This is a genomic window from Seramator thermalis, assembly GCF_004138125.1.
In the GTDB taxonomy this organism is placed as follows: Bacteria; Bacteroidota; Bacteroidia; order Bacteroidales; family Dysgonomonadaceae; genus Seramator; species Seramator thermalis.
This window is the reverse complement of the sequence record NZ_RXHS01000001.1, coordinates 1-57671: the sequence shown is the minus strand read 5'-3', so window position 1 is coordinate 57671 and position 57671 is coordinate 1. Positions and strand designations below refer to the sequence as shown.

General features: G+C 38.4%; 51 protein-coding genes (1 of these 51 running past the window's edge). 35 read left to right on the top strand and 16 right to left on the bottom strand.

Going from position 1 to position 57671, the window contains the following annotated elements; all coding sequences use genetic code 11:
- Together hisD and hisG are read right to left on the bottom strand one after the other, a co-directional pair.
- Window positions 1–417 carry the 5' end (the start) of a histidinol dehydrogenase gene (hisD, locus tag EJN84_RS00250; RefSeq protein WP_129593542.1) on the bottom strand. It extends 876 nt beyond the left edge of the window, so only the first 417 of its 1293 coding nucleotides appear in the window; its start codon is at window positions 415–417; its stop codon lies off the left edge, out of view.
- A gap of 21 nt (window positions 418–438) precedes the next feature.
- Window positions 439–1299 carry an ATP phosphoribosyltransferase gene (gene hisG / locus EJN84_RS00245; protein ID WP_129593541.1) on the bottom strand — a complete coding sequence of 287 codons (861 nt, stop codon included), beginning with the start codon at window positions 1297–1299 and terminating at the stop codon, window positions 439–441.
- Between the two features lie 326 nt (window positions 1300–1625).
- On the opposite strand from hisG, the gene EJN84_RS00240 reads away from it, so the two are divergent.
- The 3 genes from EJN84_RS00240 (at window position 1626) to EJN84_RS00230 (ending at window position 5439) form a co-directional block, all read left to right on the top strand.
- Complete coding sequence (locus EJN84_RS00240; protein ID WP_129593540.1) at window positions 1626–2465, top strand: O-fucosyltransferase family protein; 840 nt, start codon at window positions 1626–1628, stop codon at window positions 2463–2465.
- Between the two features lie 92 nt (window positions 2466–2557).
- Entirely contained in the window at window positions 2558–4594 is a 2037-nt protein-coding gene (locus EJN84_RS00235) for a putative porin (RefSeq protein WP_165003988.1), read from the top strand.
- Between the two features lie 17 nt (window positions 4595–4611).
- A complete protein-coding gene (locus EJN84_RS00230; protein WP_129593538.1) occupies window positions 4612–5439 on the top strand; it encodes a transporter substrate-binding domain-containing protein in 828 nt (275 codons plus the stop codon).
- Window positions 5440–5461: 22 nt separating this feature from the next.
- Here EJN84_RS00230 and EJN84_RS00225 read toward each other — a convergent pair whose 3' ends face one another.
- Entirely contained in the window at window positions 5462–7162 is a 1701-nt protein-coding gene (locus EJN84_RS00225) for a M23 family metallopeptidase (RefSeq protein WP_129593537.1), read from the bottom strand.
- Window positions 7163–7182: 20 nt separating this feature from the next.
- Window positions 7183–8379, bottom strand: a complete 1197-nt coding sequence (gene coaBC / locus EJN84_RS00220; protein ID WP_129593536.1) for a bifunctional phosphopantothenoylcysteine decarboxylase/phosphopantothenate--cysteine ligase CoaBC — start codon at window positions 8377–8379, stop codon at window positions 7183–7185.
- A 201-nt stretch (window positions 8380–8580) separates the two neighbouring features.
- Between coaBC and EJN84_RS00215 the strand changes: the two genes are divergently transcribed.
- The 3 genes from EJN84_RS00215 (at window position 8581) to EJN84_RS00205 (ending at window position 12404) form a co-directional block, all read left to right on the top strand.
- Window positions 8581–8931, top strand: coding sequence for a PadR family transcriptional regulator (locus tag EJN84_RS00215; RefSeq protein ID WP_129593535.1), 351 nt, complete (start codon window positions 8581–8583; stop codon window positions 8929–8931).
- A 20-nt stretch (window positions 8932–8951) separates the two neighbouring features.
- Window positions 8952–10919 (top strand): PspC domain-containing protein, encoded by a 1968-nt coding sequence (locus EJN84_RS00210; RefSeq protein WP_129593534.1) that lies wholly within the window; start codon window positions 8952–8954, stop codon window positions 10917–10919.
- Window positions 10920–11057: 138 nt separating this feature from the next.
- Window positions 11058–12404 (top strand): DUF389 domain-containing protein, encoded by a 1347-nt coding sequence (locus EJN84_RS00205; RefSeq protein ID WP_129593533.1) that lies wholly within the window; start codon window positions 11058–11060, stop codon window positions 12402–12404.
- Between the two features lie 27 nt (window positions 12405–12431).
- On the opposite strand, the gene EJN84_RS00200 is transcribed toward EJN84_RS00205, so the two are convergent.
- On the bottom strand, window positions 12432–14591 hold the full coding sequence (locus tag EJN84_RS00200; protein WP_129593532.1) for a DUF5686 family protein: 2160 nt from the start codon (window positions 14589–14591) through the stop codon (window positions 12432–12434).
- 226 nt (window positions 14592–14817) lie between these two features.
- On the opposite strand from EJN84_RS00200, the gene EJN84_RS00195 reads away from it, so the two are divergent.
- The 9 genes from EJN84_RS00195 to panB all read left to right on the top strand — a co-directional run bounded on the left by EJN84_RS00195 (window position 14818) and on the right by panB (window position 22887).
- On the top strand, window positions 14818–15456 hold the full coding sequence (locus tag EJN84_RS00195; RefSeq protein ID WP_394343067.1) for a Crp/Fnr family transcriptional regulator: 639 nt from the start codon (window positions 14818–14820) through the stop codon (window positions 15454–15456).
- A gap of 131 nt (window positions 15457–15587) precedes the next feature.
- Complete coding sequence (locus tag EJN84_RS00190) at window positions 15588–16403, top strand: outer membrane protein assembly factor BamD (protein ID WP_129593530.1); 816 nt, start codon at window positions 15588–15590, stop codon at window positions 16401–16403.
- A gap of 46 nt (window positions 16404–16449) precedes the next feature.
- Window positions 16450–16782, top strand: coding sequence for a DNA-directed RNA polymerase subunit omega (locus EJN84_RS00185; protein ID WP_129593529.1), 333 nt, complete (start codon window positions 16450–16452; stop codon window positions 16780–16782).
- 11 nt (window positions 16783–16793) lie between these two features.
- On the top strand, window positions 16794–17249 hold the full coding sequence (locus EJN84_RS00180) for a DUF4293 domain-containing protein (protein ID WP_129593528.1): 456 nt from the start codon (window positions 16794–16796) through the stop codon (window positions 17247–17249).
- Window positions 17250–17449: 200 nt separating this feature from the next.
- A complete protein-coding gene (locus EJN84_RS00175) occupies window positions 17450–17965 on the top strand; it encodes an SPOR domain-containing protein (RefSeq protein ID WP_129593527.1) in 516 nt (171 codons plus the stop codon).
- 75 nt (window positions 17966–18040) lie between these two features.
- Complete coding sequence (locus EJN84_RS00170; protein ID WP_129593526.1) at window positions 18041–18799, top strand: MBL fold metallo-hydrolase; 759 nt, start codon at window positions 18041–18043, stop codon at window positions 18797–18799.
- A 217-nt stretch (window positions 18800–19016) separates the two neighbouring features.
- Window positions 19017–20249, top strand: a complete 1233-nt coding sequence (locus tag EJN84_RS00165; protein ID WP_129593525.1) for a hypothetical protein — start codon at window positions 19017–19019, stop codon at window positions 20247–20249.
- Between the two features lie 107 nt (window positions 20250–20356).
- Window positions 20357–21934: an OmpP1/FadL family transporter gene (locus EJN84_RS00160; RefSeq protein WP_129593524.1), complete on the top strand. Its 1578-nt coding sequence runs from the start codon at window positions 20357–20359 to the stop codon at window positions 21932–21934.
- Between the two features lie 113 nt (window positions 21935–22047).
- Window positions 22048–22887 (top strand): 3-methyl-2-oxobutanoate hydroxymethyltransferase, encoded by an 840-nt coding sequence (gene panB, locus EJN84_RS00155; RefSeq protein ID WP_129593523.1) that lies wholly within the window; start codon window positions 22048–22050, stop codon window positions 22885–22887.
- Here the strand turns inward: panB and EJN84_RS00150 are convergent.
- The gene (locus tag EJN84_RS00150; protein WP_165004005.1) at window positions 22881–23342 is read right to left on the bottom strand and encodes a type I restriction enzyme HsdR N-terminal domain-containing protein; all 462 of its coding nucleotides are present in this window, start codon (window positions 23340–23342) and stop codon (window positions 22881–22883) included. The two genes, panB and EJN84_RS00150, sit on opposite strands and share 7 nt — an antisense overlap.
- Window positions 23343–23395: 53 nt before the next feature.
- Here EJN84_RS00150 and EJN84_RS00145 point away from each other — a divergent pair, with 53 nt between their 5' ends.
- Together EJN84_RS00145 and holA are read left to right on the top strand one after the other, a co-directional pair.
- Window positions 23396–24172, top strand: coding sequence for an AMP nucleosidase (locus EJN84_RS00145; RefSeq protein WP_129593521.1), 777 nt, complete (start codon window positions 23396–23398; stop codon window positions 24170–24172).
- A gap of 4 nt (window positions 24173–24176) precedes the next feature.
- The gene (gene holA / locus EJN84_RS00140; protein ID WP_129593520.1) at window positions 24177–25187 is read left to right on the top strand and encodes a DNA polymerase III subunit delta; all 1011 of its coding nucleotides are present in this window, start codon (window positions 24177–24179) and stop codon (window positions 25185–25187) included.
- 12 nt (window positions 25188–25199) lie between these two features.
- Here holA and EJN84_RS00135 read toward each other — a convergent pair whose 3' ends face one another.
- On the bottom strand, window positions 25200–25748 hold the full coding sequence (locus EJN84_RS00135; RefSeq protein ID WP_129593519.1) for a glutathione peroxidase: 549 nt from the start codon (window positions 25746–25748) through the stop codon (window positions 25200–25202).
- A gap of 841 nt (window positions 25749–26589) precedes the next feature.
- On the opposite strand from EJN84_RS00135, the gene EJN84_RS00130 reads away from it, so the two are divergent.
- The 5 genes from EJN84_RS00130 (at window position 26590) to ung (ending at window position 30783) form a co-directional block, all read left to right on the top strand.
- The gene (locus EJN84_RS00130; RefSeq protein ID WP_129593518.1) at window positions 26590–27045 is read left to right on the top strand and encodes a helix-turn-helix domain-containing protein; all 456 of its coding nucleotides are present in this window, start codon (window positions 26590–26592) and stop codon (window positions 27043–27045) included.
- 93 nt (window positions 27046–27138) lie between these two features.
- The gene (locus EJN84_RS00125) at window positions 27139–27918 is read left to right on the top strand and encodes a dihydroorotate dehydrogenase electron transfer subunit (RefSeq protein ID WP_129593517.1); all 780 of its coding nucleotides are present in this window, start codon (window positions 27139–27141) and stop codon (window positions 27916–27918) included.
- A complete protein-coding gene (locus tag EJN84_RS00120; protein WP_129593516.1) occupies window positions 27906–28811 on the top strand; it encodes a dihydroorotate dehydrogenase in 906 nt (301 codons plus the stop codon). The genes EJN84_RS00125 and EJN84_RS00120 overlap by 13 nt, the downstream gene beginning before the upstream one ends.
- 172 nt (window positions 28812–28983) lie before the next feature.
- The gene (gene asnA / locus EJN84_RS00115) at window positions 28984–30021 is read left to right on the top strand and encodes an aspartate--ammonia ligase (protein ID WP_129593515.1); all 1038 of its coding nucleotides are present in this window, start codon (window positions 28984–28986) and stop codon (window positions 30019–30021) included.
- Window positions 30022–30120: 99 nt separating this feature from the next.
- Window positions 30121–30783 (top strand): uracil-DNA glycosylase, encoded by a 663-nt coding sequence (gene ung, locus EJN84_RS00110; RefSeq protein WP_129593514.1) that lies wholly within the window; start codon window positions 30121–30123, stop codon window positions 30781–30783.
- A gap of 84 nt (window positions 30784–30867) precedes the next feature.
- Here the strand turns inward: ung and sufB are convergent, their stop codons facing one another.
- From sufB to pheS, 4 genes are all read right to left on the bottom strand, one after another.
- Entirely contained in the window at window positions 30868–32325 is a 1458-nt protein-coding gene (gene sufB, locus EJN84_RS00105) for a Fe-S cluster assembly protein SufB (RefSeq protein ID WP_129593513.1), read from the bottom strand.
- Between the two features lie 102 nt (window positions 32326–32427).
- On the bottom strand, window positions 32428–33282 hold the full coding sequence (locus tag EJN84_RS00100; RefSeq protein WP_165003986.1) for a DUF3298 and DUF4163 domain-containing protein: 855 nt from the start codon (window positions 33280–33282) through the stop codon (window positions 32428–32430).
- A gap of 16 nt (window positions 33283–33298) precedes the next feature.
- Entirely contained in the window at window positions 33299–34375 is a 1077-nt protein-coding gene (locus EJN84_RS00095) for a DUF4831 family protein (protein WP_129593511.1), read from the bottom strand.
- Between the two features lie 21 nt (window positions 34376–34396).
- Window positions 34397–35416 (bottom strand): phenylalanine--tRNA ligase subunit alpha, encoded by a 1020-nt coding sequence (gene pheS, locus EJN84_RS00090; protein WP_129593510.1) that lies wholly within the window; start codon window positions 35414–35416, stop codon window positions 34397–34399.
- A gap of 159 nt (window positions 35417–35575) precedes the next feature.
- Here pheS and tilS point away from each other — a divergent pair, with 159 nt between their 5' ends.
- The 3 genes from tilS to serS all read left to right on the top strand — a co-directional run bounded on the left by tilS (window position 35576) and on the right by serS (window position 38497).
- Entirely contained in the window at window positions 35576–36892 is a 1317-nt protein-coding gene (tilS, locus tag EJN84_RS00085; RefSeq protein WP_129593509.1) for a tRNA lysidine(34) synthetase TilS, read from the top strand.
- Window positions 36893–36975: 83 nt separating this feature from the next.
- Entirely contained in the window at window positions 36976–37113 is a 138-nt protein-coding gene (locus tag EJN84_RS12205; protein ID WP_165003984.1) for a hypothetical protein, read from the top strand.
- A gap of 112 nt (window positions 37114–37225) precedes the next feature.
- Window positions 37226–38497, top strand: coding sequence for a serine--tRNA ligase (gene serS / locus EJN84_RS00080; protein WP_129593508.1), 1272 nt, complete (start codon window positions 37226–37228; stop codon window positions 38495–38497).
- 93 nt (window positions 38498–38590) lie between these two features.
- Here serS and EJN84_RS00075 read toward each other — a convergent pair whose 3' ends face one another.
- Window positions 38591–39214: a DUF4923 family protein gene (locus tag EJN84_RS00075; protein ID WP_129593507.1), complete on the bottom strand. Its 624-nt coding sequence runs from the start codon at window positions 39212–39214 to the stop codon at window positions 38591–38593.
- A 92-nt stretch (window positions 39215–39306) separates the two neighbouring features.
- Window positions 39307–40548 carry a CinA family nicotinamide mononucleotide deamidase-related protein gene (locus EJN84_RS00070; protein ID WP_129593506.1) on the bottom strand — a complete coding sequence of 414 codons (1242 nt, stop codon included), beginning with the start codon at window positions 40546–40548 and terminating at the stop codon, window positions 39307–39309.
- Between the two features lie 223 nt (window positions 40549–40771).
- Here EJN84_RS00070 and EJN84_RS00065 point away from each other — a divergent pair, with 223 nt between their 5' ends.
- Window positions 40772–41029, top strand: a complete 258-nt coding sequence (locus tag EJN84_RS00065; protein ID WP_101486125.1) for a type B 50S ribosomal protein L31 — start codon at window positions 40772–40774, stop codon at window positions 41027–41029.
- Window positions 41030–41089: 60 nt separating this feature from the next.
- Here the strand turns inward: EJN84_RS00065 and EJN84_RS00060 are convergent, their stop codons facing one another.
- Window positions 41090–41695, bottom strand: a complete 606-nt coding sequence (locus tag EJN84_RS00060) for a SagB/ThcOx family dehydrogenase (RefSeq protein WP_129593505.1) — start codon at window positions 41693–41695, stop codon at window positions 41090–41092.
- 209 nt (window positions 41696–41904) lie between these two features.
- Here EJN84_RS00060 and EJN84_RS00055 point away from each other — a divergent pair, with 209 nt between their 5' ends.
- The 9 genes from EJN84_RS00055 to EJN84_RS00015 all read left to right on the top strand — a co-directional run bounded on the left by EJN84_RS00055 (window position 41905) and on the right by EJN84_RS00015 (window position 56964).
- Window positions 41905–43098 (top strand): lipoprotein N-acyltransferase Lnb domain-containing protein, encoded by a 1194-nt coding sequence (locus EJN84_RS00055; RefSeq protein WP_238943876.1) that lies wholly within the window; start codon window positions 41905–41907, stop codon window positions 43096–43098.
- A gap of 53 nt (window positions 43099–43151) precedes the next feature.
- Window positions 43152–44735 (top strand): alkaline phosphatase family protein, encoded by a 1584-nt coding sequence (locus EJN84_RS00050; protein WP_129593503.1) that lies wholly within the window; start codon window positions 43152–43154, stop codon window positions 44733–44735.
- A 73-nt stretch (window positions 44736–44808) separates the two neighbouring features.
- On the top strand, window positions 44809–48108 hold the full coding sequence (gene secA / locus EJN84_RS00045; RefSeq protein WP_129593502.1) for a preprotein translocase subunit SecA: 3300 nt from the start codon (window positions 44809–44811) through the stop codon (window positions 48106–48108).
- 262 nt (window positions 48109–48370) lie between these two features.
- A complete protein-coding gene (gene gyrA / locus EJN84_RS00040) occupies window positions 48371–50941 on the top strand; it encodes a DNA gyrase subunit A (RefSeq protein ID WP_165003982.1) in 2571 nt (856 codons plus the stop codon).
- Window positions 50942–51039: 98 nt separating this feature from the next.
- Window positions 51040–52317 (top strand): tetratricopeptide repeat protein, encoded by a 1278-nt coding sequence (locus EJN84_RS00035; RefSeq protein WP_129593501.1) that lies wholly within the window; start codon window positions 51040–51042, stop codon window positions 52315–52317.
- A gap of 235 nt (window positions 52318–52552) precedes the next feature.
- On the top strand, window positions 52553–53725 hold the full coding sequence (locus EJN84_RS00030) for an AIR synthase related protein (RefSeq protein WP_129593500.1): 1173 nt from the start codon (window positions 52553–52555) through the stop codon (window positions 53723–53725).
- 29 nt (window positions 53726–53754) lie between these two features.
- Window positions 53755–54840 carry a peptide chain release factor 1 gene (gene prfA, locus EJN84_RS00025; protein WP_129593499.1) on the top strand — a complete coding sequence of 362 codons (1086 nt, stop codon included), beginning with the start codon at window positions 53755–53757 and terminating at the stop codon, window positions 54838–54840.
- A 48-nt stretch (window positions 54841–54888) separates the two neighbouring features.
- Window positions 54889–55716 carry an orotidine-5'-phosphate decarboxylase gene (gene pyrF / locus EJN84_RS00020; protein WP_129593498.1) on the top strand — a complete coding sequence of 276 codons (828 nt, stop codon included), beginning with the start codon at window positions 54889–54891 and terminating at the stop codon, window positions 55714–55716.
- Window positions 55717–55740: 24 nt separating this feature from the next.
- On the top strand, window positions 55741–56964 hold the full coding sequence (locus tag EJN84_RS00015; protein WP_129593497.1) for an HD domain-containing protein: 1224 nt from the start codon (window positions 55741–55743) through the stop codon (window positions 56962–56964).
- A gap of 4 nt (window positions 56965–56968) precedes the next feature.
- Here the strand turns inward: EJN84_RS00015 and EJN84_RS00010 are convergent, their stop codons facing one another.
- Both EJN84_RS00010 and EJN84_RS00005 read right to left on the bottom strand, forming a co-directional pair.
- Entirely contained in the window at window positions 56969–57268 is a 300-nt protein-coding gene (locus EJN84_RS00010; RefSeq protein ID WP_238943875.1) for a DUF454 family protein, read from the bottom strand.
- Between the two features lie 134 nt (window positions 57269–57402).
- Window positions 57403–57671 (bottom strand): ATP-binding protein (locus EJN84_RS00005; RefSeq protein ID WP_165003980.1); only part of this gene is annotated, 269 nt, incomplete at its 5' end.

Sequence of the window (57671 nt, the reverse complement as noted above, 5' to 3'; positions counted from 1 at the left end):
CAGCATCAGTACGGTTGAAAAGAGTGGGGCAGACCCTCCCGGAATGTAAATGCCGACCTTTTCGATGGCTTTCGATTCGCGCCAACAAGTAACGCCCGGTACAGTCTCCACAACCACGGACACTTCGCGTTGCGACAAATGAAACTTTTTAATATTTTGTCGCGCCAGGTCAATGGATTGTTTTAGTTGTTGGGAAAGATTGTCGGCCGCTTTGTCGATCATGTTTTGATCGACCGGAAGTGAAGTTTGTTCGGGATAATCGAATTTTCTACTATATTTTAAAACAGCCCGATCTCCTTGCTTCGCAATATCGCGAAACACGTCGTTCACCATTTTTCGCAGCTTATCGGGGCGAATTTCAGGTCGTCTCGCAAGTTTTTCCCACTTCGCCGGAGCAGGATTCGAAATTGTTTTCATTGCGTTTTATTATTTGGTCGGCTATAGAATCATTTTTTCAATATTCATCACAAGAATACCTTGGGCTTTCACATCTTTCAGCGCATCGATCACATCCCAAAATTCATCTTCTTGAACTACCGAGTGAATGCTGCTCCAGCCTTCTTCGGCCAAGGGAAGAATGCTGGGAGATTTCATTCCGGGCAAAATTCGACAAATTTCGGGAATAGATTCGTTGGGAGCATTCATGACGATATATTTGCTTCCGCTTCCTTTTTTGTAAGCTCGAATACGGAAAAGCAATTTTTCGAGCAGTGCTTTTTTCTCGTCATTCAACGATTTGTTTGCTATTAATACAGCTTCGCTTTTTACAATGGCATCAACCTCTTTCAATCCGTTCATAATAAGCGTGCTGCCGGTGCTCACAATATCGAAAATGCCGTCGGCAAGTCCGATGCCGGTTGCAATTTCAACGCTTCCACCAATTTCTTCGATTTTAACGTCGATGCCTTTTTCGGCGAAATATTTGAGCAATATTTTCGGATAACTCGTAGCGATTTTTTTCCCCTGAAAATACGAAATACCCGTATACTCCTCCTCTTTGGGAATAGCCAGCGAAAGTCGGCAATTTCCAAAACCAAGTTGCTCTACTATGTCCACGTCCTTGTCTTTTTCCCATACTTCGTTTTCGCCTAAAATACCGAGATCTGCAACGCCTTGTTCTACATACTGAGGAATGTCGTCGTCGCGCAGAAAAAGGATTTCCATCGGAAAGTTTCGAGCTTCGGCCTTAAGTTTTCTGTCCGTATTCGAAATTTTGATTCCGCATTCTTTAAGCAGCTCGAGTGATTTTTCGCTCAAACGACCGCTTTTTTGGATGGCAATTTTCAATTTTTCTTCCATATCGTGATTGTTTTTGCCCGGTAAATTCGTTGGGATATTAATATTATAAGAAAAAAACCCGCCTAATTTACTCAAGCGGGTTTTTAATGTATCCTTTTACGTATCGGCATATCATAGTCAGCTCGCTTGACCGCAAGTTTGAAAATGATGATGATGAATACGATTAGCTTTCATTTTTGATTTAATTTCGCGGCAAAGATAGTGGTTTTATTTTTTATGGCCAATTTTTTTGGAAAAATGTTTTCATTGTTCCCTAAAATATGGGTATTCAGCTAAAAAGAATATTTTGATTAATTTTGTTGTTTCAAAATACGTATATCTGCAATATGCAGCCAACCATCACACTAATTCCTTATGGCGGCCTTGCCAATCGAATGAAAGCAATTGAATCGGTGCTTCATCTCATCGACAATACTTCGTTGCAGGCCACTGCAATATGGTTTAAAGATAATGGACTTAACTGCCGTTTCGACGACTTGTTTTGTTCCATCAAAACAGATAGATTCAAATTGCGAGAGGCTGCGGCAAGCGATTATTTGCTGTATGACAGACCGCGAAAGAAGAATGCATATCTGCCGGCTGTTTTTCAACAGATGCAATTTGACGGACGTCTGCGTGACGATGAAGTTACACAATTGCTTTACAAACAATTCGATTTTCGGCAATGGGCTTTGTCGCATCGCAAATCCTATATTTCGGCTTGTGTGCTGTTTTATGAAAACCATCGGCGCAAACTTTTCGATGCATTTGTTCCTCTTCCTGCATTGCAGGCACGAATCGATCTTATATGTGAAAGTTTCACCTCGCATACGGTCGGCATACATATTCGTCGCACAGACAATATTGACGCCATCAATGGCAGTCCGACAGAACTTTTCGTGCAAAGGATGCGGGAAGAATTGCAATTATATCCCGAAACCAAATTTTATGTGGCCTCTGATTCTCGGTTGGAAAAAAACCGCATGATTACTGCTTTTGGAGATCGAATTATTGTTTTGTCGGACGTCGATGCCTCGCGAAATTCGGTTCGCGGCATGCAGGATGCGCTCGTTGAATTGTATGTATTGTCGCGTACCAATAAAATATTTGGATCGCATCAGAGTTCCTATTCCGAAACGGCTGCTCAAATTGGGAATATTCCCTACGAGAGAATTTTCAGAAAATAGTTTTCTCGTAAAGTTGTAAAAATACTGAAAAACCACTGAAAATAGCTTAGAGGCAAGTTTAAATGGCATTTTTTTATGTAAGTTTGCACCCGATGAAACAAAAGATTGCAACCATTTGTCTTTTGTGCTTGTCGACTACTCTTTTGTTTTCGCAGGCAAGAATAATTTTACCGGATTCTTCGCAAATCACGCGAGATCCCGATTCGTTGGCATTACTCCCCCGTCATGTTAATCCTCGCCAACCAAACGTTACTGTGGCTAAATTGCAAGACACTATTCAGCCAACTCGATTTACTACATGGAAAATTGTGGAACGCACCGGTGATCGATATTTAATACCAATGGATACGGCGTTGCATAATTATCATCAAACAACACTTCCCGACGGATACTCTGTAGCTATGGGTTATTTGGGAAATCTGGGCTCACCGTTGATATCAAAAATATTTTTTGAGCGAAAAGAAAAAGATCAATTCGTTTTCTACGATTCTTATTATCCTTATAATAAGGATCCTGATAATCAATTGTTCTATAATGTTCGAATCCCATATTCCAATCTTTCATATCAGACTGCCGGTTCTTCGCAAAATCAGGAAGAAAGACTTCAGGGACGAATAACCATGAATTTCGGCAAAAAACTGAATGTGGGACTCGATCTCGATTTTTTGCAGGCAAAGGGATTTTACAATTCTCAATCGGTGAAATTCAACGATTTAGTATTTTATGGAAATTATTTGAGTGACCGGATTGAAACGCACTTTTTCGCTTCTTCCGCCGGAATCACTCAATATGAAAATGGGGGCATTAGCGATGACAATTTTATTACTCAGCCCGATTCGATTGAGCAAAGTTTTACTTCGAAAGATATTCCAACACGTATGTCCAACACATGGAATCGATTGAAAACAAATCAGTTTTATATAAGCGGACGTTACAATCTGGGTTATAGAAAACAAGCAGAGTCCGATGAAACGCCGGGCGAATTTGTGCCTGTGGCCAGTTTAATCCTTACGTCTCGATATCGCGAGCAGTATCGACGTTTTTTGTCGTACGATACACTGTTTGTAGATCAACAAAACAATATTCGTGCCATCGATACACTTTATAAACACAACTATTACCCTCAAGCAGTTGACGATAGCACACATTACTCATCGTTTAAAAATACTTTTGCCATTTCTATGCGCGAAGGATTTAAAGATTGGGTTAAATTCGGTCTCACAGCTTTTGTCGAACATGATTTGCGAAATTATTCGATGGTGGATACGGTCGGTAATGGTCGTTTTACTCATCGAGAAAACGCCGTTGTAATAGGCGGCATATTAAATAAGCAGCAAGATGATAATTTGAGATTCAATGTACAAGCCGATATGGGCGTGCTTGGATATAATTTGGGGGAATTTCGAATATCGGGAAATGTGCAAACCGGATTTTATATTTCAGGCAAACGAACTGAGCTTGAGGCGGAAGCATACATCAAAAATCTTAAACCCAAATTTTTAGAGGAAAATTACCAATCGAAATATTTTTGGTGGAACAAAAATTTTGACGATACGCGTCGTGTGTATGTAGGGGGGCGTTTGTTTATTCCTTTTACGAATACTACATTGAGTCTTGGCGTCGAAAATCTGCAGAATTTTCTTTATTTCGATGCCGAAAAAAATCCTACGCAGGAATCATCGAATATACAAGTGCTGACGGCAAGAATCGATCAAAAACTGCGATTCGGTATTTTTAATTGGGATAATCAGGCGGTTTATCAGACGTCGAGCAACCAAAATGCGATTCCGGTTCCTACGCTAAGCCTCTATTCGAATATGTATCTTAAAACCAAAATTGTGAACGAACTGACCCTGCAATTAGGAGTGGATGCTCATTTTCATACCAAATATTTTGCTCCCGGGTATGAGCCTGCTTTGTTGCAATTTTACAACCAACGCGAGTTGGAAATTGGAAACTATCCGATTTCAACTTTTTATGCCGATATGCACTTGAAGCAAACTCGCTTTTTTGTGATGATGTATAATGTGGCCTCGCTCGTCATGAAGCCCAACTATTTTTCGCTTCCTCATTATCCGGTCAATTCCATGCTGTTTAAGATGGGGTTATCTGTCAATTTGTACAATTAAATAATACCGGATTTTTTATGAAATCGAAGAAACTGTTGTATCTCTACGGTTTTTTGTTGATAGTAGTAATTTGGTTAATGTTTTCGTTAAGGAAACAAATCAATTCAAAATCTGATACCTACGAAGTAAGAGATTATCCCCAGATCAAAAAAAGTGGAGAATTGAATGTTGTAACCGATTACAATGCAATTGGATACTTCGTTTCGGGAGATACTTTGGCGGGTTTTCAGTATGAGTTGTTGCGCAGACTCGAAAAAGATTGGCAGATAAAAGTGAACATTTTCTTGGAAAATAAATTAGAAGAAAACCTTGAAGGACTTCTTTCTCGACGTTATGATATTATCGCCCGAAGCATACCTGTTAATATCGATTTACGGAGCAAAGTTGCTTTTACTCAGCCTATTTTGTTGAATAAACAGGTACTGGTACAACGAAAAGCGGAATATAACAATGGAATAGCACCTATTCGTCAACACCTCGAGTTGGCAAAAAAAACAATTTATGTTCCTGCAAATTCACCAGTAATTCTACGTCTCGACAATCTTTCGCATGAAATAGGAGATACTATTTTTATCATGCAAGATCCCTCATACGAAACAGAGCAACTAATTATGAAAGTGGCAGGTGGTGACATAGATTTCACTGTTTGTGATGAGAAGATTGCCACACAAATGGAGAAAAGATTGCCTGAAATCGACATAGAAACAGATATCGGTTTTACTCAATTCGATTCGTGGGCAGTGCGGAAAGATTCGCCGATGCTGCTTGATAGCCTCAATATATGGTTTTCACATTTTAAAAAGACAAAAGAATTTCAGCTTTTGATCAAAAAATACCTGAAATGATCGAATTATTCTATTCGATAATTTAGTACGAAAATGTGTATCGATATTCGGAAATATTTTTTGCTCCGTCTTTTGCCCTGAAAACCAAAATATGCTCTTTGTTTCTATCCAAGCGGTTTTCGTCGAAATAATAGGTGTAAACAGGTGATTTGATATCGTGGGTAAATAAAGCGTACTTTCCATCAATTTCTCCTCGAAAAGAGGTTATTCCGCTCTTATCATCAGATAGCTGAAGACGTATTTTTCCGGAAGAAACCCATTTTTCGGGTTGGAGTGGGACAGTTTTTGGTGCAACGGTGTCTATATCGATGGCGAATTTTCCCCCTAATTCCTTGACAGATACTTCCACGCCTCCATTTTTATAATCACCTCCAATCCATGAACTTTTTCCCGTTTTTTTTATTTCCACTATGCCTAAATTTTCTCTGCGATCGAGTATGTCAGCATTGAGTTTGATCCACAAGCGCGCCTGATCATCGAGAGGAACGGGCGATGGATGAACGTGATGAATGGTCGAATAATAAGTTGTGGAAGGTGTCGAAGTGTGGACAAAACAAAAATCGGAATAGAGATTTCTTGCAGGAATTCGAAGAGTGAAGTCGTAATCGACGAACGAATTGTCGAGATTCCAAGCCATATAGTTTTTACAGGGAAGTATGGGCTTTATATTTTGGTTTTTCCCTTTCACCACAAATGGGTAAGTGAGCACATTACCGTAATAATCTTCCAGTTCGTAACGCATCATGTAGTCGCGTTCCTGATCGATGTCGATGTATCCGTGGTTAATAACCCTGTTGTACACAGGCAGGTTGTTGCCCGGTTCGATATATGATTTCATGAAAAACGAATTTCTCAATCTCCATTCTTCAAAATCGACAAAGGAATTGATCATTCGTGTTTTTTCGAACGAGAACCGATCTATCTTACTACTATAAATTAACATGTTGTCCACAAAAAGTCTGATCTGCTTCACTCCGTAAATATTGTTTTGTCCATTCATCCTGTCGTAAGCTTTCACTCCAATGCCTATAAGTCCCCACGCTTCAATTTGTTTGGATAGTGGAAGCGCTTTTCCTGTTTTTGTGTGGCTAATGTAGATATGAGAAGGATCAGAAGTGTTATTCACGACGCCTTTTCCCTTTACGGGGTAAAAGGCTATACCACGAATTTCAGGTTTTCGAGTATCTTGTAATATTTTTCCGATAAAAAGAAGAGGATCCAACGGGTCCTGTGTTTTTGTTTCTCTTATTTCGAAGTGCAGGTGAGGTCCTCCCGACCCGCCACTATTGCCACTTAAGGCAATTTGTTCACCCTTTTTTACGGCGAATCGTTCTTTATCGGGGAATAAGGTTACCTGATAACTTTCTTTGAGATATTGCTGCTCAATCACGTATTCGGCAATTTCAGGTGAAAAACTGTTTAAGTGCCCATATACAGTGGTAAATCCGGATGGATGATCGATGTATAGCGATAATCCAAAACCTCCGGGCGAAACGCCAATACGCGATATATATCCATCTTCAGCAGCAAAAACAGGTTTGTTGACGGTTTGTTGTGTTTTGAAATCAAGTCCCGAATGAAAATGATTGTTTCGTAGTTCTCCGAAATTAGCACTAAGAGCAGGGGGAATTTTTAGCGGACTTATAAACGATTGAGATTGGATAGATAAGGTTATAAGTGATAGGAATATTGTAAAACAGTATTTATTTATTTTTAGTTTCATGACTTATTTTAAGCTTCTATTCAGCCGAAAACATGATTTAAAATGTCCTTGGCAAGTTCTTTTTTCAATTTCAATTCAAATGATTTTTTATTTCCATTACGCGAAAAAATAGTTATTTTGTTGGTGTCGAGGCCAAAGCCAGCTCCTTCTTCGTTGAGCGAATTTAAGATGATGAAATCAAAATTTTTCTTTTCCATCTTTGATAGGGCATTTTTGTCTTCGTCATTGGTTTCCAACGCAAAACCCACCAATAGTTGATTCGGTTTTTTTATCTTACCCAATGCTGCGGCGATATCGGGATTGGGCGTGAGCGTTATGGTGAGATTCTCGTGATCGGATCTTTTCATCTTTTGCCCATATGTATGTTCAGGGCGATAATCGGCCACTGCGGCCGACAAAATGGCTGCATCTACTTCGGGAAAAACCTTTAAACAAACTTCATACATTTGTTGCGCTGATTCTACATCTATTCTTCGAATCAATTTGTTCGATATCGATAGGGGCGTCGGTCCGCACACCAAAATCACTTCAGCACCACGCGACGCACATTCTTCGGCAAGGGCAAAGCCCATTTTTCCGGAGGAAAAATTACCGATGAAACGAACAGGATCAATTCGTTCGTAGGTTGGTCCGGCAGTGATTAAAATTTTTTTTGTGTTAAGTGAAAATGATATCTGAAAATATTCTTCGAGTTTTTTCACGATATTTTCAGGCTCTTCCATTCTGCCTTTGCCTTCCAAATGACTGGCGAGTTCTCCGCTCGTTGCATCTATGATATGTACCCCGTCTTTTTTTAAAATATCGAGATTCCGTTGAGTAGATGGGTGTTTGAACATATCCAAATCCATTGAGGGAGCTAAAAATACAGGCGATTTCATCGATAGATAAGTCGTTACCAATAGATTATCGGCTATTCCATGTGCCATTTTCCCGATAGTGGATGCTGTAGCAGGTGCTACAACCATTAGATCAGCCCACATACCCATGTCCACATGACTGTGCCATGATCCGTCGTTACTTGAAAAAAAATCGCTTTCTACAGGGTTTCCGGTTAGGGCCGACATTGTAATGGGCGTGATAAATTGTTTGCCCGCCGGTGTAATCACTATTTTTACTTCTGCTCCTTTTTTTATAAGCAAACGAGCTAACGATGCCGATTTGTATGCAGCTATACTTCCGGAAATCCCCAAGACTATATGTTTTCCTTGCAATGACATACCGATTTTTTTTAATATGCAAATATAATCAAATTGGTCGTATTTTATTGTTTCTCCATAATATTCAGATTTCACTCGAACTATAGAGAAATAACAAAATTAAAAGTTAAACATTATTAATATGAAAAATATTTAGTACTTTGTATTGCATAATACTTTGTTTAATGTAACTTTGCAGCGTAAATATAATGGGCACAAACAATGAATATAGAAAATACTCAAAGTCAGATGCGCAAGGGTGTGCTGGAATACTGCATTTTATCGATAATAAAGCGGGGAGAAGCATACCCCGGCGATATCATCGATGAAATGAAAAACGCCGGACTCCAATTACTCGAGGGCACTTTATATCCGCTTCTGAATCGACTGAAAAATTCCGAAATCCTTACTTATCGGTGGGTGGAAAGCAATTCGGGACCACCACGAAAATATTTCAGCTTAACGGAAAAAGGTCTCGAATTTTACAAACTGCTCGAAACTACTTGGAATGAATTGGCTGCAGGAGTAAATGCCGTAACAAATAAACCCGAACAGAACAAACAACAATCATAAAAATAACATCGCACACCGCAATGAAAAAAGTTATCAATATTAATTTTCAGGGACAGGTAATTGCCATTGAAGAAACTGCCTTCGAAATTCTTTCGCAATACATCGATAATTTGAAAGCCTATTTTTCACGTGAAGAATGTGGTGACGAAATTGTGAATGATATTGAAAATCGTATTGCCGAACTTTTCGGTAATCGTCTAAAACTCGGGTTCAACTGCATCACAGATGAAGATGTAGAATCGATTCTTGCAAGCATCGGAAAACCGGAGGATTTCGACACAGATTATGACGAATTGTCCGACTCGACATCAGGGAAAAAACAATCTTCATTTCAATCGAAAAAAGAGTCGGAATCGTCAAAAGAAGATCAGACTCGTTTGTATCGCAATTCAAACGACAAAATAATAGCCGGGGTTTGCAGTGGATTGGGATATCATTTCAAAATCGATCCGGTTTGGTTTCGTCTGGTGTTTATTCTTCTTTTCAGCGTCTTGTTTTGGATATACATCATTCTTTGGATTGTTCTAAAACCAAAACCTTTAGAATCAAATGCATCCAAACGACTCTATAGAAATCCCACAGATCGCATCATCGGCGGAGTCTGTGGAGGTATTGCTACTTATTTCAAAATCGATTCGTGGATACCTCGCCTTATTTTTGCTGCTCCATTGTTGCTCAATATTATAGGAATGAGTTCATTTTCTTTTTTCCCGTGGAATAAGTTTTTCGACAATGTTCATTTCAATTTCGAATTCAATTTTAGTGTGTTTCTTGTTTACATCGTTTTGTGGATCATTATACCCAAAGCAACAACGGTTAAACAAAAGTTAGAGATGATGGGAGAAGAAGAATATATAAAATCTATTCGTACGGCCGTAAGTGACAATGTGGCAAACGCAAAAAGCAAGTCAGACATAGAGGTTTCGCAATATCAGTCATCGACTCTTTTGTCAGAGGATTTGAATTTTGACGACAAAAAAATAACATTACCTCCACCACCACCGAAAGACTCAGCCACCCTCAAAAAAACGGTAAGCGAGCCTTCTGAACGATCGGGTTGCCTGAATGCCTTTATCGTTCTTTTCAAAATCATATTCTTCGGATTTGTAGGTATATTTGCTCTTTTGGTGATTGCCGCACTTTGTGCTTTGTTGTTTGCAGGAGCGGCTATGATGCCTCTCAAGGCATTGTTTATCGATGCCGGAATGGAAACCAATTTACTTATTTTTTCTGCTATTTTAATCTTTGTCATACCCCTTATAGCTTTGGTATTATGGATTATTCCCAATTTGCTTAAAAATGCAAAATCGCGCACAATTGTAGGTATTGTTGCTGCCATATTTTGGTTTCTCGGGGTTTCTCTCGCAGGTATGCTGGCAACACGCATTGCCAACAAGTTCAAAGTTGATAGTGTGAATGAAAAAATTATCGATATTGCACCATTCGCCGGCAACACATTACACGTCGAAATGGCCCGTTACGGCAATGATTACAATATGTTCGACACTGCCTTCGGAATAACTTCAGACATCAACGGTTTACCTTTTTACAATTTAAACGAAGATTCGCTCTTGTTTGCAAACATTAATTTGCAAGTTACGCAGAGTGAAGATTCACTTTTTCAGGTGCGAATGATTTCTTCGATTTCATCAACAGATTTACGAAAAGCGAAATCGGATCTCAAAGATTTCTCGTTTCCCGTTTGGCAAAAAGACTCAATTCTATATCTACCGGAATTTTTTGCTACTCCTGTCGAGCAAGGGTTCAGAAATCAAAATATGGTGGTTGAGATCGCCGTCCCGGCGGGCAAAACTGCAGTTTTGAGCGATGATTTGGATAATTATCGTGAAAATGTTATCCCTAAAATTGTTCGTCGTCGCTACAAACGTTATTCTGAAATTTATGACCGTCCTCCTGTTGATACTACAGATGTTCCCAATTCGGAAAGAAAAGTCTCACAAGGTGAATTGGAAACAGATAATATTTGAATAAATGTAGCTCCACTTTGTTTTATCGTGTGTCAGAGTGTGGTCGAAATGATTTCCGGCTACACTTTTTTAATCTATTTAATTACAATTTCAATTCTAATTGCTATTTTTGCCGAATACCGGATAATAGATATTCGCATGAAAGATAAACTGGAAATGTTTTTGAATTGGTTCAACCTCCGATCGGAGCTTGAAGACTATGATGCTATTCATGAAAATATTGAAAAAGGCATCGTGTTTAAAGGAACCAATCTATGGATTCTTGTTTTTGCGATTGTGGTTGCGTCGGTGGGACTAAACATGAATTCTACGGCGGTTATCATCGGAGCTATGCTTATCTCGCCATTAATGGGTCCGATCAATGGAATGGGTTATAGCCTTGCCACCTACGATTTTCATTTGCTTAGGTTATCTGCCAAAAATTTTTCTTTTGCTGTTGGAGTGAGTTTAATCACCTCTACTCTGTATTTTGCTATAAGTCCTATCAATGAAGCACATTCCGAACTCCTTGCCCGAACAAGTCCAACGATTTATGATGTTATTATCGCTTTTTTTGGAGGATTGGCAGGAATCATTGCGATGAGCAGTAAGTTAAAGGGAAACGTAATTCCCGGTGTTGCTATTGCTACTGCACTTATGCCACCGATATGCACAGCCGGATACGGACTGGCTACGCTTCAATTCAATTTTTTCTTTGGAGCTCTCTATCTATTTACTATCAATAGTGTTTTTATAGCTTTTGCAGCGCTTATCGTATGTCAATTTCTTAAGTTTCCGATTCGATCCATCGTTGACCCGGACCGAAAAAGAAGAGTTAACCACACTATAACTACCATCATTATCATGACAATTATTCCGAGTATATTCTTTGGCGTCCGACTGGTCCAAAATGAAGAGTTTGTAAAGAAAAGTGAATCTTTTTTGCAAGATGTGGCTGTAGTTGAAGGGAATTATTTATACAATCAAAGTGTCTGGGTCCCTTCCAAGACTGTGGAATTGGTTTATTCGGGTTACGGATTATCCGATTCAATTCGTGATTTCATTAAACGAAGGGCGTTAAATTTCGGCTTAGATTCTTCCAAAATTATTATAAATCAGGCTTTTGGATTTGATATTGTGCAGGAAAATGTGCGAAAATTTCAATCCGAAACCGAAATTTTGAATAACAAGCTTAATGCCGCACTTTTCACTATTCAACAGAAGGATTATAAAATTGACAGCATAATGAATATCCCGATGTTAGGGGAAAAAATCATTAACGAAATAAAGTCGATTTATCCTCAAATACAAAATGTAGCTTATTCTGAGACTTATTTTTATACGAATGAACAAGATTCGATAGTGAGATCAGACAAAATTCCTACAATTATTTTCACCGCTAAGCGAAACTCATTAAATCGTTCCGACAGATCGAAGATCGAAAATTGGGTTAAAAAGAGAATCGGAAATGAAAATTCCAAAATTCTATTTGAATACACCAATTAATTCCTTCCGATAGTCAATCGAGTGAGATTAAAAGGCCAATGCAGCTTTTACCCCTATTTGGTTGAAAGAAAATTTATGAAAAGCACCAAACAGACCAATATTAAAAAACCGATTCCCTATACCATATCCGATTTCGGAATAAGAATGAATTTGTGGCGTATATAGCTGACTCAAATAAATTCGTTCGGTGAGGATGGCTTTAGATACTTCCGGGATGCTTTTAAGAAAAAGGAAAGGGGTTTCGTACATTACATGAAATTGCAGGTAAGAGTCCGAAACATAATACAAATTACGTTGCAACAAATTGAAATTACCACCGATGCCATCGTCCCAATTATCCGGGAAATTATATTTAGAAAAATATATGAAATCGGCAAAATATTCGGTTTTTTGATTGGTAAACAGTCCACCGCCAAAATGATATTGCAATGATTTCATGATCCCGAATTGGATGTTCTGACTTATATCGAATTCATACCGGTTAAATTCTAAGGTACTGTTTAATATGTTTTTAAAACTCTTGGCAAGTTCTATTTTAAATGTCGGATATTTAGATCTGACCGGAATTTTCTGCCTCCCTTCATATCTGTAATATTGCTCGGGAGTCCACGAAACTCTCACAAAAGGCATAAAAATATAACGAGTATCAAACATGGCATCCAGTTCTTCCTTGTCAGAAGAAGCAGATCTAAAAAAATGATCTAATTTGTTTTCACTCTTTCTGATATGATATTCTATTCCTGCTCCCAACATGAGTCCATTTTTGTATTCCACATCGTTGAATAATCGCATGTAATAGTCGGTGAAATATTTTACCGACACGTCTTCAAAAACCAATCCATGATTATTGAGACTGTCTTGCACTTGCTGAATGAAATCCGAACTGAAAGATTTATTTCCGATACCAATCGAATAAGACAGGCTGCCTAAATGGCTGGGATTATAATTCCATTTAAAAGACAAATCGGCCAGCAATTCTTTCCGTTTAAACATATATCCGGCCATAGCTTTGATATCCAGATTTCTTTGGTTTTTTAGATCGATATCGAAATACAACTTTTGTCGATATGAAATGCCGTCATAAGAAGAATACCCGATCAAAAAAGGATTTAACAGGCCGCTGTATCTTATTTGTGTAGATTTGTATTGGTATTTCGAATCTATAACAATTCGCTGTGCAAACTCGGTGGAATTGGAGGTAGAGTCCGACAACGTTTCGGCAGCACTTTGCATTTGTTGGCTTTCAAAGTTTTCAATCACTTCTTTTTCTTTGGATTGGAGAGGAATCATTCGTTGTTTTTCCCAAAACAACGAGTCGTTTTCGATCGGTACCGAATCCATCCTGACCTTAAATCGATCGCTGATATTCAACTGTTTTTGCCTTTCGATTGATTGTTTCAATACAATATCGTTGTAGCTTATTTTCGCAAGGTAGCGGCTTGCAACCTTGTTTCCTAAATAGGAAATTGTTTTGTAGATTACAAAATCGGTAGGTAAAAATCGTGTGATAGATTCGTTACCCATCGTGATGTGAAAAGTATAATCGGTCATGATATCCACGGCTTCCGCCTCAAAATTCACAACACGCCACGAACCTTCTTCGATGATGCACGTTCCTTTTAACAAAGCCTGCGATTTATAAATCGGATCGAACGCAAGGCTATAGAATTTTCGTTTGCCCGCCTCAAATATTTTTCCAAGCGAATATTTATAATATTTCGAAGAATTATGTCGAAGAGGCATTACAAAACTTTCGTCGAAAGTGGTTTCTCCATATATATTTATGTTAATTAGGTTGAACGGTATCATATCAAGATCTTTCTGGCTCGTAAGCGTACCCGTTACATATTTTATGTCCTGTACATAATTGTTCGGCGCCGAAAATTTCAATTTGCTCATGGTTTCTATTAATGCTTCATCTGAATTTTCATCACACAACACGAATTTGGGAATATACCTGGCATATTTATATAGAAAATTTTTTTTAATCGTTTCAACATAAGCACGCAGATATACATCGGCTTCGTAGCTCTCTACTAAACCGTCATACTTTTCAGCCGCACTCATTGTAAGTTGCAACAGCGAATCTAAGGGAATGTGCTCTTGCGGGAATACCCGAGCTGCGACGAAAAATATAAAGATAGATATGATGGCCCTGTGCTTCATCTTCGTTTCGCAAACATACATATTTTTTTATAAAAACGGCTCATTGTCGATGTTATTTAAGAGATTAAGAGGTGATAAACATACTCGGTTATATCCGGTTTTCATTAAAAAATGTCGTTTTTGTTACATTTCGTAGAAATTTTTTTTGTATTTTTGTGTTCAACAACATGATTTTAAAACAGTCGCTTTGAAAGGCAAAAAAGAAATAGTTGATTTATCATCTTCATTATCAGAAATTTGGCGAGTCTTGTCTGAAAGCGAACGTGAGTCGATCAGAAAAGATGCACGCTTCGTCAATTACAGGAAAAACGAGATGATCTATTTCGAGGACGAATATCCAAAGGATTTGATGTGTCTTTTGAAAGGAAAGGTCAAAATTTTCAAAAGTGGGATAGGGGGGCGCAGTCAAATCATTCGAATGATTCGTCCTATCCAGTATTTCGGCTATCGCGCTTATTTTGCAAATGAGCTTTACGTAACAGCTGCTTCAGCATTCGAGTCATCTACTGTTTGCTTGATTTCAATGGAAATCATCGAAGACATTTTGCGTAAAAATGGTGATTTAGCGATGTTCTTTATTCAGCAACTATCTATCGATTTGGGAATTGCCGACCAGAGAGTTGTCAACTTAACGCAGAAACATATTCGCGGCCGATTGGCCGAATCCCTTCTCTTTCTCAAAGAGAGCTATGGCCTCGAAGAAGACGGCGCTACGCTTAATATTTATCTTGCACGCGAAGATTTGGCCAATCTGTCGAATATGACCACGAGTAATGCTATTCGCACGTTGTCGGGTTTTGTCGATGAGCGAGTTATTGCGATGGACGGTCGAAAGATAAAGATTATAGACGAGGATAAACTTCGAAAAATTAGTCGAATGGGATAAACATTTGAGTGTCAGTATTAATTTTCCTTTTTGACGTTCGAAATCCTAAAATAGAATAAAAATGTATTCAACATGAATAAATTGAAAAAAAGTTTCTGTAAATTTGCATCCAAAACCGATCTTGATATAAAATGAAGTTCAAATATTTTTATTTTTTACTGGTTATTCTGACGTTATCTGCTTGTGGCGAATACAATAAAATTCTGAAGAGTACCGATCAAGATCTCAAATACTCTTACGCGAAAAAGTATTTTGAAGAGGGGAAATATGATCGTTCAATCACGTTATTGTCAGAATTGGTTCCGTTTTTCAAAGGCACTGCACGTGCGGAAGAATCACTTTATATGTTGGCTCAAAGTTATTATAACACAAAAGATTATATATCCGCAACCGAAACGTTTACTACTTATTACAATACTTTCCCAAAAGGGCAATATGCAGAATCGGCTTTGTTTTATGCAGCCTATGGAATGTATCTCGATTCACCTGATCCTCGCCTTGATCAAACGAAAACTTACAAAGCTATTTCCGAATTTCAACGATTTATAGAGGTGTATCCTCAGAGTGATCGTGCTGAACAAGCAAAAAACTATCTTTTCGAACTTCAGGAAAAATTAGCCTATAAAGAATTACTTGCAGCTCAATTATATTTGCGATTAGGTAATTACATGGGCAATAATTATGAGGCAGCAGTAATAGTGTCCCGCGAAGGACTCAAAAGCTATCCTTATTCGAAGTATGCCGAAGATTTTCAAATGACTATTCTTCGCTCTCGATACGAATTTGCAGAACGAAGTAAGCGAGAAAGTCAGCCGGAGCGATATCGAATGGTAGTTGATGAATATTTTAACTATAAAAATTCTTTTCCGGAGGGAAGATACATGAAAGAGGCTGAAAAATATTATCAAGAAGCTCAGAAAAAAATTGAGCAGCTTCCGGGTGCATAAAAAATAAGTAAATACTTCACTAATAAACAAATTAATTTTTAAATAAATGGATTACAGAAAATCTACCGCAAGCGCAAATACCGAAACTCGAGACATCATGCAGATGGCCGAACCTGTAGGAAATGTGTATGAAATGGTAATGATTATCAGCAAAAGGGCTAATCAGATTGCCATGGAAATGAAGCAAGAGTTAGATTCTAAACTTCAGGAATTTGCTTCTTATAACGATAATCTCGAAGAAATTTTTGAAAATCACGAACAAATCGAAATTTCTCGTTTCTACGAAAAATTGCCTAAACCCACGCTTTTGGCCATTGAGGAATGGATCAATGGGGAAATTTATTATAGAAACCCCGCTAAGGAAAAAGAATTGTTCTAATCTTTTTTGCAATGCTTCAACGAGTTCAAAGTCTGTATTTGTTCCTTGCTTCGGGATGTATGGTGCTGGCAATCATACTTCCCCTCATAACATTTGCCTTTGGCAATCAACATATCTCTTTTGAGGCAATGGGATTTTACCAAAATGGGGAATTGGTTGCAAGTACATGGGGTTTGTTTGCAATCGGAGCTATCAGCGCTGCCTTGTCGCTTTTGGTAATTTTTTTATACAACAAGCGAATTGTACAGATAAGACTAACTATTGCAAATATTTTTGTAATGATAGGTTTTTATCTTTATTTCGCTTTTCTCATGTTTATGCGAAATCCGGAAGCAAATCTTGTATTTCAAAAAATCGGGCCGGGTATCATAATGCCTCTTATCTCCATTATTTTTAGTTGGCTTGCTATCCGAAAAATTGGCGAAGACGAGGTTTTAATACGTTCGCTTGATCGATTGAGAAAATAATTTTTTCGAATATTTCTACAAACTGTCTGTGAATTTCGATCACGAAAACTGCAACTTTTTTGCCTCATTTCTAAGAAAATTCCATTTAACAATTTAAAGATCTTTCACATGCAGCAAATACGAAATTAACTACTTCTCTTTATCTTTGTAATAAATATAAACAGTGAGCATAAATTGAACTTCATAAATTATCCTGACAAATGAAAAAATTAGTACAGATTACACTCGCATTCGTGTTTATTCTTGTTTTAAGCGTGTCTTGCAAACCAAAACAGAGTGCTTATAAGCAGGTTTACGAATCTGCAAAGGAAAAAGAAATGCAGGAAGCTGCTTCACAACCAACATCGGTCGTCAAAGATGCTGCACCGTTACCCCCGGTAGAAGTTTCTGTGAGAAAGGAAAAGGTTGAACCTGTTTACTCATCCGATGCATCCGGATTGAAAAAATACAGCGTAGTAATTGCTTCCTTAAGCGTTAAACTGAATGCTGAATCACTGAAATCAAGAATGGAAAACGAAGGATACGATGTGATTTTAGCTCAAAATGATATGGGAATGTACAGGGTTATCGTAGCAAGCTATGACGACAAGGAATCAGCCGTAGCCAAGAGGGACGAAATATATCGCAAATATTCGGCCCTGGGCGATACTGAATATTTGAGAAAGACTTATGGCGTTCCGTTCAACGATCTTTGGATTTTAGAGCGAGAGTTTTAACATTAATAAACTTAATAGATAAAAGCTGTCTTGCTCAAAGCGCAAGATGGCTTTTTTTGTACAGAATACAAATATATGATTGTAAAGTTTTTAGGGACCGGCACCTCAACCGGAATTCCCGAAATTGGCTGCAATTGTTCGGTATGTACTTCTTCAGATGAAAAGGATCATAGACTGAGAGCTTCGATACAGATAACGGATTCCGAGACCAATCTATTCATCGATTGTTCTCCTGATTTCCGACAACAAGTTTTGGCACTTCCTTTTCGGAAAATTGACGGATTTCTGATTACTCATGAGCACTACGACCATGTAGGAGGAATAGACGATTTGCGTCCTTATAGCAGGTTTGGAGCGGTTGATCTATATGCCGAGCTCAAAGTTGCAAACGCTCTTAAAGAACGGATGCCATATTGTTTTTTGGAACATAAATATGCCGGTGTACCAAATATTGAACTCCGTTTGATTGAAAATTTGAAGCCCTTCAAAATTAACTCTATCGATGTCGTTCCAATCAGAGTAATGCATTACAAACTTCCGATACTAGGGTATCGAATCCGAAATTTTGCTTACCTGACTGATGTGAAATATGTTCCGGATGAAGAAATGGAAAAACTATCCAATCTTGATGTATTGGTTTTAAGTGCATTACGATTAACATCGCATCCATCGCATCAAAGTTTGGAAGAAGCTATTGCTTTATCTCAAAGAATCAATCCTAAAATTACCTACCTCACTCATATGAGTCATCAAATGGGTTTGCATCAAGAGATGGAAAAAAGACTCCCCGGTAATATTCATTTTGCATGGGACGGATTGGAACTTTCTGTCTAAAACATATTGAAATATTCTCATTTATTTCTTTTAACTATCCCTCATGCAACAAAATCTATTTATCAACATCTATTTAGTAAAATTTCGATATTCGTATTTACTGATAAAATAAAAGAATCGTATATTTGTACGGTGCTCTTTATTAAGAATAAAAGATTAAACTAAATCGCATAAAAACAGTCTAAAACAATAAGGTAAAGAAAAAGGAATTACAGCTATGAAAACGAAACAATGGATTTTATCTCTGATGATGGCTTTGCTTCCTGCGTTGTGTTTTACCCAGGAATGGGATGACATATATGCAGATCCGACTGCCAATGTTGAGAATCAAACTCAAAAAAAACAGCAGGTCAAACAAAAAGATAACCAATCACAAAAGAAAGCCATCGTAGTTGTTGAGGGTGATGCCTCAAATATAGAAGTGTATGCTAACGGCCGAAATATAGATGAATATAATCGCCGAGACAATACACAGGTGGAAGAAGGAGAACCGGTGGTTGATGAATACACCGACTATCAATATACGGATCGAATCGTGAAGTTTCATGATCCGGAGTCTTCCATTAAAATTACGGGAGCAGATAATGTTACGATCTATGTTGGTGACGATTTGTATTCCGACTATTACGAAAACAGAGGATGGAACACAAGCATTACTTTCGGCTGGGGATGGCCTCCATATTACTCATGGTACTATGGTAGTTGGTATCGTCCTTGGCATTACAGTTCTTGGTATTATCCATGGTACGACCCATGGTATAGTTATTGGTATGATCCTTGGTACTACGGAGGATGGTATTCGCCGTGGTATTATTCATGGTATTCACCTGGATATTATGGCGGATGGTATTCGCCATGGTATGGTAGCCCGTGGTATGGAGGCGGATATTACTCCAATATAAGATATAATCGTTCAGGTAGATCTTCAGGATCATACAGATCGAGTGCATCCGGAGTTTCTACCGACTCCCGAATAATCAGCGGTAATAGTCGAAGTTCTCGATCTACTACAGTCGGAACCTCGACCGGACGTTCATCTTACAGAAGTTCACAAATCGCTCCTCGTACACGTATCGTTGACGAGTCGGGTAGAATTTATAATTCGAGGACGGGAGAAACTGTAAGCCGAACCATTTCTCCATCAACTCGTTCCTCTTCCTCAGCGACGATTGATCGGTCCGGAAATACAAACTCAACGCGGCAAAGCAGCAATACTTATCAACGTCCGTCGAACAGTTCGAGCACAAGGCAATCCGCTACAACCGGCCGTTCGTATTCTACTCCTTCCAGGAGCGAATCTACAAGCCGCAGTTCCACATACTCGACTCCTTCGAGAAGTTATGACAATTCTTCTACTCGTTCTTCTTCTGTCGGCTCTTCATCGAGTTCCAGAAGTTCGTCCGGATCTTCGGGCGGCAGTGGAAGAAGTTCTGGCGGCGGTCGAAGATAAATTTTTAAATATTTGACTGTCTTGATATAAATTCCATTATAAATGAATTATAGTGAGACAGTCAATTTTTATAAATCCAGATTAAAATAATCATATACAATACAATAATGAAAAAATCGATAATTGTTTTTTGCTCTGTTTTACTGTGTTCAATCTCCACGGCATTTTCGCAAGGAGAAGTTGAAGCATTGAAATTGTCGGGTAGCGATTTAAGCGGAACAGCTCGAGGTATAGCAATGGGTGGCGCATTTGGCGCATTAGGTGGTGATTTGACTGGAGTTTCCATTAATCCTGCCGGTATTGGGGTCTACAGAAGTTCAGAGGTAGTAGGTACACTGGGCCTCGCCCAAGAAAAATCAGAAGTTGCAAGTGTTACAAGAAACAAAACTCAATTTGCTTTTGACAATATTGGCTTTGTGGGTTATTTTCCTTTGCGAAGCAATGCCATTCCTTTTTTGAATTTCGGATTTACCTACAACAACATTAAAAACTTCGACAAAAATATTACTACTCCTCTTGGAACGCCCAACAGCTCATTGATGGACTATATGTGCTATGTTTCCAACACATTTAATGAAGGCAAAGGAGTTAATCCATCATTATTGGATTTCAACATTACAGATGATCCTTTTTCATCAGGGGCCCCGTGGCTTTCAGTCTTAGGTTTTAATGGCTATTTGATCAATCCTAATCAAACGCAGCAAGGATATGAATATACACCTTTACACAACGAAGCAGTTGATAATTCAATATCGCTTTCTGAAAGAGGATATGTAAATAGTTATGATTTTACTCTTGGTACAATGATTGATAATAAATTGAATATAGGTGTTGCATTAACTGTTGCTGATTTATACTATAGGCTTACTTCACGTTATTCGGAAGAATTTTCAAATGGAGTAAATGCCGGTTTCGATTTACGCAATTATCTAAAAACAGACGGAGCAGGAGTAGGGGCAAAAGTCGGTATTATTTACAGACCAATCAATTCTTTCCGTATCGGAATATCTTATCATTCCCCTGTTTGGTATTATTTGACCGATACTTATTCTGCTGAAATTGAACATAATGTAACAAACTATGTTTCGGATAGCGGGTATAAACCGGGTATTAAACCTTCAGATGTTTATTCGTTTGACTATCGCTTGCAAACTCCCGATAAATGGGTATTTAGTTTGGCCGGTGTGTTAGGCAACAATTTCATTGCAAGTCTCGATTACGAAATCAACAATTACGGATCGATGAAATTGAAAGGTAATAGCAATGATGCAGATCCTGATGCCGTTTATGCAAAGGATAACAAAATCATTTCTGAAGACTATAAATCGTCATCTACCGTAAGAATCGGAATTGAATATAGATTTACTCCCCAATTTTCGGGTCGTTTGGGATATTCGTGGGTACAAAATCCATATGTAACAGAATATTACGATGGAGGAAGAGAAACGGCAATTTCCGGATCAACAACTATTTATCGAATTGAAGGCGATAAGAATTATTTCACCGGTGGATTAGGATATCGATTCAGTCCGAATGTATATCTCGATTTGGCTTTAGTTTACAAAACTCAAAAAGACAAACTCTATCCTTATCCGAGTGTTCCAAAAATTAATTTGGATGCATCGCCATTCTCTCTGAGCAATAAAAATATCAAGGGATTGCTTACTTTTGGATATAAATTTTAAACAATTTGTTATATAAGATTTCTTATATAAAGCCGGAGTGCAATTAAAAGCCCCGGCTTTTTTCATGTATTATGGAAAAAGCCTATCTTTGCAAAAACCCAATTAATAAAAAAATGAATACTTCAGAAGAAAAATCGCTTAACAATTCAGAAGACAAACGAAAAGTTACCACACATCGTTTGCACGAAATGAAACAGCGTGGCGAAAAAATCTCGATGCTCACTGCCTACGATTATTCTATGGCGACTATTATAGATCAGGCCGGTATTGATGTAATTCTTGTAGGAGATTCCGCTTCAAACGTGATGGCAGGGAATGTAACCACTTTGCCTATTACACTCGATCAGATGATTTATCACGGGACATCGGTTATGAAAGCCGTGAAACGGGCATTGGTGGTTGTAGATATGCCGTTCGGAAGTTATCAGGGAAATACCATCGAAGCAATAGCTTCGGCAATTCGAATCATGAAAGAAACACAAGCCGACAGCATTAAGCTTGAAGGTGGAGAAGAAATCATCGATTCTGTTGCCAGAATCGTCGGTGCCGGTATTCCTGTGATGGGACATTTGGGCCTTACGCCTCAGTCCATCAACAAATTTGGCACATATGCCGTGAGAGCACAAGAGGAAGCAGAAGCAAGCAAACTAATTAAAGATGCACATTTATTGGAAGAGGCAGGATGTTTTGCCATAGTTCTCGAAAAAATTCCTGCTCAATTGGCACGTCAAGTTACTAACGAATTGCACATTCCGATCATCGGTATAGGCGCCGGGCCTTATGTAGATGGGCAGGTTTTGGTCATGCACGATATGTTGGGAATCAATAAAGGATTTTCTCCACGATTTCTTCGCCGTTATGCCAATTTATATGACGAAATTACGCGAGCTGTACGAAGTTATGTAAAAGATGTGAAAGATGGAGACTTTCCATCGATAGACGAAAGTTATTGATTTTCTTTTAATGATGTATAATCCGGAATTTCAGAGAGATAGTGATAAGATTGGTGGTCGAAATCGACTTTGCAACAATAATGCGATAGTCCGTTTGAAACAACTAAATAATTTACTCTGAAAATAAGATTATAGCGGGCTATTTGGTCGAAAACCTGTTGCGAGATTTTAATATTTGGGCTTTTGTATTCGAGAAGCATCAATGGCTCAAGCTTGTTATTATAAACAACCGTATCGCAACGTCGATTCATCGAGAAAATTTTGATAGAAGCTTCATTGGCTATCAATGAAGAGGGATAATTCTTCTCCGATATCAAATAATGAACAAAATGCTGTCGAACCCATTCCTCGGGAGTTAATGCGACATATTTTCGACGCAAAATGTCAAAAATAACGGTTCCTTGTTCCGAAGTCATTATTTTTGCATCGAAAGGTGGCAAATTAAGTGGGTAGATATTATCTTTGTTCATCAAAGTTGCATTTGAAGCGCAACAAAATTAAACCATTTATGAAAACGAAACAAGAAATTGTCGAAAATTGGCTTCCTCGTTATACTAAACGACCGTTGGAAAGCTTCACGAAATATATTCTTCTCACTAATTTTCAAAAATACGTTGAAATATTCGCCGATCATTTTAATGTCCCAATTGTAGGGCTTGATGCCAATATGCCAAATGCTTCGGCAGAAGGAATCACGATCATTAATTTTGGAATGGGCAGTGCAAATGCGGCTACAATCATGGATTTATTGAGTGCTATTTCTCCAACAGCGGTATTATTTCTGGGAAAATGTGGTGGGTTGAAACCTCGTAATCAGTTGGGCGATTATATACTGCCTATAGCTGCTATTCGTGGCGAAGGAACATCGAATGATTATTTTCCGCCCGAAGTACCATCTTTGCCCGCTTTTAGTCTCTTAAGGTCGGTATCATCAAATATCAGGGACTTTAATCATGATTATTGGACAGGAACTGTTTATACAACGAATCGACGAGTTTGGGAGCATGACGATGAATTCAAGAATTATTTAAGAAAAATAAGGGTGATGGCTGTCGATATGGAAACAGCAACACTTTTCACTTGTGGTTTTGCTAATCATATTTCTACAGGAGCTTTGCTTCTGGTTTCGGATCAGCCAATGATTTCGGAAGGCGTAAAAACAGATAAAAGCGATAAAATTGTAACCGAAAATTTCGCAGCTCAGCATGTTTTGATCGGAATTAAATCACTTACAACGCTTATCAACAACGGATCTACCGTTAAACATCTTCGTTTCGACTGGTAAAAATATGACACAAACATTCGATTCTATTCGCAACGATATTCTCAAACACAATTTTGTGCCCATTTATTTGTTGATGGGGGAAGAATCGTATTTCATTGATGAATTGACCGATTTGCTCGAAAAAAACGTCCTGACAGAGACGGAAAAAGATTTCAATATGCAAATCTTTTACGGAGTGGATTCGGATGTAAAAGCAATCATTTCTACCGCTCGACGATATCCGATGATGGCTGATCATCAACTCATCATCGTAAAAGAAGCCCAAGAATTGGATCATTTCGAGGTGCTGGATTCCTATGCTAAAAATCCTATGCCGACAACAGTACTTGTTCTAAATTATAAGCACGGAAGTGTAGACAAACGAAAATCAGTTGTGAAAAGTATCGATAAAACGGGAATTATTTTCGAATCAAAAAAACTGTACGAAAATCAGATTCCTGCTTTTATTAAATCGTTTTTTCAACAAAAATCTATCGGGATTGAAGAAAAAGCCGCACAGATGTTAACCGATTTCGTGGGAAACGATTTAAGTAGGCTGGTTCAGGAACTTCAAAAGCTCGAAATTGCACTTCCCGAAAACCAAAAACGTATTACTTCCGAGGTGGTAGAAAAAAATGTAGGAGTAAGCAAGGATTTCAACAATTATGAATTACTGAGAGCTGTTGCCGAAAAAAATATTTTTTTGGCCAATCGCATCGTGAATTATTTCGATAAAAACCCCAAAGACAATCCAATCATGGTAACTATTTCGGTTCTATTCGGTTATTTTTCGAATTTGTTGGAATGTTACTGGCTATCAAATAAATCTGAGCAAAATGTGATGAATGCATTAAATCTTCGATCCTCATTTATGGCTCGCGATTATATGAGTGGATTAAAAAATTATGGGGTAAACAAAGTAATGGATATAATATCGCTCTTAAGAACTTACGATGCCAAATCCAAAGGGATAGACAACGTCTCAGCTACTCATGGCGATTTGTTGAAAGAACTGATTTATAAAATTATGCACTGATGTCTTACAGATTTATTGTTCAATCCAGTTAATAATTTTTTCGTCCAAAGGACTTGTTTTGGATAAATATACAGCTGTTAACTTACCATTTTCGTCGATCAAGTATTTTTGAAAATTCCACATAACATCCTGATCTAATACTCCATTTTCCGTTTTTTGTGTAAGCCATTTGTAAATAGGTGCTTGATCTTCACCTTTCACGCTAATTTTTTGCATCATTGGAAAAGTTACGCCATAATTCGCTGTGCAAAATTCCTTAATTTCAGCGTTTGTGCCTGGCTCCTGATTGGCAAAATTGTTTGCAGGAAACGCCACAATAACAAAATTTTTATCCTTATAAGTATCGTATAATTTTTGAAGTTCTTCGTATTGAGGAGTATAGCCACATTTCGATGCAACATTAACGATCATAACCTTTTTACCTTTCAGCGAAGACATATGAAAAGATTTTCCATTTATATCAGTTACCTTAAAATCGAAAAAAGATTTTTGACTTTTTTGAGCATTCAGCGTCAGCGTCAAAGCGAATAAAAATAGGGAAGCACATACTATTTTTTTCATCGAATATTTTTATTTGTTTTATGTAAAACGAAAATAATGATTTTTAGTTCATTGTTTAGTTTTTTATTTTGTTTATTGGATATTTCTTAAGTCTAAAATTTCGTTTTTCAATCAGCATATCAAATAAATAATTCTCCGGTTCATGATAATGTAACAAGAAAATAATAGCACATTCAACAAATGATAGGTGAGTTAAATTCGCCAATTTTATTTCCGTCTTATTTGGGCCGTACTTGCGTCGTATTTGGTTCGTGTTTGTTTTTTGCATTTTTATGCCCTTCATAAAAGAGAAAGACTTAAAATAATATTCTTTTTTCAGTTTACAATTATATATACTCATAGAATACACATTTGTAAATGCATATTATTATATACAAAAGTAAATATCATGAAGCGTTTTATATGGATCTATCACCAATCTATATTGAGTATACAAAATGAAATTTACTTTAGACTATAAATTATTCCATTGGGTTAACATTTTAATTTATAGCCATATTATATAATTTAATATTCTGAAAATCAAATTATAAAACAAATAATATGAACTTATAAATGATAATTTTCAAATAATGAAAATAAATATTTGCCGAAACAGTTAAATTCACACTATTTTGATATTATAATAATAACAATATCAATGTAATTATTATAATATACAAACAATAGCTTCAATAAATATTTTCTTTAATTACGCTGGATAGTTAACATTAAAACATTTGTTATGAAGCCAAGTACTTTTGTAATCTACAAACATATTCAACTTGATATTCGAAATGTAATTTATTTTAATTACATTTGTAAGCACTTTATGTTACAATTCTAAATACTTTAGAGGATAATGAAAGATAGAATTCGTTTACTGATGGAGAGCGAAAACATGACGCCATCACAATTTGCCGATTATTTAGGAATAAATCGTGCAGTAATTTCGCATATACTGAATGGACGAAATAATCCGAGTTTGGAAGTTGTATCTAAAATATTGTCGGAAATGAATTATGTCAACCCTGAATGGTTGATTAATGGAAACGGAAATATGTATAAAGATGGGAGTGAAAAGAAAAAAATACAAAATGAAAGGACTTTGTTTCCCGAGAATGAAATAAAACCCGATCAATCTCCGGCAAAATCTGAATATTCAACAGAGAAAACGGTTCGTGAAATAAATAATATCGTTGAACCAATTATAAATGAGACAAATAGTTCACTTACGAAACATGAAAGGAAAATTACTCAAATAATTATTTATTTTGACGACAACACATTCGAAACTTTTTTTCCTCATAATAAATAACTTCAAGTTTTTCATTATTCAATTTTCTATTCTTTTTTAATGAAAGCTTCTTTTTAGTACTTTTGTAAAATGAATAATTAAAAATTCCACGGAATGAAAAAAATGATCGACTTTGAGATATTGAGTAATGAAAAGCTCAATGATCAGAATCATCTATTGAAAATTACTCCTTTAAATCATGAAAAACTACCTCAGATTTATCCCGGTCAATTTGTCGAAATTTATGTTCCAAACTCAAAATCAACTTTTTTGAGACGTCCTATCTCTATCAATTTTGTCGACGAATCTCAAAATACACTTTGGTTACTCATCCAGAACGTTGGGAATGGCACAGCAGCCTTATGTGCCTCAAAGATTGGGCAAAAACTGAACATCATTTTTCCTCTTGGCAATTCATTTACGTTGCCGGATAATCAAAATAAACGAACACTTTTGGTGGGAGGAGGAGTAGGCATAGCTCCTATGCTATTTTTGGGTAAAGTTTTGAAAAACAATGGATTTGTTCCCGAATTTTTGTTAGGTGGACGTTCAGCCTCCGATGTGCTGCAAATAGATGAATTTGAAAAATTTGGAAAGACTAACATCACAACCGAAGACGGATCGCTTGGCGAAAAAGGATTTGTAACACATCATTCTGTGCTTGCAAAGCAACACTATGACAAGATTTATGCTTGTGGCCCAAAACCAATGATGGTTGCAATTTCTAACTACGCTTACGTGCAAAATATAGAATGTGAAGTTTCGCTCGAAAATATGATGGCATGCGGATTTGGAGCATGTTTATGTTGCGTCGAAAAAACTATTCGAGGGAATGTTTGTGTATGCACCGAAGGTCCCGTATTCAACATAAAAGAACTGACATGGATCGACTAAAAGTAAAAATAGGAAATCTGGAACTGAAAAATCCGGTTATGACTGCATCCGGAACATTCGGTTACGGCAAAGAATATGCCGATTTCATCGATTTAAATCGGTTGGGAGGCATTGTTGTTAAAGGAACTACATTAGAAGCGCGACAGGGCAACGATTATCCCAGAATGGCCGAAACTCCTTCGGGAATGCTGAATGCAGTAGGATTGCAAAACAAAGGGGCCGATTATTTTATCGATCATCTTTATCCTGAAATTTGCGATTATGATACCAATATTATTGTGAATGTTTCAGGGTCTACCATTGACGATTATGTGAGATGTGCCGAGAAACTTGTTGCTCTCGACAAAATTCCGGCCATCGAATTAAATATTTCATGTCCAAATGTGAAAGAAGGTGGAATGTCCTTCGGCATTTCACCTAAAGCAGCTGCCGAAGTCACCAAAGCAGTTCGATCGGCATATACCAAAACACTTATTGTAAAGCTTTCTCCAAATGTAACCGACATAACCGAAATTGCCCGTGCCGTAGAAGCGGAAGGTGCCGATTCGGTTTCACTTGTGAATACTTTTTTAGGAATGGCTATTGATGCCGAAAAACGGAAACCTGTGCTATCTACCATAACAGGTGGATTGTCGGGCCCTTGCATCAAACCGATTGCGTTACGCATGGTATGGCAAGTATTTCATACTGTTAAGATTCCTGTTATCGGAATGGGAGGAATATCAAATTGGAAAGATGCCATTGAATTTATTCTTGCCGGCTCATCTGCCATTCAGGTAGGGACATATAACTTTGTAGACCCTACTATTACTATGAAAATTCTGGATGGTATCGAATCATATCTCGATCGTCATCATATTCAATCTATTAACGAATTGATTGGAAATCTCTAATATTGAGTTATTATTTTATACTGATTTTACAAGATTCTCTATTTTTTTGAGTTGATTTCAAGTTAATATATATCATTTTGAAATTAATATCGGTTTTTGTTTTGACAAAATGAATAAAATATATACCTTTGTACTTGATAAAATGAAAAAATAACTATTTTAACGCAATCATATGTCGAAATTGCAAGTTCCGGAAAACTATAAAGCCATTTTGAACCTCAAACAAACGGAACTCGGTATCAAAAGCATAAAGGATTTTTTTCAACAAAACCTTTCCTCAGAACTTCGCTTACGAAGAGTAACTGCTCCATTATTTGTTGAATGTGGAACAGGTATTAACGACGATTTAAACGGCGTTGAGCGTCCGGTTAATTTTCCGATAAAGGACATGGACGATAAACGTGCAGAAATCGTACATTCTCTCGCAAAATGGAAGCGATTGACACTTGCCGAATATCAGATAGACGAAGGATACGGCATTTATACCGATATGAATGCCATTCGGGCCGACGAAGAGTTGGACAATTTGCATTCGCTCTATGTTGATCAGTGGGATTGGGAATTGACTATCAACGAAAGTGATCGGAATGTGGCTTTTTTAAAGCAAATTGTTCGCAGGATTTATGCCGCTATGCTCCGAACCGAATATATGGTTTATGAATTGTTTCCCGAGATAAAACCCGAATTACCTCGCGAGATTACTTTTATCCATGCGCAACAATTGTTGGATAAGTATCCCGATAAAAGCGTGAAAGATCGGGAAGATGCGATTACAAAAGAAAATGGTGCAGTCTTCATCATTGGTATCGGTGCTGATTTGTCAAATGGTGAACCTCACGACGGGCGTGCTCCCGATTACGATGACTGGATTACCAAAAATGAAGAAGGTTACCTTGGATTGAATGGAGATTTGCTCGTTTGGAATCCCGTTTTGCAGCGTGGAATGGAACTTTCATCAATGGGAATTAGAGTAAATCCCGAGTCTTTGGAAAAACAACTTGCCCTCAAAAACAAACAGGAACGGAAATCCTTATATTTTCACAAACGACTGTTAAACAATGAGCTACCTCTTTCAATTGGCGGTGGCATCGGGCAATCACGCCTTTGCATGTATTATTTACGAAAAGCTCATATCGGAGAAATTCAAGCAAGTTTGTGGCCTATCGAGATGAGAATAGAAGCTAAAGAAAAAGGCATTAACTTGATATAATTCAGTTTTTTTACGTTCAATAAAATCCTGCTTCGAAAAAGAGTAGAATTTTTTTATAATATTCAATCGAAAAATTCGTAAATTAGCAACAAAAATAGCATGGATGTAAGAATTGAACAATCATGGAAACAGCATTTAATGCCGGAATTCGACAAACCATATTTCGTGAATCTGACAAATTTTGTTCGAGATGAATATCGGACAAAAACGATTTATCCGCCTGCAAAACTTATTTTCAACGCTTTTGATCAATGTCCATTCGACGAAGTAGAAGTGGTGATTGTTGGGCAAGACCCTTATCACGAACCGGGACAAGCACATGGATTATGTTTTTCGGTGAACGATGGCATTGAAATTCCTCCTTCGCTCCAAAACATATATAAAGAAATTCACGACGATTTGGGGAAGCCTATTCCCCGTTCGGGCAATCTCGAACGATGGGCTCGTCAGGGAGTGCTTCTGTTGAACGCTACATTAACGGTGCAGGCACATAGAGCAGGTTCTCATCAAGGAAAAGGTTGGGAAGAATTTACCGATGCTGCTATTCGTCATCTTGCCAACGAACGCGAAAATTTGGTTTTCATCCTTTGGGGTGCTTACGCTCAACGAAAGGGTGAAAGTATTGACACGAATAGGCATCTTGTTCTTAAATCTCCACATCCTTCGCCATTATCGGCACATCGAGGATTCTTTGGAAATAAGCACTTTAGCAAAGCAAATGAATATTTGGTTGCACATGGTAAAAAACCCATTGATTGGTAATCTAAAAAACGAAAAACGAGGGGTTACCCCTCGTTTTTCATGAAATTATATTCGATCTTGAATCTGACGAAACAATCGAAAAAATTATCCGACACTGCCTTCCAAACTAATTTGAAGTAATTTTTGTGCTTCAACGGCAAATTCCATTGGAAGTTTGTTTACCACCTCTTTTACATATCCATTGACGATAAGCCCTACCGCTTCTTCTTCTCCGATTCCGCGTTGATTACAATAGAGAATCTGGTCTTCGCTTATTTTAGAAGTTGTTGCCTCGTGTTCGATGATACCCGTAGGATTTTGAATATCGGAATAAGGAAAAGTATGTGCGCCGCAATGATCGGTCAACAAAAGACTGTCGCATTGCGAATGATTTCGTGCATTGTCGGCATTTTTCGATATTTTCACCAGTCCGCGATAACTATTTTGACTGTTGCCTGCCGAAATTCCCTTCGATACAATTCGACTCCGAGTATTTTTACCCAAGTGAATCATTTTTGTGCCGGTATCGGCCTGTTGAAAATTGTTGGTTACCGCTACCGAATAAAATTCTCCAACAGAATTGTCGCCGGCCAGTACGCATGACGGATATTTCCACGTTATGGCAGAACCGGTTTCGACCTGTGTCCATGAGATCTTCGAGTTATTCCCTTTGCACATGCCACGCTTCGTAACAAAATTATAAACGCCTCCTTTGCCTTCTTTATCGCCCGGATACCAATTCTGAACAGTGGAATATTTGACTTCGGCATTTTCAAGTGCTACGATTTCGACGATGGCTGCATGAAGCTGATTCTCGTCGCGCATGGGAGCCGTACAACCCTCAAGATAACTCACATAGGAATCATCGTCGGCAATAATTAACGTACGTTCAAACTGACCTGTGTTGGCTGCATTGATGCGAAAATAGGTTGACAATTCCATCGGACAGCGGACACCTTTGGGAATATATACGAACGATCCGTCGCTGAAGACGGCAGAATTGAGGGTGGCAAAAAAATTGTCTTTGTAGGGTACAACGCTTCCCAAATATTTTTTTACCAAATCCGGATGATGTTGCACGGCTTCACTAAACGAACAAAAGATAATTCCCTTTTCGGCCAAAGTTTCTTTGTAGGTAGTTTTAACCGAAACACTGTCCATTACGGCATCTACGGCTACACCCGCAAGCATTTCCTGCTCGTGAAGCGGAATGCCTAATCGATCGAATGTTTTTAACAATTCCGGATCAACGTCTTCTCTTTCTCTGTTTTTGGGCGTTTTTTTCTTGCGTGGATCGGCATAATAGATTATGTCCTGAAAGTCGATTTCCGGAATATTTAAATGCGCCCAATCGGGCATTTTCATTGTAAGCCAATGACGATAAGACTTTAACCGAAACTCCAGTAACCAATCGGGTTCGCTTTTCTTTGCAGATATAAGTCGAATAATATCTTCATTCAATCCTTTGGGTATAGTTTCGGTTTCGACATTGGTCGTAAAACCATATTTGTAATCGCTGTTAGTCAGCTCATTCAGTATCTGATCTTGTTCTAAATCTTGCATTTGATTATTAACTTGAATAGATTTTTAAAACGATAAACGTAAACTTAAAACAACGATGGAGGTCGTTTTGTTTATCTTCTTGTCATGACTAAGCGAGAGAGTCTATTTTTTCGTAAAAAACCTTTTTACTATATTATCCTGTTTGAGCAGTCGTTCTAATTCTGCATAAGGAATATCTACATCAATGGCTCCCATCACGTATGGTGCAATTTCGTATTGATTGAATGTATAGTGAATTCCTTTATCGTCCATCCAAAAATTGTTATTGGGTATAATGTCTTCGAGATTGAAAAAACCATGTTGAAGGAGAGAATCCGGAACCGTCACATGGTATTTTTTCATAAGTGATTCCACGAGTATATCCGAAAGAGGTTTCTTGAAATTAGGGATGAAAAGATCTTCCTCAGAAAGAGTAACAATATTATTCAAATCAATATTATAATACAAAATACGGTAAGAACCATGAGCACCGCCGGTATAGTCGCTATATTCTACGGCATAACTCAAAAGAGAATCATTTTGAAACAAAATTCGATTTGTATTTCGCAACTGATACCAATACCAAGACGGCATACTGCCATCGCTCAGTTTCTGCTTGTCCGAATAAAAATCATTGGAAAGCGAACGGTATTCTTGTGTATAGTCGGCGATATATTTATCGATTGCTTCTCTTGGCGTCAACGAATCGTAAGAAACATCATTCAAAAACGTTCCCGTAAATATTTGTTGAAGTCTTTTGGTATCTTCTTCTGACCCAAATTTTACCGGATATGTGAATCGAATATCGACTTGTGAGAAAGGAAGAGTCGTATCACTATTGTCGATTAATGGTATTTGTTTTGAGACAATTATGCTGTCAAAAGTGATTGATTTGTCGAGATTAGATTTTGCATTTTTGCACGAAAAAAGTAAAAACAAGGTACATACGGTTAGTATGGACGCAAAAAATTTAATCATATTCATACGATGGAATTTATTGGATGATTTGTTTGATAGCTCCCAAATCGGGATAAAAGATGATTTTAATGGGTTTTTTGTTGTTATCAAACATTTTTTTTGTTAGCACTTCTTTTGATCCGAACTGAACGATATCAACTTCAATATCTTTCAATGTTCTATTATCATACTCGATTTTCAGATCTGCTTTACCCGGAATGTTATAAACTAATCCTTGCTTCAGTTTGTCTTCCAATTTCGCAAGCTCCTTTTCCGACAATAACCTTTCTATTTTAGGAGTTTTAGATGTAAGAGAGATGTAAATTGGAGAACCGGCGAGATTATCTGCATCGAGCGGTCCGAGTTTTTCCGAAAAACGTGCAATAACTTGACGATTGATATTTCCATTATCCGGAATGATAGTCAAATCTGTGAAAAAAGTTTCGGTTTCCATTGTTCCGGAGAACATCTCGGTCAATGCTTTTTCCTGAGCGTTAATTTGATCCATTACGAGTTTATATGCTGCACCATCAGGAGGCATATTTTCAGCTTCTCCCATTAAAATATCGTTTCGAGTGCGACGCAATTCGAGTATTTGTTTTGATACGAGTTCGGCCTGTTTTGCCGTCGACCCGGCCATGAGCGTTTCCTCGGTCAAAAATCGTCGAGGATCTATGGACGGTTCACTGCGTGTCGGAGATTCGGGTTCTTTTGTTTTTTCCAATTCCGGATTTCCGTTCACCGAACAGATTAGGCCATCCTTGGTAAGATAAACAAAAGGTTCTACCGTATTTGAGCGAAATTCTATTAAAAATGAATTGGATTCATCGGGGATGCCTTTATTTACAATGCTCACATCTTCGAGTGAATAAGTCGTCCGATTTTCGGTAATGGGTTCGATACCCAGATATCGCTGTGCATAGGGATAAAAATCGCCACGCTTGTATGTAACTTTTTTTACTTTGAATGTGATAACGAGAGAGGTTTTCGGGAGTGAATAAGCTACTCCATAATTGTTTGCCTTCACAGCATTCATCCGTATGGTTTCTTGTGCCGACAATGGTGTTGTTGTTGCAATTAAAACTGCTATGAATAAATAACCTGTAACTCTCATGTCAAAACAAATTTAAAAGAATTAATAAGCCGATTGAAACTGTTGAAGAAAACGCACATCATTTTCGAACAACAATCGAATGTCGTTAATGCGATATTTAAGCATTGCAATGCGTTCTATCCCCATTCCGAGTGCATATCCGCTATAGATTTTACTATCGATTCCGCAATTATCCAATACATTAGGATCTACCATTCCGCAACCGAGAATTTCTACCCAACCTGTATTTTTACAAATATTGCAACCTTTTCCCCCACAAATATGGCAAGATATGTCCATTTCGGCACTGGGTTCGGTAAACGGGAAATAAGAAGGACGAAGTCTGATTCGGGTGTCGTGACCAAACATTTCCTTGGCGAAGAACAACAAAGCTTGCTTTAAATCGGCAAACGAAACATTTTTGTCCACATATAATGCTTCCACCTGATGAAACAGACAATGCGCCCGTGCCGAAATGGCTTCGTTGCGATAAACACGGCCGGGACAAATGATGCGAATAGGTGGCTGATTTTGTTCCATCACACGTGTTTGAACGGATGACGTATGTGTGCGTAGCACGATTTGCGGATCGTTTTGAATAAAAAATGTATCCTGCATATCGCGAGCGGGATGATCTTCGGCAAAATTGAGTGATGAAAAAACGTGCCAGTCATCTTCGATTTCGGGACCTTCAGCAATCGAAAATCCCAGACGTTTGAAGATGTCGCAAATTTCTTCTTTTACGATATTCACCGGATGACGAGTTCCGAGAGGGATAGGGAAAGATGTGCGTGTGAGATCAATATCCGAAATCTCGTTATAATTATGAGTAAATTGTTCTTTCAGCGATCGAATTTTGCTCTGCGCTTTCTGTTTCAGTTCGTTGAGTCGCATGCCAACTTCACGTTTTTGATCGCTTGGAACGTTCCGAAAATCGTCCATTAATAACGAAATCTGTCCTTTTTTACTGAGATATTTAATGCGCAGAGCTTCTATTTCATCTGCATTCGAAGCCGATAAATGTTCAATTTCGTCCAGCAGCCGATTTATTTTTTCGATCATTTCCAGTATAATTTCTTCACTACAAAATTTATTTCCTGCAAAAATACACTTTTTTCGGCTATTTACGGCTATTAAAAACGAAAGATTTAGCGTTGACGGGCACGGTTTGAAATATAATTGTGTAATTTTGTCGAAATCATGCGTTAGTCCAAAAAACCGATGCTCGAAAAGGTAAAAAAATATATTGAAGACAAACATCTTTTAAAACCTTCATCAACGGTAGTGGTTGGTGTAAGTGGTGGAATGGATTCCATGGCGCTGCTCGATATTCTCACATTGCTCGATTATCGATGCATTGCGGCGCACTGCAATTTCCACTTGCGTGGTGAAGAATCGGATCGTGATGCCGAATTTGTGAAAAATTGGTGTAAAAATGTCGATATAGAATTTACTTCGGTAGATTTTGATACGCTAGCGTATGCTCGCGACAAAAAAATTTCGATTGAAATGGCTGCTCGTGAATTGCGATACCAATGGTTCGAACTAGTCAGACAAAAATTTGAAGCAGAGGCAATTGCTGTGGCACATCATCGTGACGATGACATAGAAACCGTTTTATTGAACCTTCTGCGAGGAACCGGTATTAAAGGGTTGACCGGGATTTCACCTAAAAAAGGGAATATTGTACGTCCATTACTCTGTGTTTCACGAAATGAGGTCGAGCAATATCTGAATGAGCGAAACATTTCATTCGTTATGGATAGCACTAATTATGACGATACAATCACACGTAATTATTTGAGATTGAATGTTATTCCTATGCTCGAAAAATTAAATCCTTCGGCTAAAAACGCCATTTTTCGAACTTCTCAAAATATTGCCGAAGCTTACAACATTTACGAAAAGGCAATTGAAACACTAAAAAAGGAGGTAATGATCGGAGAAAAAGTCAGCATCGAAAAACTTAAAAACACGCCTTCTCCTCTGTCAGTATTGTTCGAAATTCTTGCACCATTGGGATTTAACGCGTCAGTGGTGGAAGATATTATTGATAATTTGAATTCTTCTTCGGGAAAAGTATTTTTATCCACGCAATATCGGGTAATAAAGGATCGACAGTTTTTGTTGCTGAGCAAAATTGCCGATTGCAATAATTTTGACACTGAAATAATAATTTATGAAGGGATGACTGAGATTTTATATCCTATTCATCTAAAAATAAATGTAGTAAATATAAACTCGATTGAAGTGAACAAATCAGGTAGATTTTTGTTCTCAGATGCAGAAAAGGTACGTTTTCCATTAAAATTGAGAAAATGGAAAGATGGCGATTGGTTTGTGCCTTTCGGCATGAAAGGAAAAAAGAAGTTAAGCGACTATTTTACTGATTGTAAATTCGATTTGCTCGAAAAAGAAAATCAATGGATATTAGAATCCGACGGACAAATTATTTGGATAGTGGGAAAAAGGAATGATGAACGCTTTAAAGTATCCGATCACACAAATAACGTATTAATGATAGAATGGGTTGAGTAAACAAATTTTTTTCTATGCAACTGCAACCTTTTATCAAATAATACATCTAATAATACAGATATAAACATAAAAACGGCATATATATGAAAACGAACGACATCAAAGACATTTTGCTTATCGCCGCATTTTCGACAGTGGCTTATTTGTTAAATCTCACGTATCGTCATCGAAGAATTTATAGAAATGGGCCTCAAGGGCTTCCAACATTCGAAATAAAATAAAATTCTTCGACTAGCGAGATTTCGCAAACTCAGTGCTTCAACTGTTCTTTGTGCTAAGTTTTTGTTACCTTTGCAACGATTTAGCACGATGAACAGTTGAAATTTTTTTTGTATGCTTACACTCAAAGTAATTAACGATTGCCCCGAAGAGGTAATTCGCCGTCTGGCAAAGAAACATTTTGATGCCAAAGATATTGTGTCACAGATAATCGAACTCGATGCACTGCGGCGAAATACACAAAAAACACTCGATAATACATTAGCCGAAATAAATTCTCTTTCGAAATCCATCGGTTCACTCATGAAAGATGGAAAAACGAGAGAAGCTCAATCGGCACGAGAAAAAGTCACCGAACTCAAAGAATCATCTAAAACATTGGATGAAACGCTGAAAACGACAGAGGAGAAAATACAGAATCTGTTAGTCGTTCTTCCCAATCTTCCTCACGAATCGGTTCCCGAAGGCAAAACAGCCGAAGACAATTTAATAGAACGAACAGGAGGCACCATTCCCCAATTGCCGGCAGATGCGCTTCCGCATTGGGACTTAGCAAAAAAATATGATCTCATCGATTTCGAACTGGGCGTAAAAATCACAGGAGCAGGGTTTCCTGTTTACAAAGGACGTGGAGCGAGGCTGCAGCGCTCTCTGATTAATTTCTTTCTGGATAATGCTCGTGAAGCCGGTTTTACGGAAGTTCAACCTCCTTATGTGGTGAATGCCGCTTCAGGATTTGGAACCGGCCAATTGCCCGACAAGGAAGGACAGATGTATCATGTAGATTTGGACGATTTATATCTGATTCCTACGGCTGAAGTTCCCGTAACCAATATTTATCGTGATGTAATTCTCGAAGAAAAAGATCTTCCGATTAAAAATACTGCATATTCTGCCTGTTTTCGTCGTGAAGCCGGTTCTTACGGAAAAGATGTTCGTGGATTGAATCGCCTTCACCAATTTGATAAAGTAGAAATCGTTTGCATCGAAAAGCCGGAAAATTCGTATCAGAGATTGGATGAAATGGTGAATTATGTACAAACGTTGGTCGAAAAATTGGAACTTCCCTGGCGAATTTTAAGATTATGTGGAGGAGATATGAGTTTTACGTCAGCCCTGACATTCGATTTTGAAGTATTTTCAGCAGCACAGCAACGATGGCTTGAGGTGAGTTCGGTATCCAATTTCGAAAGCTATCAGGCCAATCGCTTGAAGTGCCGCTATCGTGATGCCGATCGCAAAACGCAACTTTGCCACACGCTCAATGGAAGTGCTTTGGCATTGCCGCGTATAGTTGCAGCACTGCTCGAAAACAATCAAACTCCGCAAGGGATTCGCATTCCGAAGTCATTGATTCCTTACACAGGATTCGAAATAATCGATTGAAAAATCGTATTGAGATCAAAATATTTATCGCCTCAATGTATAAAACCAAAAGCAGCAATAGATGTGATTTGTAACATCACAGGTCAGATTCTTCTATTTCTCTTTTGGTTTATTTAAATCAAAACCAAGCAACATACCATCGTACATATCGTTCATCGCGGCCAATATTTCGATGGAATTGTCCTTAGTGAAAGTACTAAGAGTTTTCATCAGTTTCAGAAAACCATCCGCATCGAACATTAATTTCATGCGATTTCCGGACTGTATTGGAAAAGCCTTTAACTTTCCAATGCCGTGCAAATAAGTCAATATGACTTCATTTGTTTGATTGTCGTAGGAATATTTCCCCGAAAGTTTTATTAATCCGAGTTTTGCCGAATAGGTACTGTCCTCATTAAATGTAAAATAACAATTTCCGTCTTTAATACCAACTTTGTTGCAATACTCGTTGAATTGTTTTTCGACTTGTGTGGCAACAACGGCTCCACCGGCTTTTTTAAGCAAATTTTCGGTCTCGAATTTGCAAGCAGTACCTTTGTAATTCCAAGTCCCGATAAATTCTTCGGATGATGAGCCGAAAAAGTTACTCACCTTGTCTAATGTTTGGTTGAAGATAGAAGCTGTATTTTTGCCGGAATTGTCATTAGTTTGGGCATTAACTAACCGGCAGAGAGAAAATGATATAACTGTTAATCCGACAATGAAAATTCTTTTCATATATTTTCGAAATTATTTCGATTGCAAAGATAACACATTTGTCAAATTCTTACGGGAGAACGCTCGAAACAAAAGTGAGATTGAGTGAAGAATTAAAGATCTTTCGAAATTAACATTTTATATAATTGGAGCATAGCCAAGTTGGTGGTGCGTGAAATATTTTCGTTGCGGTTTCCACTATTTACGTTGTATGCTTTCGCTAAAAGGTATTCATTATATTTGGTTGCAATCCAAACTGTGCCTACGGGCTTAGATGGGCTTCCGCCTTTAGGCCCCATGATTCCTGAAACGGCAATACTGCAATTCGTATTCATTTTTGTTGCGACATTCCGGGCCATTTGTTCTACGACGGGTTTGCTGACGGCACCAAAATTGCGCAAAGTTTCGATATTGATATCTAAAATACAGTTCTTTATATCGTTATTGTATGAAACGACACTCCCATAGAAATAATCTGAAGCCCCGGAAACCGTCGTAATTTTATGGGAAATGTATCCACCCGTGCAGCTTTCGGCAGTTGAAAGAGAACATCCTAATTTTTTTAGTTTTTTGCCCAATAATGTTTCCAAAGAATCTTCACTCTTTGCGACGAAGTATTTCCCAAGCTTTTTTTTGAGCTTTTTACTTTGCAGTTTCATAAGCTCTTTATGTTCGCTGCCACGAACAAAAAGACGGAGTCTGATCAGTCCGAACGACGGCAAATATGCCAAGGAAAAGTTTTCGGGAAGCTGTTTCTCAAAATCTGCTAAAAGAATTGCTAAAGCCGATTCGCTAATATCTGCCACGATAAACGATTCTTTAATGTATTCGACCAATTGAAACTTTTGGCGTAGCATCGGAATAATTCGTTCTTTCATAGCTGTTTTCATTTCAAAAGGAACGCCAGGCATCGAAACCAAAACTTTTTCATTTTTTTCGAACCAAAGAATTGGAGCTGTTCCAACCCGATTTTGGATTACCTTACAATCTTTGGGAACAAGAGCCTGATTTTTGGTCAATTCATTCAGAACGATATTTCGTTTAGCAAAAACCGCTTTTATATTTTCGAGTACTTCGTTGCTGAATACTAAAGATGTACCAAAATATTGACATAAAACCTGTTTGGTAATATCGTCATTGGTAGGCCCAACACCGCCGGTCAATAGCAAAACGTCGGCTTTTTCAAATCCGCGATCGATAGCTTCCGTTATATCTGCGCCATTGTCGCCAACCGTTGTAATATTTACTACTTCAAATCCGTTGTTTGTCAGTTCGCGCGACATCCATGCCGAATTTGTGTCAACAATCTCTCCAATGAGTAATTCATCTCCAATAGTAATGATCTCAATTTTCATATTCTTCGATTTATTTTGATTATAATCCACAATCGATCAATTTTTTGTCAAAAAAAATAGTAATGGTGGGTTACGAGAGGAAAAAGATACTTAACCATATTTTACTGCAAAATAACAGTGAATTTTCGAAAAACAGGAAAAAATGAAGTTTTATTTTGTTTGTTTAGAATGAAAGCCTTATCTTTGCAATCCGAAAAAGGAACAATAAAATATTATAGATATAATGAAGAAGGAAATACATCCGAAAAATTACCGTCCCGTCGTTTTTAAAGATATTTCGAACGACGAGATTTTCATTTCTCGCTCAACTATTAATGCCAAAGAAACGATCGAAATTGACGGAGTAACTTATCCGTTGGTAAAACTTGAAATTACAAGTTCATCCCATCCATTCTATACCGGTAAACAAAAACTGGTTGATACGGCAGGACGCGTGGATAAATTTATGAGCCGTTATGGCAATCGGAATAAGAAAAAATAATAGGAAATAAAAACCCGAAAATTATAAAAGCGATGATTTTTCAATCATCGCTTTTGCTTATTACTTGGGATAACCAACAGATTGTGTGAGTAATACCTGCATTTTGCCCGTGAGATTGAGAAGTTTCGCCAACTCATCTTTATTGAATGAACCACGTACAACTGAGCCCAAACCTTCGGAGGCGCAATATAGGTAAATGTTTTGAGCCACAAAGCCACAATCTGTGAATGCATATTGCTCTGAAGAAGCTTTACCAAGATCAGACACAAAGATTATATTGGCAGCAGCAGTAGCAACAAAATCCTGCACCCCTGTGTTCTTACGAAAATCGCCCTTCCGTATCAGTTTTAATCGGTTGTTTTGTGCATCATAGAGATAAATACCCGATTTGAGTGCAACATACAGCTCCAATTCCTGCCGATTATTAGCAGTAGGTGCCGTTCGTTTGTCCGGACGATTAAAGCCATTGGCCGCCCATAGCAAATTGGATAAAGTTTGATCGGAAAGGGATTTGTCTTGATAAGAACGGATGGATTTACGTTCACTTAAAGCTTGCATCAAAGGTTTTCCACCTGTTTTGACCGGAGTCGGAAGATTAATATCTTGCGCCAAAAGCATAGCAGAACCAATCAATGCAAAAACACAAATAAAAAACATTTTCTTCATATCTAATCAATTTTAGGTTTATGCAAATATAGCTAAAGGTGCTATTATTTCGATTTAAAAGTAGTTAAGATTGAGTTTGTGAGCTTTATATCCGTTCTCTATCTATAATATTTGCGTAATTTTGTTGACTGAAGTCGTATGATATTAGCAATTTGATGAAACTTAGGTATTTATTTTTTTACATCTTATATTTAACTGCGAATTTCTTGATGGCTCAACCACCATTGAGTGATAGTGCCAAAATCAGCTTAATGACTTGTGCCCCTTGGTCCGGCGCAGTTTATGCTCTTTACGGACATACTGCTGTATGGGTTAAAGACGACTCCACGCATACAGATGTGGTTTTCAATTACGGATTCTTTGATTCTTCGCAACCAAATTTTATCTATCATTTTGTGAGGGGTGAAACAGATTATGTCTTAGGTGTTACTTCATTCGAAGATTTTATTTCGGAATATCGAAGTAAGGGTGTATCTGTTTGGGAACAGCCTCTCAATTTGTCGCAGGGCGAAAAACAAACTCTATGGAAAGCCTTGTATATAAATTCGTTACCGGAAAATAGAAGCTACCGCTACAATTTTTTATACGATAATTGTGCTACAAGACCACGTGATATGGTCGAACAATATGTTGAAGGAAAAATTATCTATCCGAAAACCGCAGATAATCAAACTTATCGCAATTTGCTGCACGAATGTTTACACCCTTACCCTTGGATGGAATTTGGCATCGATTTGATAATTGGAGCTCCTGCTGACCGAAAAATAGATGAACGTGACAAAATGTTTCTTCCCGAATACCTGATGCGCGCGTTTGAAGGTGCAATTGTAGAAAAAAATGACACTTTAAGATATCCACTCGTGCAACAAACGAGAGTTATACTGACCTCAAACAATGCGGCAAAAGTGAGCGAACACAGCATTTTCACTCCTTTGAATATGGCATTCGCATTGTTATTAATCACACTGTTACTTTCTATTATACAAGTAAATAACATTAATAATGGTTTTCCGATAAAAGTTTTTGATACCTTATTGTTTGGAATGGTTGGTTTGGGCGGAACTATCGTCTTTTTTCTGATGTATTTTTCGGAACATCCTGCCACAAACCCTAATTGGAATTTTGTATGGTTAAATATTATATCTCTTTTGATTGCCGTCTTATTTTGGATAAAATCGGCTGAAAAAGTCGTGCATATCTATCATTTTATTAACTTTGCAGCATTAACACTATTTTTATTTTTCTGGTGGCTGATACCACAACAGCTCCCCGTTGCATCTATTCCAATTTCGTTATGTCTGTGGGTGAGATCGGGAGCGAATATATGGCTGACTAGAAAGAAAAAACGGAAACAAAAAAGATATACATCGGCAAAATACTTAAAAGCAGGATGGGGACAATAAAAAATTGTACGATTTTTGCATATCCTAAAATGCACTTAGCACAAAATTAGATCATGATCAAAATATTATCACCTCTTGTAGCTTTTTTTACTGTTGCCTCAATATTTGCTCAAGGTTTGTCATCTGAAACTCCTAAACTCGTTATCGGAATTACTATTGATCAATTGCGAGGCGATTATCTTGAAGCATTTAAAAAAACATTTGGGGAAAAAGGATTTAAAAGATTATTAAACGAAGGATTGGTTTATTCCGATGTAAAATTCGATTATCCGAATATTGATCGAACTTCAGCTATTGCCACTATTTTTACGGGTGCTTATCCATTCTATCATGGAATAGTTGGCGAAAAAAAGTTTTCGATAGAAGAAGGTCGTGAAGTATCAATGTTTGCTGATAAACGTTATAATGGCATTTTTACCTCAGAACATTTGTCTCCCCTGTCTATCAAGGTTTCTACCATTACAGATGAACTCAAAATAGCTACCAACGCAAATGCCGATATAATTTCTTTTGCTCCAAATGCTCCGGAAGCACTTGTTTCAGGCGGACATGCAGCAAATAATGCGTTCTGGATTGACGATTATACAGCGAAGTGGGCATCTACATCTTTCTACACAGCAAAACAACCTATCATCGATCAGTACAACCGAAGCAGCCAATCGCTGAGCACTGTCATTAATAGTTTTATATGGCGTCCGGCAAAAGATGTTTCGCAATATACCGTATTTCCTTATACACAAAACGTGTACAATTTTCAACATCATTTTGGGTCAGATAAGCAGAAAAGCGTAAAACTTTTTAAACAATCACCTTTCGTAAATACCGAAATACGACAAATGGCCGAAAGAGTATTGAATAACAATCAACTCGGGAAACGATCGGTGCCCGATTTTTTGGCCTTAACATTTTATGCCGGTAATTACGAAAATGCCCTCGACAAAAACTATTCGATTGAAATTCAGGATCTTTACGTTCGTCTCGATCAGGAAATAGCTCAACTGTTGGAGACAGTGGATAAAACTGTAGGAATGAATAATACGCTTATTTTTGTTACTTCCACCGGATACTTCAGCGAACAAGAGGTAATTCCTAACAATATCAAACTGTCCGGAGGTGAATTTCGTCCCGATCGCACGATTGCTATTCTCAACATGTATCTGATGGCAATTTACGGTAAAGAACAATGGATTAAAAAATATTACAACGGACAACTTTATTTTGATCGCAAACTCATTGAAGACAAAAAGATCAGTCTTTCTGAATTTCAGCAACGAGCCGCCGAATTTTTAGTGCAGTTTGATGGCATTCAAGATGTGATCACTTCACAGCAAATGTTGCATGGTGCATACAACCAAACGGTAGAATTTTATCGAAACGGATTTTACAAGGGAATTTCGGGCGACTTGTTCATCGAATTTCAGCCCGGCTGGAAGGTGATCGATAATCAGGTATCAAACGACAAACGCATCAACAACAATGCCATTTCGGCTCCGCTCATCTTTTTTGGTCAAAACATTGCTCCACAAAAAATTTACCGAACCGTAGATGTAACCGAGATAGCACCTTCCGTTGCGCATCGTTTGCGCATCAGAGCACCGAATGCAGCCAAGTCTGACGTTTTGAAAGAGTTGTTCTGACTATCAAACGCAAATCATATTTCGAAATCATTGACTAAAAAATAATTTAACAGATTAAAGTATAAAACAATATATGGCATTAAATGACATAATATCTAAAATTTTCGGAAATAAGGCGCAACGAGATTTAAAGGCAATTAATCCCGTTGTGGAAAAAATAAAAGCTGTATATCCGGAAATTACAAAGCTGTCAAATGACAAGCTAAGAGCTCGCACAAAGGCATTGGAGGCGCAAATTCAGTCTTCTGTAAGCGACGAAAGAGCAAAAATTGCCGAATTAAAGAACGGCATAGAAGATATTGAATTAGAAGAACGTGAAAAAGTTTGGAAACAAATAGACAAGATAGAAGACGAAATCACGGAAAAATTGGAAAAAGCTTTGGATGCGGCTCTTCCGGAGGCTTTTGCGATTATGAAAGATACAGCTCGTCGATTTACCGAAAATCGCGAAATTATCGTAACGGCAACCGATTTTGACCGCAATTTGGCTGCAACTCACGATTTTGTGCGTATCGAAGGAGACAAAGCCATCTATCAAAACCATTGGATGGCCGGTGGAAACGAAATCACTTGGGACATGGTGCATTACGATGTTCAGCTTTTCGGTGGAGTTGTATTACATCAGGGCAAAATAGCCGAAATGGCTACAGGTGAAGGAAAAACACTGGTCGCAACACTTCCGGTATTCCTTAATGCACTCACACACAACGGAGTGCATGTAGTTACCGTAAACGACTATCTTTCCAAACGCGATGCGGAATGGATGGGCCCATTATACATGTTTCACGGACTCTCCGTTGACTGTATCGATAAGCATGAACCCAATTCAGAAGCACGACGGAAAGCCTATGAATCGGACATTACGTTTGGAACGAATAATGAATTCGGATTCGATTATCTTCGTGACAATATGGCGGTTTCGCCGGCAGATTTGGTGCAACGCAAACACAATTATGCGATTGTGGATGAAGTCGATTCGGTATTAATCGATGATGCACGTACGCCATTGATTATTTCCGGTCCGGTTCCTAAAGGCGAAGAGCAACTCTTTGATGTATTTCGTCCGCGAGTAGAAATGCTCGTAAAAGCGCAAAGGGAACTTACCACACGGTTGCTCGCCGAAGCCAAACAGAAAATGGAATCGGATGACAAAAAAGAACAAGAGGAAGGAGCACTACTTCTATATCGTTCTTTTAAGGGAATGCCCAGATACAAACCTCTCATCAAGTATCTTAGCGAGCAGGGGGTGAAAGCGGCCATGCTCAAAACAGAAGAGTTTTATATGCAGGACCAGAATAGAAACATGCATATTGTTACTGATCCTTTATATTTTGTTATCGACGAAAAAAATAACACGGTAGAACTCACAGACAAGGGTATTGATGCATTGACCGGCAAATCGGATGATCCTCAATTTTTTGTATTGCCCGATATAGCCTCGCAACTTTCGGAACTTGAGCACGAAAATTTGACAGAAGAAGAAAAGGCTGCAAAGAAAGACGAATTGCTCCAAAACTATGCCATCAAATCCGAGCGCGTTCATACCATCAACCAATTGCTCAAAGCATATACACTCTTCGAAAGGGATGACGAATATGTGGTGATCGACAATAAGGTGAAAATCGTTGACGAACAAACCGGTCGCATCATGGAAGGTCGCCGTTATTCGGACGGATTGCACCAGGCCATCGAAGCCAAAGAGCGAGTGAAAGTTGAGGCAGCTACGCAAACTTACGCCACAATTACTCTGCAGAATTATTTTCGAATGTATCACAAACTTGCCGGTATGACCGGTACTGCCGAAACCGAAGCCGGAGAGTTTTGGGATATTTACAAATTGGATGTGGTGGTAATCCCTACAAATAAACCGGTCATTCGTAATGATATGAACGACCGTATCTACAAAACGAAGCGCGAAAAATATACGGCAGTTATCGAAGAAATAGAACGATTGGTAAATGCCGGCCGTCCGGTTTTGGTAGGAACTACATCGGTTGAAATTTCGGAATTGCTCAGTAGAATGCTTACGCTCCGGAAAATAAAGCACAACGTGCTCAATGCCAAACTTCATCAACGCGAAGCGGAAATCGTTGCCAATGCAGGGCAATCCGGGGTTGTCACCATCGCGACAAATATGGCCGGACGCGGAACCGATATCAAACTTTCGCCCGAAGTTCGAGCAGCAGGTGGGTTAGCTATTATTGGCACCGAGCGCCACGAATCTCGTCGAGTGGACAGACAGTTGCGTGGTCGTGCCGGACGTCAGGGTGATCCCGGATCATCCGTCTTCTTTGTTTCCCTCGAAGACGATTTGATGCGATTATTCGCAACCGAACGTATAGCAGGACTGATGGATCGTATGGGCTTCAAAGAAGGAGATGTGCTCGAACATGACATGTTGAGTAAATCCGTAGAACGTGCCCAAAAAAAAGTAGAAGAAAACAATTTCGGCATTCGAAAACGCCTGCTCGAATACGATGATGTAATGAATTCGCAACGCGAATTGATTTACAAAAGACGTAAACACGCATTGATGGGAGAACGTATTGAGTTGGATGTTCTTAATATGATTCAAGAAACCTCTCGAAATATTGTTGAAGATAATCAGGATGACTATGAAGCCATGAAAATGGAGCTTCTCCGCGTGATGGCGTTGGAGATTCCTTTTACGGAAGAACAAATGAGGGATCTGAAACCCAACGAGCAATCCGAAATGATATTCAACAAAGCTATCGAAAGTTTCAAAAGAAAAGTCGATCGTATGGCCGAAATTGCTAATCCGGTCATCAAACAGGTTTATGAAACACAAGGAGCAATGTATCAAAACATTTTGATTCCGATTACGGACGGCAAAAGAATATATAACATCGCTACCAATCTCAAAGAGGCATACGAGTCGGGCTCAAAAGCGTTGGTGAAATCTTTCGAAAAATCCATTCTTCTTCACACCATAGATGAACATTGGAAAGAACATCTGCGAGAAATGGACGAGTTACGACAATCAGTTCAAAATGCCACTTACGAACAAAAAGATCCATTGCTTATTTATAAACTGGAATCTTTCAACCTGTTTAAGATCATGGTCGAAGATATTAATTCTGAAGTCGTATCTATCTTGATGAGAGGCCAAATACCTGTTCAAAATCCGGAAAACGTTCGTCAGGCAGCCCCGGAGCAAAAAACCGATTATAGCAAATATCGTACTCGAAAAGATGAAATGGGAGCGATGTCAGGGTCGAAAGCGAATGGGACACCACAACCTCAAGAGAAAAAATTGGAGCCGGTACGGGTTGAGAAAAAAGTCGGACGAAACGATCCGTGTCCTTGCGGAAGTGGCAAAAAATACAAAAATTGTCACGGAAAATTTGAATAGAACATACATTTCTTGAGTATTTATCCCCTGGGGAAATTGAAATTTCTTCAGGGTATTTTTTGTGAATAAAAAGTCGAGCTTAATCAAATTGCACTTGTAAGATTATCTTTTTCAATTCTCATTTTTTTCGAGCAATTATTTGTTAAATCCATTCAAAAGCAGTATCTTAGTAGAATATTTCAGTTCAATACGACATACTCGTTAAGTGTTTGTTATTAAATAATATATAATCATTATATAAAGAAAAAAATCACATTACGGCATGATTAATCAAGAAGACAGAATCATCCCGATTAACATCGAAGATGAAATGAAATCGGCATACATCGATTATTCGATGTCTGTCATAGTATCTAGGGCATTACCCGATGTGAGGGACGGATTTAAACCCGTTCATCGACGAATCCTTTTTGGAATGTACGAACTCGGCAACACCCCCGATAAACCGCATAAAAAGTCGGCAAGAATAGTGGGTGAGGTGCTGGGTAAATATCATCCGCATGGCGATTCGTCGGTTTACAATGCAATGGTACGATTGGCACAGAGTTGGAGCATGCGCTATCCTTTGGTTGATGGTCAGGGAAACATGGGTAGCATTGACGGAGACAGCCCCGCGGCGATGCGTTATACCGAAGCCCGACTCAATAAACTTGCCGAAGAAATGCTTCGAGACATCGATAAAGAAACTGTCGATTTTCAACTCAATTTTGATGACACGCTAAACGAACCCACTGTTTTACCAACGCGAATTCCAAACCTCTTGATCAATGGGTCTTCCGGTATCGCAGTAGGAATGGCTACCAACATTGCACCACACAATCTTACGGAATGTATTGATGGTATCGTGGCTTACATCGACAATCGCGATATCGATATCAAAGGGCTGATGCAATATATCAAGGCCCCCGATTTTCCGACCGGCGGATATATCTATGGGTATAAAGGCGTAGAAGAATCATTCGAAACCGGCCGAGGTCGCATCGTTATACGTGGAAAAGCAGAGATAGAATCAGGCAAAGTTCACGATAAAATAATCGTTTCGGAAATTCCGTACATGGTAAATAAAGCCGAATTGATAAAAAATATTGCCGATTTGGTAACTGACAAAAAAATAGAGGGTATTTCGAATGTAAATGATGAAAGCGACCGTCAGGGAATGCGAATAGTTATCGATGTCAAGCGTGATGCCAATGCCAATGTAGTTCTTAATAAATTGTACAAGCTCACGGCACTTCAATCATCTTTCAATGTAAATAATATTGCTTTGGTAAAAGGTCGTCCTCAAATGCTCAACCTGAAGCAACTCATTGAGCTATTTGTAGAGCATCGTCACGATGTCGTGATCCGACGAACCAAATTCGAGTTACGTAAAGCCCAAGAACGTGCACATATTCTCGAAGGATTGATCATTGCTTCAGACAATATTGATGAAGTGATTTCCATTATCAGAAATTCGGGAACTCCACAAGAAGCGATTCAACGATTGGTAGATCGTTTTGCTCTCTCTGAAATTCAGGCAAGAGCGATTGTCGAAATGCGTTTGCGTCAGCTGACGGGTTTGGAACAAAATAAACTCCATGCCGAATACGAAGAAATCACTAAATTGATTGATTATTTAAATGAAATATTGAACGATGATGACCTTTGCATGAAGGTAATTAAAGACGAACTTATTGAAATAAAAAACAAATACGGGGATGCCCGACGTTCCGAAATTGTATATGCTTCGGAAGAAATGAATCCTGAAGATTTTTACAGTGATGACCAAATGATAATTACGATATCGCATCTCGGCTATATCAAGCGTACCGCATTAACGGAATTTCACACTCAAAATCGAGGTGGAGTAGGGGCAAAGGGATCTGAAACAAGAGATGAAGATTTCGTGGAACACATCTATCCTGCTACCATGCACAATTATATGCTGTTTTTTACCCAAAAAGGTAAATGCTATTGGTTGCGTGTATATGAAATTCCGGAAGGAACGAAAAACTCGAAAGGCAGAGCGATTCAAAATTTATTGAACATAGACCCAGACGATGCGGTTACGGCTTTCGTACGAGTGCCGGGATTCGATGATGAGGAATACATCAATTCTCATTATCTGCTTTTTTGCACCAAACAGGGAATCGTCAAGAAAACCGTACTTGAAGCATATTCCAGACCTCGTCAAAACGGCGTAATAGCCATTTCGTTGAACGAAAACGATCAGGTGATATCCGTTCGTTTGACCGATGGGAAAAAAGATGTTATTCTTGCAAACAGAAATGGACGAGCTATACGTTTCAACGAAAATACTGTTCGTCCGATGGGACGTACTGCAACCGGTGTAATTGGCATGCGATTGGACGACGATGGTGAAGACTATATTGTTGGAATGATTTGTATGGACAGTAATTCGGAAGATACCATCCTGGTAGTTTCGGAACAAGGATATGGCAAACGTACCCGATTGAACGACGAAGATGGTGAACCCGTTTACAGAATTACCAACCGAGGAGGGAAAGGCGTTAAAACATTGAATATTACACAAAAGACAGGGAAATTAGTATCTATCAAAAGTGTAACAGATGACAATGATTTAATGATAATTAACAAGTCTGGCATCACTATTCGTGTGAAAATTTCCGATATTCGCGTTATGGGAAGGGCTACACAAGGAGTTCGACTTATTAATTTGGAAAAAAGAAATGACGAGATAGCTTCTGTTTGTAAGGTTAATTCAAACGATGATGCGGAAAACAATTCTTTCTTAATTGATGAAATTGCTGACAAGACAATTGAAAATGAAGAGTTTATTAATTTAGACAATGATGACGAGAATGACCAATAAAAGATCAAATTAAACCTTTTTTCCGATTTCAGTCGAAAAAATGAGACAATTTGATTATCAAATGAATGAAATAAATTAATCCATTAAAGTTGAATAAAATGAAAAGAATTTTGTATTTCACCTTAATTGCTATCATGTCCGCCGGCACATTATACGCTCAAAAAAGTGTAGTGAAAGAAGCCAAACGTGCTTTGGACAGCAACAATCTGAACGAGGCAAAAAACCTCATTCAACAAGCTATCACTCATCCGGAAACAGCCAACGATCCCGAAACTTGGAAAATTTATGGCGATATAGGCAACAAAGCATTCGACAACGAACGTACAAATCAGATGCTTGGTAAGCAAGCAAACGACAAAGTGATGTACGACGGATTGCTCGAATCTTACATGCCTTACGTAAAAGCCGACTCGCTTGGAGAATTGCCTGATGCAAAAGGTAAGGTTAAGAATAAAGTTAGAAAAGATATTCAAGGCATACTCAAAGCAAATCATCCCTTTTATATTAATGGAGGGGTTTACTATAACGAACAGAAAGATTATGCCAAAGCAGCGGATTTCTTCGAAATATACTGGAATATACCAATGTTACCCATGTTTCAGGAGGACAAGAGTGCATTTAATTTAGATAGTACCTACCAAACTATCAAGTATTATGCGATAATCACTGCAATTCAGGCTGAAGATCATCCTCGTGCACTGAAAATGATCGAGCGAGCTATAAATGAGCCGTTTATAGAAAACAGTGCATACAAGGAAAGCGATTTATATGAACTCCTTGCAAGTGAATATCTTCAACTTGGCGATACCGCCAATTATCTGAATACATTGTATGAGGGAGCTGAAAAATTTCCAAAAAGCAAATATTTCATTCCCAATCTGGTAAATCATTTTATTAGACAAAACGACAGCCAAAAAGCAATGGAATATTTGGATAAGGCAATCGCAAACGATCCATCGAATGCTTGTGATCTTAATAGTGTGAAAGGTGCACTTTTGTCTGAAAAGAAAGATTATGCCGGCGCTGAAGCTGAATACCAAAAAGCATTGGAGCAAGATCCCAACTGTGAACGAGCCTTGGAGGCATTGGCCGTCAATTATATCTTGCAAGCTCAGGAGCTGAAAGAAAAAACCGCAACTCTTTCAGACCGTCAGCAACAATTGGCAAATGATAAGAAAACGGTAGAACTTTATCAAAAATCGCTTCCTTCACTTGAAAAATATACACAATTGCTAAGAGAACGAAATGCGGATCAGTCCGAAATCAATTCGGCACTCTTAAAATTAAGAAATGTGTATTATAACTTAAGTATCATGGGAGTAGATAAATCGAAAGAATTAGAAGCTGTTGAAAAGGAACTTGGAACTACGAATTAAATCAATTCCAGTAAATAAAGAAATAGAGACCTTTTCCCTCTAGGGAATAGGTCTTTATTTATATATGTATATGAAAGGTAAAATAGAAACCAAAACATATAATTAAACATAATATTTATTATAGAAATAATACACTTGAAGAATAAGCTAAATAAGCAAATGTGAAAAGTCAAGAAAAACATCGTAAAATATTATCTTTGTACAGGAATCGATGACAGTAAATTCAAAATCAAAAATGAGCAATCAAAGATACGATCTACGTGGCGTTTCAGCAACGAAAGAAGATGTACATAATGCGATCAAAAACTCAGACAAAGGGATATATCCTAAAGCTTTTTGCAAAATTATTCCCGATATTTTGGGTGGCGATCCCGATTATTGCAACATAATGCATGCTGACGGAGCCGGAACCAAAACATCGCTTGCTTACGTTTATTGGCGCGAAACCGGAGACCTTTCGGTATGGAAAGGCATCGCACAGGATGCGCTGATTATGAATATCGACGATTTGCTGTGTGTGGGAGCAACTGATAATATTTTACTGTCATCCACTATCGGCCGAAACAAAAATTTGATTCCGGGTGAAGTAATTTCGGCTATTATCAATGGAACTAACGAATTGTGCGAAGAGCTTTCTGCGCTTGGCGTACATATTTTTCCTACCGGTGGCGAAACGGCTGATGTTGGCGATTTGGTACGTACGATCATTGTTGACAGCACCGTCACCTGCCGCATGAAACGATCGGAAATTATCGATAACTCGCACATTCAAGCCGGAGATGTTATCGTCGGTTTGTCTTCAACTGGCAAGGCATCTTACGAAAAAGAATACAATGGCGGTATGGGCAGTAATGGACTTACTTCGGCCCGGCACGACGTTTTCGACAATTATCTGGCTCAAAAATATCCCGAGTCCTACGATCCTAATATTCCCGCCGACTTGGTATATTCGGGAAAAATGAAATTAACGGACCAAATCGAAAATTTAGGAATAGATGCCGGAAAACTTGTACTGTCCCCTACCCGCACCTACTCTCCAATTATTTCATTGATATTCAGTAAATTAATAAATAAGATACATGGAATGATTCATTGTTCGGGGGGAGCTCAAACAAAAATTATGCACTTTTTGGGTCAAGATCTTCGGGTGGTGAAAGATCATTTATTTCCTGTTCCTCCTCTATTCGATCTGATACAAAAGCAATCCGGAACCGATTGGCAAGAAATGTACAAAGTTTTCAATATGGGACACCGTATGGAAATTTATCTTCCGGAAGAATACGCGCAACAAGTTATAGATATTTCGAACAGTTTTGATGTCGAAGCACAGATTGTCGGACGAGTTGAACAATCGGCTCATCGTGAATTGATTATCAAAAGCGAATTTGGAACATTCGTTTATGAATAACAAAATTAGCATCAAGAAAAATTAACTAAATGGTAAAGAATATTTTATTAGATAAAACGGCACATTTGGTAACACGGTTTGAAGAAGTGGCTACCCTTATAACAGATCCGGCAGTTATTGCCGACATGGACAGATATGTGAAGCTAAATAAGGAATACAGCGACTTGCAAAAAATAATTACCGTCAGAAAAGAATACGAAAATGCACTAAACAGCATCGACGAAGCCAAAAATATATTGGAAACCGAAAGTGATACGGATTTGCGAGCAATGGCAAATGAAGAAATATCCGCTAACGCAGAAAAACTTCCTGCTCTCGAAGAACAGATCAAATTACTTCTTATTCCTGCCGACCCTGAAGATGCCAAAAATGTGGTTATGGAAATCAGAGCAGGCACGGGAGGTGATGAAGCAGCTATTTTTGCCGGTGATCTTTACAAAATGTACGTAAAATATTGCGAAAGCAAAGGCTGGAAAACAGAAGTTACGAGTTTTACGGAAGGAACAGCAGGCGGATATAAAGAAATTATTTTCACAGTGACAGGATCTGACGTTTACGGAACATTGAAATACGAATCGGGCGTTCATCGCGTTCAACGCGTACCTGCAACCGAAACTCAGGGACGTGTTCATACATCGGCCGCTACTGTTGCGGTTTTGCCGGAAGCCGAAGAGTTTGATGTGGATTTAAATCCGGCCGATATCGATTTTCATACGGCTCGTTCGAGTGGTGCCGGTGGCCAAAATGTGAACAAAGTCGAAACCAAAGTCCAACTGACGCATCGCCCGACAGGCATTGTTGTAGTATGTCAACAGGCACGTTCGCAACTTGCCAATCGCGAACTTGCCATGCAAATGCTTCGTACGAAACTCTACGATATGGAATTGACAAAACGTCAGGGCGATATTGCTTCGCGTCGCAAGACAATGGTTTCAACGGGCGACCGTTCGGCTAAAATTCGTACCTATAATTACCCTCAAGGTCGTGTAACAGACCATCGAATCAATTATACCATATATAATTTGGCAGCATTTATGGATGGAGACATTCAGGGTGTGATCGATCAATTGATTGTGAGCGAAAATGCTGAACGGATGAAAGAAGTCGAAATATAATTCCAAAATATTTAAAAAATGATTTTGAGATAATTGACACAACAAAATATGAACAAACAACAACTCTTCGAACAGATTCTGAAAAAACAATCGTTTCTTTGTGTCGGTCTGGATACCGATATTGCAAAAATTCCCGAACATTTGCTCGACGAAGAAGATCCCGTTTATACTTTCAACAAATCGATTATAGATGCCACAGCGCCTTATTGCATCGCATATAAACTCAACCTGGCTTTTTACGAATCTCAGGGTTTAAAGGGCTGGCTCGCTTTTGAACGAACTGTAGCATATATTCGCCAACGCTATCCCGACCAATTTATCATTGCCGATGCCAAACGTGGCGATATTGGGAATACGAGCGAAATGTATGCACAAACTTTCTTTGAAACTGTAAAGGTGAATGCCGTCACAGTGTCTCCTTATATGGGAGCCGACAGTGTGCAGCCTTTTTTGAAATATCATGCCAAGTGGGTGGTTTTGTTGGCTTTGACAAGCAATCCGGGCTCGAATGATTTTCAAATGACAGAAGATGCACGTGGTGAACGATTATTCGAAAAAGTGCTTCGAATTTCTAAAAGTTGGGCTACCGAAGAGCAAATGATGTATGTAATTGGAGCTACCCAAGGCCAAATGTTCGAAAATGTCAGAAAAATCGCACCACACCATTTTTTGCTCGTACCCGGTATCGGTGCACAAGGCGGTTCGCTTGAAGAGGTTTGTCGATATGGAATGAATGACACCTGCGGATTGTTGGTAAATTCGTCTCGTGCAATTATATATGCAGACCATTCGGAAGAGTTTGCTGACGCTGCTCGCGACAAAGCCCGCGAAACTCAAGCGGAAATGAAAATAATGTTGGATAAATATTTGAAATAAGGTATTCTCTGATTTATTAAAAAAATGGCCGGCAAACGGAAAATTATCAACGATCCCGTTTTCGGGTTTATCAATATACCGAATGATTTTGTATATGAAGTCATTCAACATCCTTTTTTGCAGCGATTAAACCGAATAAGACAACTGGGGCTGGCTCCATTCGTTTATCCCGGAGCTCAGCACACACGTTTTCATCATTCCATTGGCGCAATGCATTTGATGGATGAGGCATTGACCAACTTACGGCAAAAAGGATATGAAATAACCGATAACGAATACACAAACGCACTTGCAGCAATTCTTCTCCATGATGTTGGACATGGGCCTTTTTCTCACGCATTGGAACATACTCTTATCCAAAACATTCAACACGAAACAATTTCATTTCTGCTCATGCAGCAAATAAATCGCGAATGGAATGGAGCGCTTGATACTGCTATAGCCATTTTCAACGATACTTATTCAAAACGATTTCTGCATCAGCTTGTGAGTGGACAACTGGATGTTGATCGTCTCGATTATTTACGCCGCGACAGCTTTTTCACGGGTGTGATCGAAGGAAATATCGGATCGGAACGCATCATTAAAATGCTCGACCTGAAGGATGATCGACTTGTTGTGGAATCAAAAGGAATATACTCTATCGAAAATTTCCTGATGTCGCGTCGTTTGATGTATTGGCAGGTATATCTGCATAAAACGGCAGTTGCAGCCGAAAAAATGCTGATCAATACTTTACGACGCGCAAAAGAATTATCGCTCGACGGAGTTCAGCTTTTTGCTTCCCCTTCCCTCTCCTATTTTTTGTTGAACGAGCCTAAGATGATAGATTTTGAAAATTATGGAGTTGCATTACAACATTTTGTCAATCTGGATGATAACGATATATGGTCAGCGCTAAAAGTATGGTCATCCCATCCCGACAAGGTATTGTCACTTCTCAGTTCGGGAATGGTTAATCGAAAGTTATTCAAAATCGAAGTTTCATCAGAGCAACCTGATCTCGGAAAAATAAGTGAATATTTGAAAAGTTATCAGCATAAATTTAATCTGTCCGAGCACGAAGCAAGCTATTTGTGTTCATTAGAACCGGTTACGACAGACATGTATAGAGAAGAAGATGACAGCATCGATATTCTGATGAAGGATGGGTCAGTGAAAGATATAGCTCAAGCATCCGATATACTCAATATTGAACTTTTGTCGAAAAAAGTGGAGAAATACTATTTTACTTATCTGAAAATCTGATTGTTTAATCTTGGTTATCAATATTTTCAATATCTTCTTTTGCCGTAGGCACAAAAAACCACACAACAACACATCCTACGACCCCAAGTCCGAGTATGGTTAATCGCAAAGGAATATTCCGAACTACGACAAGCGATGAAAAGAGAACCATCGTTGTCATCAGTGCAAGTACCCCTAATTTTCCCTTTTGTGTCATACCCTTTCGCCGTTTATAATTTAAAATTCTTGGTCCCAAAATCTTATTATTCAATATCCATTGATACAATTTCGGCGAACTTTTTGCATAGAGAGCGGCTGATAACAATGCAAAAGGTGTGGAAGGAAGGCCGGGAACGAAAAGCCCTAAGATTGGATATTCCGGTGATGTTGACCCCTCGTTCCGGTGATATTGACCCCTCTTGATGGTTTTATTTCAAAGAACGAAGGAATCTGACAAAATTACATTTTTTTTCTCAGGTTGGATCCTTTTAACTCTATTTTATAGCTCGTATGTATTACACGATCCAGGATTGCTTCAGCAATTGTGGCTTCTGACATTACATCATACCACTGCGCAAAAGGGATCTGGCTGGCAATGATAGTGGATTTCAGTCCATGTCTGTCCTCAATGATTTCCATCATATCGAGCAACTCTTGCCCTTCAAGTGGTTTTAGGCCAAAGTCATCCAGGATTAAAAGATCTGTTTTTGCTGTTCTTTCAATCAGCT

Coding starts and splice junctions, on each gene's coding strand:
- hisG (WP_129593541.1), bottom strand. CDS start 1,299: ATGGAAGAAAAATTGAAAATTGCCATCCAAAAAAGCGGTCGTTTGAGC.
- EJN84_RS00240 (WP_129593540.1), top strand. CDS start 1,626: ATGCAGCCAACCATCACACTAATTCCTTATGGCGGCCTTGCCAATCGA.
- EJN84_RS00235 (WP_165003988.1), top strand. CDS start 2,558: ATGAAACAAAAGATTGCAACCATTTGTCTTTTGTGCTTGTCGACTACT.
- EJN84_RS00230 (WP_129593538.1), top strand. CDS start 4,612: ATGAAATCGAAGAAACTGTTGTATCTCTACGGTTTTTTGTTGATAGTA.
- EJN84_RS00225 (WP_129593537.1), bottom strand. CDS start 7,162: ATGAAACTAAAAATAAATAAATACTGTTTTACAATATTCCTATCACTT.
- coaBC (WP_129593536.1), bottom strand. CDS start 8,379: ATGTCATTGCAAGGAAAACATATAGTCTTGGGGATTTCCGGAAGTATA.
- EJN84_RS00215 (WP_129593535.1), top strand. CDS start 8,581: ATGAATATAGAAAATACTCAAAGTCAGATGCGCAAGGGTGTGCTGGAA.
- EJN84_RS00210 (WP_129593534.1), top strand. CDS start 8,952: ATGAAAAAAGTTATCAATATTAATTTTCAGGGACAGGTAATTGCCATT.
- EJN84_RS00205 (WP_129593533.1), top strand. CDS start 11,058: ATGAAAGATAAACTGGAAATGTTTTTGAATTGGTTCAACCTCCGATCG.
- EJN84_RS00200 (WP_129593532.1), bottom strand. CDS start 14,591: ATGTATGTTTGCGAAACGAAGATGAAGCACAGGGCCATCATATCTATC.
- EJN84_RS00190 (WP_129593530.1), top strand. CDS start 15,588: ATGAAGTTCAAATATTTTTATTTTTTACTGGTTATTCTGACGTTATCT.
- EJN84_RS00185 (WP_129593529.1), top strand. CDS start 16,450: ATGGATTACAGAAAATCTACCGCAAGCGCAAATACCGAAACTCGAGAC.
- EJN84_RS00180 (WP_129593528.1), top strand. CDS start 16,794: ATGCTTCAACGAGTTCAAAGTCTGTATTTGTTCCTTGCTTCGGGATGT.
- EJN84_RS00175 (WP_129593527.1), top strand. CDS start 17,450: ATGAAAAAATTAGTACAGATTACACTCGCATTCGTGTTTATTCTTGTT.
- EJN84_RS00170 (WP_129593526.1), top strand. CDS start 18,041: ATGATTGTAAAGTTTTTAGGGACCGGCACCTCAACCGGAATTCCCGAA.
- EJN84_RS00165 (WP_129593525.1), top strand. CDS start 19,017: ATGAAAACGAAACAATGGATTTTATCTCTGATGATGGCTTTGCTTCCT.
- EJN84_RS00160 (WP_129593524.1), top strand. CDS start 20,357: ATGAAAAAATCGATAATTGTTTTTTGCTCTGTTTTACTGTGTTCAATC.
- panB (WP_129593523.1), top strand. CDS start 22,048: ATGAATACTTCAGAAGAAAAATCGCTTAACAATTCAGAAGACAAACGA.
- EJN84_RS00145 (WP_129593521.1), top strand. CDS start 23,396: ATGAAAACGAAACAAGAAATTGTCGAAAATTGGCTTCCTCGTTATACT.
- holA (WP_129593520.1), top strand. CDS start 24,177: ATGACACAAACATTCGATTCTATTCGCAACGATATTCTCAAACACAAT.
- EJN84_RS00135 (WP_129593519.1), bottom strand. CDS start 25,748: ATGAAAAAAATAGTATGTGCTTCCCTATTTTTATTCGCTTTGACGCTG.
- EJN84_RS00130 (WP_129593518.1), top strand. CDS start 26,590: ATGAAAGATAGAATTCGTTTACTGATGGAGAGCGAAAACATGACGCCA.
- EJN84_RS00125 (WP_129593517.1), top strand. CDS start 27,139: ATGAAAAAAATGATCGACTTTGAGATATTGAGTAATGAAAAGCTCAAT.
- EJN84_RS00120 (WP_129593516.1), top strand. CDS start 27,906: ATGGATCGACTAAAAGTAAAAATAGGAAATCTGGAACTGAAAAATCCG.
- asnA (WP_129593515.1), top strand. CDS start 28,984: ATGTCGAAATTGCAAGTTCCGGAAAACTATAAAGCCATTTTGAACCTC.
- ung (WP_129593514.1), top strand. CDS start 30,121: ATGGATGTAAGAATTGAACAATCATGGAAACAGCATTTAATGCCGGAA.
- sufB (WP_129593513.1), bottom strand. CDS start 32,325: ATGCAAGATTTAGAACAAGATCAGATACTGAATGAGCTGACTAACAGC.
- EJN84_RS00100 (WP_165003986.1), bottom strand. CDS start 33,282: ATGATTAAATTTTTTGCGTCCATACTAACCGTATGTACCTTGTTTTTA.
- EJN84_RS00095 (WP_129593511.1), bottom strand. CDS start 34,375: ATGAGAGTTACAGGTTATTTATTCATAGCAGTTTTAATTGCAACAACA.
- pheS (WP_129593510.1), bottom strand. CDS start 35,416: ATGATCGAAAAAATAAATCGGCTGCTGGACGAAATTGAACATTTATCG.
- tilS (WP_129593509.1), top strand. CDS start 35,576: ATGCTCGAAAAGGTAAAAAAATATATTGAAGACAAACATCTTTTAAAA.
- EJN84_RS12205 (WP_165003984.1), top strand. CDS start 36,976: ATGAAAACGAACGACATCAAAGACATTTTGCTTATCGCCGCATTTTCG.
- serS (WP_129593508.1), top strand. CDS start 37,226: ATGCTTACACTCAAAGTAATTAACGATTGCCCCGAAGAGGTAATTCGC.
- EJN84_RS00075 (WP_129593507.1), bottom strand. CDS start 39,214: ATGAAAAGAATTTTCATTGTCGGATTAACAGTTATATCATTTTCTCTC.
- EJN84_RS00070 (WP_129593506.1), bottom strand. CDS start 40,548: ATGAAAATTGAGATCATTACTATTGGAGATGAATTACTCATTGGAGAG.
- EJN84_RS00065 (WP_101486125.1), top strand. CDS start 40,772: ATGAAGAAGGAAATACATCCGAAAAATTACCGTCCCGTCGTTTTTAAA.
- EJN84_RS00060 (WP_129593505.1), bottom strand. CDS start 41,695: ATGAAGAAAATGTTTTTTATTTGTGTTTTTGCATTGATTGGTTCTGCT.
- EJN84_RS00055 (WP_238943876.1), top strand. CDS start 41,905: ATGGCTCAACCACCATTGAGTGATAGTGCCAAAATCAGCTTAATGACT.
- EJN84_RS00050 (WP_129593503.1), top strand. CDS start 43,152: ATGATCAAAATATTATCACCTCTTGTAGCTTTTTTTACTGTTGCCTCA.
- secA (WP_129593502.1), top strand. CDS start 44,809: ATGGCATTAAATGACATAATATCTAAAATTTTCGGAAATAAGGCGCAA.
- gyrA (WP_165003982.1), top strand. CDS start 48,371: ATGATTAATCAAGAAGACAGAATCATCCCGATTAACATCGAAGATGAA.
- EJN84_RS00035 (WP_129593501.1), top strand. CDS start 51,040: ATGAAAAGAATTTTGTATTTCACCTTAATTGCTATCATGTCCGCCGGC.
- EJN84_RS00030 (WP_129593500.1), top strand. CDS start 52,553: ATGAGCAATCAAAGATACGATCTACGTGGCGTTTCAGCAACGAAAGAA.
- prfA (WP_129593499.1), top strand. CDS start 53,755: ATGGTAAAGAATATTTTATTAGATAAAACGGCACATTTGGTAACACGG.
- pyrF (WP_129593498.1), top strand. CDS start 54,889: ATGAACAAACAACAACTCTTCGAACAGATTCTGAAAAAACAATCGTTT.
- EJN84_RS00015 (WP_129593497.1), top strand. CDS start 55,741: ATGGCCGGCAAACGGAAAATTATCAACGATCCCGTTTTCGGGTTTATC.